Genomic DNA, 53,831 nt, shown 5'->3' with positions numbered 1-53,831 from the left:
ACACGGATGAGTCTCAAGAGCGCGTCACTCAAAACGCAGGAGCGGCGGATGTACACCGTGTGTCGCTCACTCGCGGAGCTCCGCGAACTTGGCCTGATGATCGAGAGCCCTTACTCGCTACGGCACAAGCACATTCAGGCATTGGTCGAGTACTGGGTGCGGGAAGGACAGACAGGGGGGACGATTGAGAACAAGCTCAGTCACCTCAAGGCCTTCTGCCAATGGCTTGGCAAGCACGACCTCGTTCGTCCGCTAAGTGCTTACACAGATCGCGAGGAGAATGGACTCGTTCGGTCATATGTGACGACGAGAGACAAGTCGTGGGAAGGATGCGGTGTGGACGCTCTGGCAGTGATCGCCGACATTGCGAAGGATGATCCGCGTGTAGCCATCCAATTGGAGCTACAAGCCGCATTCGGGTTACGAATTGAGGAGAGTTGGTCGCTCAAGATCGCTACCGCATTGAAAAACTTGGACACACTGCGGGTCGTCGACGGTACCAAGGGTGGCCGGAAGCGGGAGGTTCCCATTCGACTTCAGCTAATGGTTCTGGAAAAGGCGGCACGCGTCATCGATCCCGTGAGTGGGTCTACGACTCCGGCTTCATATTCCATGAAGCGCTGGCGAAACTACTACAACGCGGTTCTGCGGAAGCACGGTGTGTACAAAAAGGGCCTGGGCGTAACGAGTCACGGTTTGCGGCATGGGTGGGCACACCAGGTGTACGAAGAGGAGGCGGGGGCACCGGCGCCAGTCAAGGGTGGCGCGGCGCCGGACCTGGAGGCTCATCGTCAGGCAATTCAAGCGGTCGTTCTTGCTGCTGGCCACAGTAAGCCGTCGAAGAGTGGCGCCTATTTGTCGACCTTTGCTGCGATGGCTGCCGCCGGCAAGCCCGAGGTATCTCGTGAAGATGCCGAGGCGGCATTGCGCAGACACAGCGGTAATAAGAGCAGAGCCGCTTCGGAGCTAGGGATAACGCGCCAGAGTCTATACCGGCGCATCGCAAGCTAGATGTTTATACGCGCTGCTGCCGACAGCGTCGGCGCGAAGGTAGGCGCGGTTAGGCATCGGCGATATGGGCCCCCTTCGCCTGAGCGTGCTCATGCTAAAAAACCGGAAAGCTCGGACTTTTCTGCTGTCTTTTCGGGGAATTTGGGTGACCGCGGCATGCTTGAATCGGATTCCCTCTTAAAATTGGAGATTGAAAATGACGAAGGCAGAACTGATCGATGCGATCGCCGCACGTGTCGATGGCTTGTCCAAGACGAAAGCTGAGCAGGTGCTCAATGCCACGCTGACCGCCATCGTCCAGGCGGTAGCTAAAGGCGAATCGTTGAGCCTGGTGGGGTTCGGAACCTTCAGCAAAGGGACAAGGGCCGAACGGCTTGCCCGAAATCCCCGCACCGGCGAAGAGATCACGGTCGAGGCGGCGAACACTGTGAAGTTCAAGGCTGGGCAGCGTTTTAAGGACGCGGTCAACGCGGTGCCGCATGGCTAAGGAGTGCGCCGCAGGCGAGCTGCCCAAGTACATGTCCGTTGCCGAGTTGCTTAATGACTCAGGAGAGGTTCCACAGCGCATCGATGTGACGAGGTTTGAGTACAACGGCGTGCGTTGTCATGTATATGGCGTCTTGCATGGTTTGACCGGCGGCACGAACCTCCAGTACAAGGCCCTCGTGGAACGTACCATCGCGGCAGCTTCTGGTGAGCTCGTATTCGGTGAAACGAAGTTTGCGAAGCTCTACCGTGGCATCCAAGTCGAGATGGACGACTGGACCCAGATCCCGCTCCGGGACGCTTTCGTCATGCAGCTTAAGGCGGCAGCGACACCGGCACGATTGTTGCAACTGAGTCGCTGCATATGGCGGGAAAAGCGGACGGCGGCAGACCGGTTTGGGCGCAACGGCCATCGACGACTGCAGGACATCGGTGGCTCGGCGGCATATCACGCGATATCGCCTGCGGAGCGGCGCAGGATCGCCGGCTTTCCTGCGCCAGCCGAGTATCTAGAGCTCAATTGTCAGAGGCGTGTGGGGAAGGGCGACAGGGCAGGTCCGGTTTTCCCCGACCAAGACTACAGCTGGCTCGCGATGATCGAGCCGGAACTCAACATTCCATTGCGAAGCGTTTTCATGCTGGAATTCGCCGTGGAGCGTGCACGGCGTTTGGGCGCGGCCGATATCTCGCTTTTCGTCGGTGATGTACATAACTCGGACATGGAATGGCTCGCTGCCTGGGACGGGGCCGCCGCTGACGGTCTCGTTAGCGCTACGGTAGCGCAGGTTCGGAGCCGTGCTCGCGAACTCGCCCATGCCGCACGCCCATCGCGATTCCGGTTTGTGGCTGCTTCGCTTTGCGGTGCAGCCGTTCCGTTGTCGCTCTACTACGGTGCGCTAGCCTATTGGCTACTACGCTGAAATCTGTCGGCGCTTTGAAGGCAAAAGAGGGGTCCGCAGGCCCCTCTTTTGTCGCTTTTGAAAGGAACATGTTCCTTTCGGCGCTGGGGCCATCAGCGTCTAACGCGCGTAGGCAAGAATGATGGTGGCGAGCGCACTGGCATCGCCGACAAGGCGGTTGAGCGACGGCGCAGCAGATTTATCCCCAAGCGATTCACCCGAGACTAGCCATGCGAATGCTACGCGGCGGGAGATCTTTTCGCCAGGATGCGGCGTAGGCGCTGGCAGATCGAGTGCCGAAGCTCGCTGCGCGCGAGTCAGCGCTGGGAATGGGTCGACGCCCGTGAAGTGCGCCAGCTCTTCGATGCTGATGGCGCTGTATGCCGGCGTTGCGTCGTTGCGGACAACATAGGCGCCGGCACCGACGCCGGGCACATAGATAGCCTTCCATAGGTAATCGGGGATCCGAACCCTACCGTTGAGGGTCGCACTGTCGCGCGAGAACATAGGGCCGGTGACCACCTGGATGGCGCCATATTGTCGCGCCAGCCGACGCGTCGAAGTCTCGATGTGGCTCCACGTGCGACGGTTGGATACGCTATTCTGCGGCACGATGTTCGCCAAGCTGAAGCTCTCGGCTTGCGATGCCTTGTCTGCGAAATCACCGCTTGGCGATAGGTGGCCTCGGTCCCAGCCAGATCGTGCGAAATCCGCCAGGCGTGCTCGATCAGGAGCCGGCAGACGATCCTCTTCGTAGAAATCGCTGTCTCGCGGCAACGTGCGGGCTGCGTCCACGGCTGCGGCTGTGAGGCGCTCCGCCGACCACAAGGCAGTGCGGGTCTGGCTCGAGTAAAGAACGGCGTAGGCCCGGTAGCAGAGCAGGCGGTTATTGCTCGCCGCCTGTGCGACCGTGGGCGTGCCTGCGGTGAGAACGTGCGGGCACTGCGCTGTGTCTTTGGCGGACGCCGCTGCCGTGCCGAGCGCCAGGGTGAGTGCTACTGCGAGATGGCGGATCATGCTGGAAGTACCCTGAGTAGTGAAGACACTTCTAGCTTGCCTGCACCTCGGAAAAGTCAAGGTTGCCAATGATCCGGCAGGCCATCGATGGCCTTGCCGATGAACTCCTGAAGGTCTAGCAGCGGCCAAACCTTGTCGACCAGGGACTCTTCCGCAATCTCCGCGCACATTGCGGGCACATGGTCGAAGCGGACCATCGGGGCGCCATCGATGTAGATAATCTTGGCGCGTTTCAGAAGCTTCTGGTAGCGGGCCGCCTGCGAGACGACGGTTTCCGGCGGGTCGACGTGCTTGAACTCATAGCCGGGTTCAGCGAGCGCCGCGGCCATAGCGGCGAACTTGGGGCCGTTCTCTTCCCAGTCGGTGCTTGTAGAAGCGACCAGGTTCAGGAAGTAGGGGATATCGGATGCAGTGAGCGCGCGCCGGGCCGTCATCGCAATGGCTTGCTGATCCGCAGGCCGGTGTTCGACGCGGTTGTTCCAAATGGCGCTCAGCTGGGCAAAGACCGTATCCGTATCTCCCGAATCCATTCGGATTGGCGGGGTAGATATGCCGCATTCCTTACACACAATGACTGCCTGCACCCGGCCGGCGATGTAGAGGGGAGCGCCGTCGCAGTGGGCGCATTGGAGGAGGCCGCTGGGCATGGCAGGGTCCGGTGCTGAAAATCCCGGGATTATGCCTGCCCGCGACATGCGCCAGTCAGAATTGGCCGACGGGCTGTTCGGTGATCGGCTCCCGGAAGGCCAGGTACTCGCTTGTCGTACTGAGAACCTCGCGCCGGGCGGTGCATTGAAAGCCTTGCAGCATCTCGGCGTGATCGCGCAGCGCGGCGCCGATCTGCCAGAACTCATTCAACCAATGGCCAGGCGGACCCATTGGGCCCCCCAGTTGGCCGGTGACGATGGCGCCGCGGATGGCCAGGACGGTTTCGGGCTCGGGATATTCCCGATCTTCTTGTTCGTTGTGTTGCATGCTGAGTCGGTTGTGTTGCCTATGCGCGGGCGGGGTCGAGGTGACCGCCGTCGGTGTTGGAGGGGGAAAGTTGGGGGGGCGGAAAAGCGTCGTGGAGGACGCCATCGAGGAGGCGTCCGGCCGCTTTCTTGCCGACACGATGCATGATGGTCACGGGGAAAGCCCCGTGGTCACGCGTCCGCATGAAATCCTCCCCTTTCGTGAGCTGCTGCCCATGCCTGTCGATACAAATGCCACCGGCGATCCAGGTCTGTGCTTTGTTCACCCACTGCTCGAACGTGTCGAAGCTCCGGAAGACGGCCTCACCGGTCGTCGTCAACACGGCGTTTGTGTGCCATTCCCCCCATTGCTTCAGGAGGAAAGGCACGCCGGCGGCTGCGCACTGGTCGCGCAGGCTGCGGGGCCATGCGGGCAGCATGTATCGAGAACCTGTACCGGATTCGCCGCCAGCGATGATCCAATCGATGGCGCCTGGATCGTACTCGTTGCCCGAGGTATGCAGTAGCTCTCCCGTGGCGGCGGAGAAGACGTCAACGTGGCCAAGCAGCGGCTCCATCGACAGGAAACGAATCTTCGCCGGCGTGCGGAGCAGCTTCGGGATGTCACGGTCCGCCTCGGCCTGGTTCACAATCGTTGCACCGAGCCAGATATCGGCGGGCGCATTGCCAGCGAGCCAGGTGGCCAGCCACGGCACGAGTGGGTTTTCGGCGAAGTCTTCGCGCGACATCAGAACGTTGAATGCCTCGCTCAGCCGCTTCATAGCGTTGCCGATGCGTTTGGTCAGCACCAGCTTGTCGAGGTTCGGCGTCTGGCGCCAGACATCGAGCAGGTCGATGAACCATTCGATGGGCACCTCGTTGTCGAAGACATCGGCCAGGCTCGCGCAGAAAACGCGCTGGCGGCGCCCGTGAACCGCGGCGAAGGCCGCATGCGCGGCGTTCCACCGGAACATCTTGCGCCAGTTGCCGGCGCTTGTGCGGCGCCGTAGCGCACCTGGGCCCCAGTTATGGGCAACACCCCCGCCAAACCGGGCATTGCGCGTCTCAGCGTAGCAATGGTCGCAGCCGGGGCCGACCTTCTGGCAGCCTTCCCAAGCGTTAAAAGTGTGGTCGGTCCATTCAATGTTCGTGTTTTCGCTCATGAAATGTGGTCCTCGAAGAGATCCCGGGTGCGGGTATCTCGTTCTGATTCTTTGGTAACAGCCGACCGACCGGAGTCGGCCTGATGGGCTGCAACTGATTGACCGGCACCGGCAACGATTCGTGCACAGTGCGGGCAGCGCTTGAACCCACGCGGGACACGATCGAGTGGGATCCAACGGGCGCGCGGTCGCATTTGGCGAGCTGTGTCCTTCGGCTTGTGTCCGCACAACGACGTGCCGGTTACCGGGTCAACGGTGTGCACGAAGAAGCCGCCATTTGCACGGGCGAGAAACGGGGTCGAGTCACTATGGGTCAGTCTTGCGTACTGCGTCGTGAGAGCCTTGCTGCATTCCCAATGAGCACCAGTGGCCCCGTGGTAGCCTTGAGCGCGCTCCACACGGCCACCACAAAGCCAGCAGGTGCCGATATCCCGGTGCTCAGCAATGGTCTTGCCGAAGTAGCGATCGTCCTTGGACATCATGGGCGCCTGGGTGCGGCGAAGTAAATGCCTGTACCACAGTGCGCGCAGCCAAAATGGTGGCGCTCCTGTGCTTCGGTCCTATCTGCAGGGGGCGGGCAGCATGGGTGGGCATTCGCGCGCACGAGGAGTTCGACAAGACGCAGGGCAACCAGTTGGCGATCTTCTTCCTTGGACTGGCCGAGCAGATCCGCCGCGATTAGCGATGCAATGTGGCTGACCAGATGCAACGGAGGGTGAAAGGGGGCAGCTTTGGCAGCCGGCACGCAGGGAACACCGGCGTCGGCCGAAGCGTCATGGCCAGCCACAACGCCTGGCCGTTGGGCGGAATTGAGCGTGTCGCACACCCATTGCACGATCACGGCTTTAATGTCGCTCGCGGGATTGGTGTCGAAGTTCTCACTGAAAATGCGCAGCGTGCCGCAAGAGATCACCCCATTGCCGCCACGCCAATGCCCGGTGAACGGTGGCGGTCCACCGGCCGGCGCTGTAAGTTCGGCTGCCAGATCCTCGATCAGGGTCGCGGCCGCTTCGAATGCGTGCGCATCCTGGGTGATACCACCAGCGACTTCCTCCGGGGAACCGATTTGGACCGAGGGATCTGCAGTGATGGCGGAGGCCACCGCACGACAGGTGCGCGCTTTGCCGCGGAGTTCATGAATCCAATACTCGATGCGGTCCTGTGTGGGCAGAGGTTCTGCGGTGAGACCGTATGCTGGTCGCTCATGCTGCTGGGTCTGCGTCGACCACGCCGTGCACTTCGTGTCGTGCTCGTCTTCTTCGTCGCAGACTTCATGCTCGCAGCGGTCGTTTGTCCACGCCGACGGTGGCGTGACGGTAAGGGCGGCACGTCGGACCAAGTTCATCACGGTTTCGACGATCCTGTCCCCACCCATTTCCATGACGTACCCGCCGTCCAGCGTGTGCAGGACGTGCTCAATCTGAAGCCGGGCATCGGCCTCAGACACTCCTTCGTCTAGTGGGACGAGGGCGGCGCGGATCATGGCCATGTCGCGGACACTGGCTTGTGCAGTTGCAGATTCAGCTGGCACGCTCAACAAGCCGCAGGCGGGGTCGAGCAGCGCGTCCATCCGATCCAAAGCCTCGCGGAGTTTACCGCACGTTATGTCTTGCCGGGAGAGGAGGGGGGCGAGATTGGTATCGATCCAGTTCTGAACTTCGGCGCCGCTCCACATCTTGCGGAGTGCGGCGGGGAAACGGGGAAGCGAAATCATGGTGTGAGGGAGAGGACGAAATTATGGTGTCATCAGCCTAGCCGCTGGCGTGCAAAGTCAAGTCGGGGCGACCTACGCGCGCGTCAGCCGATGTGGAAACGGGACTGGATCGCATCCAAGGTGCGGCCGTCGTTGGGTTGGTCGAGCCGCTCCAGTGAATCCAAATCAGCTTTCCAATCGGAGCCGCAGATCAAGGATCTGCTTCGCCATCTCACCCCTCCACGGTCCGCTGATCGCGCATGGCGGCGTGCTGAATGCGCTGGAACTCACGCTTTGCGCTCGACTTCCTTCCGTCGTTGTTGCTAGGCAACTCGGTCGCATGAACCACCATGCATGTCTCGCAGCGCGCCTCATAGGCAGTCGCCTCCCCCGTTCCGCGACCCCCTGAAATTGGGAGTATCCAGACGGTTTTCTCTCCGCCGCATTTGTGGCAATCGAAATCCATCACGTACCTCCCTTCGCATCCGCCCCCGCCTCGCCGCTCTGGGTGCGTGCCTTCGCGTTGGCGCGGAGAATCAGTGCGGCCAAGTCGTCAATGGCTTGGTGCCGCGAGCCGAAAGCCTGCGTCAGCATGTCAATCAAGCGCTGGTCGCCCGGCTGCGTGACGTTGATCGTTGTGAGATCCGCCTGCGCAGCGGGTGCCGGCGCCGCGATCATGGCACAGACTGCCTCGGCAAATGCCACGATGGTTTCCGGCTCCAAGCCAGTGCCGTATGGCGCTATGGATGACCATGCCGCGTAAGCCTGCTCAGGCGTCAGCTTCGGCGCTGGTGCGGCGGGCGCAGCGATGGCTTCGAGAGTTGCTGGCACTGTCATTTCTGCATCGTTGTAGATCGAAGCGCCAGGAATGCGCGTCATCGTGTTATGGGCGTCCCATGCAATTTGCTTGCGTTGCTCCGCCGTCAGCCCTCGCCCCGTCGCTGCGTTGCTGGCATCCTTGGCAGGATCGGTATTGGGCGCGGGAGGAACCGCTGCGAGCATTACAGCCCAGTCCTTGCGACGGCGGTCCCAGCGCTTCACAGTCTCGCCAACGCTGGCAGGCACGATTCGCCCGATGTCAACCGCATGAAGCATTTCCTCGGTCGGGTTCACGGGAACTAGCATCCAGCCTTGCGGGATCGCAGCGTTGCTGACATCCCCAGATTGGGCGGCGAGGATGGCGCGGAGCTCGGTGGCGTGCAGGTCAAGGCCGCGATTGCGCGCGACTTGCGCCGCAATCGTCAGCCCCGCCTGGCGTGCGTTGCCGTTGGTCGTGCCACCGGCATCAAGCGTGCCGTTTTCCGTGACTGTCATGCTTGCTCCTTGTATATGGTGAGGATGACAATTGAAACCTTAATCGCGAGCCGTGCGTTCGCGCTTTGCTCGCACTTTTTGGTGAAGACGCAAAACATGTGCGTTTCGTCACCCTAGCGGGCAACGTTAGAAGTCAAGGTGGAAAGCGTCCTTGGAGCGTCAAAGGGAGGGCCTCGCCTTTAGCCAACCCAAAACGGACTGCAGCCGCTCGCAGCAGCTCGGTATCGACGTTGTCCTCCGCCAGCGCGGTGAGCACGGCGCGTGCGAACCCGTGGAGCGCCGCCAGTTCCTCGCCGATAGGTCCCTGCGTGTAGAGGAACAACCCGTTCTGCATGCGCCGCACCGCAGTCGTCTCCGTAGCCATGCGCAGCAGTAACGTTTCTGCCGTGTCGTGGCTGACGCCAAGATGACGCTGCAGGAGCACAACAGACGCTGCGCGATGCTCGTGGACAAGCGCAATTGTCCTTGCGAACAGGGCTTCGCGATCAGCGTGCATCGTGCGACGGTGACTTGGCTTGGGGCAGCGGCACTTGGGTGAGGGACGTCGACACCGCATCCCATTCGACAAACGGGACACCCTGTGCACGATAGTGCTGGCGCTTGGCCGCCATACGCGCGTCGTACTCCGGGTTTCCGGTCATGCCCAGCACCTCGATGACGACCTCCGGTTCGACATCAGTCAATACGAAGTCGGGATGGACGACGGCGCGGCCAATGTGGCGCAGGGGCTTGCGGAACGCACGGCGCTGGGCGACCAGGTGATCGGCCATAGCGACTTCGTACGACGAATCGCACGGCAGGAACTGGCGGTTCGCGAGCATTGCGGCCACGTTGACCACGGTCAGGTAGCCGGCTTTCGATCGCTCAACCAGCAAGACGGCGACGCAGCGTTGGTCGTCCTTGCCAAGTGCCGCCAGGGCCCCGCCGAAAGAAGATTGCAGGCGGGCGTAGATCTCGGCCGCCATGAAGAAGCGCTGCGTGCTCTGGCGCAACACCAGCTTGCCGCCATACCGGGTGGCTCCGTGCGACTCGACCTCCCCGATTACGATGCCGCGCGGGTTGCCTGTCGAATTGGGGGCGAGGCGGGCCTGCCACGCGTCGAATTCGGCCAGGATTTCTGTCTTGCGCGCCGGGTCCCATCGTTGCATGACGTGCAGCAATTCAGCGGCGGGCTTGCCGTTGATGTGGCAGTCGGCTAGCTCCGTGGTCAGCTGGGACCAGCACGCGTTCCAGCCGCGCGAGCCGTTGCCGGACCAGACGTTCAGTCCCGCTTGCTCCCACGCGTACTCGAGAAAGGCGAGCAGGCCTGCGGAGCGCCGCTGGGGCTTGGTGCTCTGCGCTTGCGGGGTCCGTTGCACGGTCTTCGCCGGCGTTCGCGTGCTTGCAGACAGCGTGGCATCCAGGCGGATGTCATGGCGGCCGTCGCGCACGCGGAAAGCGTCGAGGCTGTCGACGACATTGGTCTTGGATTGCGCCTGCCGATGGAAGGGGCATGCGCCGCCGTGGTGATGGGCCTGGTCCGGCCAGCGCGCCAGCAGGAAGATATCGCGGTGGCGTCGGATCACCAGCTTGGGCCGTGGACGGCTGGAGGTGCAGCCGCATTCTGCGAACCCTTGTACGGTCTTCGCGCGTTCCAGTTGCCGGGCATAGCGGCCCGGGTCTTCCAACACATCGCCCAACGGGAACTCGGTCCCGCCAATCCGCACCGTGATCATGATTGATTCTCCTCAGACGCCTGCATCGCGGAACATGGTGTAGAGATCGCGCCGGATCTCGCTCACGTCCAGGACGTGCTTGGCGCGGGTCATGGCGACATAGAGCAGTCGCATTTCCTCTGGGGCCATCGTGAGCTGGCCTTCGTCATTCTTGAATTTGAAGTCGCCGGCGAGCTGGACGCGGTTCCATTCGAGGCCTTTGGCGCGGTGGATGGTGGAAACGATGTAGTCCGCCTCGTCCTCCGGGGCAACGCGCGTGAGGATGAGCCTGAGGTAGTCGACCCCCTCGCTGTCGATCAGCGTGACGAGTGGCTTGAGGTCCCGGCCTGCGAACGACTCGGCGTACTCCTGCACCTCATCCCACGTCTCGAAGAGGGCGAGGGTCGCTGGAAAACCGACGCGCTGGCCGCGCATGAGCTGCTCTGCGCCGTCCGCGAAGGCGCGCAGCTCATCGACGTTGGCTCGGACCGCCACACGGTCACCGCGGCCGATGCCTTGCGCGAGGTGGGTCAGCACCGTGGCGTTCTTCCGACACAGGATGGCGTCGAATCGGTCTTGGCCGGGGGAGGACTCGTGCAGGACGCGTGAAGCGACATGGTCCTGGCCACGTACGGGCGTTTGCTCGTCCATCAATTGCAGCACGCGGCTGGCGAGCTGGGCGATAGCGGGGCCGAAGCGGAACGATTCAGTCAGTGCGCACTCGGGCGCGCGGATATGCTCCATGGCGTTCACGGCGCCACGCCATTCGTAGATTTGCTGGTAAGGGTCGCCAACGTAGATGACCTGGCACTGCTGGGCGCGCAGCACGGAGAGCATGAGGCCATCCGCATCCTGCGCCTCGTCGAACAGGATGAAATCTGCGCCGATGCGGGGCCGGCTGAGTTGCCAGAGTTTTACGTAGCAGTCGTGTGAAATGGCTGATGGCGCCGCCGGATCGAGGTATTCCGACCAGAGGCGTTTGACGGACGGCAACAGCGATTCGCGCAGATGCTCGGCTTCCTCGTCCTTTACGATCGCCTCGACCGGGATGTGCCATGCGAGCGGTTCGGACTGGGCGGAGCGGCAGAAGCGGGCGGCACCGTCCATCACCATCCGGGCGACCTTGCTCGGACTGAGTTCCAGATCCTTGCCAATCGTGGTAGGCAGGCGCAGTTTGCCAAAGCCATAGCGCAACGCCAACTGGTGGGGCGGCTCCACCGGATTTCTCAGCTTGCGGGTGATCTCGGGCCGCGTGCCGCTGTAGGCCAGCGAGTGCACCGTGCGGCAGCGGGTGTTTTGCGGGAATTTGCGGGCCGCTTCGTTGGCGATCTCTTTGTTGAAGGCGAGGTACAGACCCCGGGCACGGCCGCGAGCCTCGGCAGCCATGCGCAGCGTTGAGGTCTTGCCAGCGCCGGCATACGCTTTGACCTTGACGGCGCCGCCGGCGCCGACTGCTTCGACGACCTGATCCTGTTCAGCGGTTGGCTTCATGCAATCTCCAGTGCAGCCTGTTCCGGCATCATGGCCAGGACGCGCCGACGGACCGCGAGCATGTTTGCGCGGGAGGCCTCTGCGCGTCGTGCAGCTTCGCCGCTGACCATGTCAACGATGTAGGCGAAGTAGAAGGGGGTTGTAGGACCCGTCCACGCCAACCATTTCGTACGGATTTCGGCGCGAAGTTCGGCTGCCAGGGAAAAGTAGACGGCGCGTTTCTCACGCCAGATCCGGGCGTGCAGGCTGCGCGTCGTGCGCTCCAGGTTGTCTGAGCGACGCTGACGGCGCGCGAACTCCTCGTCCGGCGAGTGCTGCTCGGCCGCGACGTGTTCCGCAAAGAGCGGGTACCTGTCGCGCTCGCGTTGCTGCTTGCGGGCGAAGGCAGCCTGGCGGCGTGCATTGAAATTGATGGGATCGTGGCGTCCGTGTCGGGTAAATCGCATGGCGGCTAGGTATTTGGTGGTCTGAGACCAAGATACCGGCCCCACGCCGAAGTCAAGGCGGCCGGCGGGCGTAGTTCGCCGCCAACCATTCTCCGGGTGATTTCCGTCGGGGTTAGGCCCGAAAGCTATAGAATTTGGGGCGCCTTTTACCGGAAAACCATGTCGCACACACCCATCAGCCGAGAGGTATCCCTCGGGAACCGCCCCCAAAGCGAGCCGCAGTTCATCGCGCCCGGAGAGCCGGAGTACGGCGAGATCGCCAGGCTCGACGCCTTCATCTTCAAACGCTATCTCGACCGTGTGTTCTGGCACCCTCGCCCTGAGGTGCTGCGCTTCGAGGTGCGCGCTGTGCCGTCGCCTGTCGGTAGCGTGTACGACGTGGTCGCACTCGTGGGCCAGGGAGAGGGGGAGGTCTGGTTTTCTGAGGCGGCCGTGCCAGCGCGCTGGGACTACGTGGCCATCACCGAGGCGACGGATGGGCTAGGGCGACTGCAGCGCGACAAGCTGAAGGCGCAAGGCAAGCTTCCTGAGGACTACAGGGCGTTCATTGGCGATGGACCCATGCAGGACTATTCCAATCTGGAGAACCCGGAAGAGGTTGAGCAGCGGCGCTGGGCCGTAGTGAACCGTCTCCGGGAGGCTAACCGCCTGGCCCGACATGCAACAAAGGGGGAATAGCCGATGGCCGTCGATATCCTGAGCCGCTCGGCGGAACTCCACAACGCCGCAGTGACTGGCATGGCCCGCGCCACGCCCGTGGATCATCCGCGGACGATCTGTGCTTACCAATGCGCGTTAATGTCCGTGGAACATGCAGCAGGCGCCGTTGCATTGCTCACGATGGGCATGCCTAATGCCGCGATGGCACTTTTCCGACCGCAGTTCGAAACCCTGATCCGTGGCGTTTGGCTGCTGGAAGCGGCAGGCGAGAAGTGGGTGCGGCAGTATCACGAGCCACTTAGCGAAGAGTCGGCGCGGGCAGCGGACAAGGCGCCGGGCCTCAAGGTCATGTTCGACGAGCTGCTCAAGCTCGATGACCCGCGAGTGAAAGGAATCGTGGGGCATCTGGACGAGTATCGCCAGCAATCCCTGCGCGCCATGAACAGTTTCACGCACGGCGGTATGAATCCCATGTCCAGATCCGGTTCCGGTTACCCGATGGGACTGATTGACAATGTGGTCAGGTGCGCAAATGGCCTGGTCACCTATGCGGCGCAGATGGCTGCGCTGGTCTCGACAGACGCTCAGCCCAACATGGTTCCCGTGCGCGCACTCCACGCCGACTTTGCGGATTGCATGCCGGCGAAGAAGCCCGATGCATGACTAGCGTCTTGCCCTAGGCGCTGGTGCGCTGTACTATCCACTCGATTCTCCGCGCTACCGCGCATCGACCTCGCCGGCGTACCGGCCATCTTCTTCTTTCACCCATTGGGGCTATGTCCCCACATGGGTCATGGCTCCCATTACTTTGGAGCCATCATGTCTCACATCGACGCCCCTGAAACTGCCGGTGCCATCGTTGCACTGGTCGTGATTCTTTTCACAGCGCTTTTCTTCATCGTTACGACGGTGAGCATACCGCTGCTGTACCTGCAACTTTCCACGCTGACAGTCGCCGTTCTGGTGGTTGCTGTGTTGTGGGTCCTTGCCAGGTTCTCTCATCTGTCGGGCCAGCTGGTCTGACCATCGCCGCGCGCTGCCCATCCGGCACGCGCGGCCCTCCACACCCATCCGGGAAGCGTCCCGATGGGGCGTTTCCCGTCTCCCATTTAGGAAACGCAATGCTCCGCCCCAAGACAATTGACATCGAAGTCGGGCCCGTCCCGGCCGAAGAATCGTGTGCGCAGGTTGGCCGCGACGACTACAACGAGCGCTCGCGACGTGAATGCGCTGTGTACATCCGGCAATTGCAGCGCGTCTTCAATTTCCCGGACGCGACCATCCTGAAGTTTGTTCGTCGCGGCTTCCCGCATGAACTCGGGCGGTACCACGAGGTGGTGGCAGTCATGACGGCAGAAGGTGCAGAAGTATTTGACGAAGACCGCTTGCCGCACGCTTGGGATCATGTCGCTCGCGCCGAACTGACGTGGTTGCGCCTTCAGCAGCAGTGGCGCGAGACAGTGCTTGCGCGGCCGTCGGCCATTGCCCTTGTCCCGGAGATATTCCGGGCGCAAGAGATTCCGGAATTCCCGAATCACCCTGTTGCGCAGTGGTGGGCTATGGGCTTTTCCCCCGCCGTGCCATCGCTCGGCTTGCACTGAGCATCGCAATTTCCCCGCATGGGACCGAGTCCCTGCGGGTCGGTCCCGATATTCCTTCGAGACCATATGTACAACCAGTTGATCGGCCAGTTTCTGGCCGCGGAACACTTCAGCACGACCGATATGGATCGGGTTGCCAAGCTGGAGGCCACTCTGTTCCCCAATGCGGCGCGCCTCGCCTGCCGGCGTTCGAGTGAATCTCGGCTGCGGTACCGTCGTGCCTTCCTGAAGCGCCTTGCAGCAAACCTTGTCGACAAGGCGAGTACGCAGATCGGGGAGCGCGTCGACGAAACACGGGTCCAGTTGGATGGTCCCCGTAATGTCTGGCAGGTGATTGACGCCGGCCAGATTCCCGATCTCGACAAGCTCTGGCATGTCTTGGTTGCCTCAAAAGCTCAGCCGTTGCCTATCGAGCAGGCCGTAAGCGTGCTGCGAAGCGCCTTCGCGGATAACACGAACCTGAGCATGAGGCTGACGCGGCAACTCGGAATCCTGCGCCTTGCGGCTCCGTCCGAGCCGGCGGCCGGCCATACGCCCGGTATGCGGTGGCTTTGTGCCGGCGCTGTCGACCGGGTTAACCTGGTTCTAACTGGGTTGGCCGTCTTCGCCAAACGCTCTGGCGAGCTGGCAATGGCCGCCTGCCTCAGTGAGTTTCGCGTCGACGCGCCGTTTGTATCTCCCCAGCGGCGCGCCTTCCCTGGTGTCGAGATCCGCCAGTTCAACGAGCAATGGGAGATCAGATTGCACCGAGAGCTTGCCGAGCGCCTGGCGCAGTTCGTCGGCACCTGAACCCTTTTCTTCCACCCCGTCCGGGAACGTTCCCGGCAAGGGGGCGTTTCCGGATCCATTGATCCCAACGAAATGCCCCCAAATTCCATTCAATTCCGTTGCTGCAGTACTGCCGCGTACCCGTTTCTGCGTAGGCCGGGTCAATGAGCAAGGCCGCCAAACGCAAGTTCGAAGGCACGGCCAGCGACCCGCACAAGCAGCTGCTGTCGTTCTTCAAGGCCTTCGGCCACCGGCACTCGATGCACGAGGTCTTCTCCGACTTCGTCGAGTTGTCGGCGCTGACCATCAGCAATGCCGTCGATCGCCATCAGTTCGATGCGCGGGAGAAGCGTTACCTGGAAATCGTGAAGCGGTACGAGCGCGAGGATCTGGAGCGCTTCTCGCACATGCTGGGGGCCCTGACGCTGACATTCGAAGACCGGGTGCAGCAACTGGTGCCCCACGGCGACGGCCTGGCCGATGTGCTTGGCCAGACATACATGATGCTCGAACTCGGGAACGATCGGGCAGGGCAGTTCTTTACCCCGTACAGCGTCTCTCGCCTGATGGCCAGCATCAATATCGGCGACGGCAATCCGTACGTTGACCGGGACGGGTTCGTCACGATCAGCGAGCCGGCATGCGGTGCCGGTGGGATGGTGATCGCTTGCGCGGATGCACTTCATGACGCAGGCCGCAACTACCAGCAGACGATGCATGCGACCTGCATCGACATCGATCCAAGGTGCGTCCACATGGCGTACGTTCAATTGTCGCTCCTGAATATCCCCGCCATCGTCGTACACGGCAACGCGCTCTCCGTCGAGGCTTGGGGCACCTGGTTCACGCCGGCTCACATCCTCGGTGGTTGGGGCGCGAAGCTGCGGGTAAAGCGGTTCCGTGAGGCTATGGAATCGCTGACTCCGGAGTCCGTTGACACCGACGAATCCGCTGCCCCGTCGTTGCCGACTGGATCGACTGACCTTGAGGTTGAATCCATTCTCCACGTGAGTGCAGATCCCGAGCAGGCGCGCTTAACCACACCGGCGATGCGGGTCTTCGTGCCAGATGACCAGCTTGCGCTGTTCTGACGGCGAAAAGACGCCGAAATTGCCAACCTTTCGGGGTCATCGACCGGCCCACTAAGCCATAAGATGGTTTCCGTAGCGCCCCGCTACGGAACTCTCTCAAGATGGACCCGTTCTCCCCGCCCTCCTCGTGAGGGCTTTTTTTTTGAAGCCGTGGGCGATTGCCGCAGATGCACCGGCAAGTCCAGAGGGTTAGGGTAATCCCCCATAAGCGGGGTGCAGGGCACGGCGAATCCGCCGATATTCAGATGCCGCGAATTGAAGGGTAGCGGCCAACGAAACATGGAGAAATTGTCATGCGCAATCAGCGCACTTTGTCGTTCCCAGGGTCTCTTGCTTTGGCATTGCTGACGTCGGCCGTGCTAGCGGCATGCGGAGGTGGCGGCGATGGCGGAGAGCCCGCCACGCAATCCACTACAACGGCCGCGACCGCGCCGAGCGGTCCGGCTACCCAGACGCCCGCCGATCCGGCTGCCAAGCCAACCAGTGTCGTTGCACCGGCCTGCTCGAATTGCGCTGCGGTCGATGCGAATACCTACGCCGGCTCTGGCGTCGGTGTCTGGCAGAGCATGAATGCCACGACGGCAGCCGTCGACATGCCGATCAGCATCGCCGGCCTGACCGGCCAAGACGTGACCCTGGTGTTCACGAACCAATCCGGCACCGCCCAGACGATGCCGACTGTCGCGCTGACCGCGTCGCAGTTGCCGACGGTGGCCGCGAGCGCCATCCAGTGGGATGACGGCGTCAGCGCCGCCAAGGGCCGGATCGCCGATTACAACCGCGATGGCTGGGCCGCCAAGGCAGGCGCCCGGGGCACCGGCGCCAGCCTGTCGACGTTCGGCGCCACGCCGCCGCTGCGTGCCGCCTACACCGTGGGCGACACGCGCAACTGGTATCACGAGGACAACAGCTCGCGGGCAACCACGCTGGTCCGTACGGATACGACCGCCGACGGCACGGTCGTCAACTTCTGGGTCGAGGATACGGAGAACAACCCGCTCAAGGTCAGCACGGCCATCGTCGCCGCGCTGGAAGCGGGCTTCGTGCCGGCCGGCAAGATCTACGACCTGCTCAAGCAGACCGGCGGCCCGGTGTGGGGTCCGCACGTGTACACGGACCTGATCTCTGGCGCCGTGGCGCAGCCGATCGACATCGTGATCCTGAACTTCGACAACAACGCCACGCCGTTCGGCATGGTCGGCTACTTCTACGGTCGCAATGCGCTCACGGCTGCCGCCGAGCCGCTCAGCAACCAGTCGGTGTCGCTGTACCTCGATGCCGAGACCCTATACCTGGGTGGCGCGTCGGGCATGAAGTCGATGCTGCTGACGATGGCGCACGAAGGCATGCACATGCAAAACTTCTACCGGCGCGGCGTGGTGAAGGGTCCGGCCTACGCCTTTGCCACGTGGCTGGAAGAGGGCACGGCGATGATGATGGAGGACTTCGCGAGCCAGTCGATCGACCCGACCTACAACGCGATCCGCGATGTGCGCTTCCCGAACTACATCGGCTACAAGGCAGGCTCGTATAACTGCAGCCTGCTGACGTGGGACCCATTCGGCGCGGCCTGCGACAGCTATTCGGTGTCCGGCTCGCTGGGCGGCTTCCTGGATCGGCAACTCGGCCTGGGCTTCTACAAGCACCTGCTGACCAATGTCGGCAGCACGGACTCCGTTGCCGTGCTTGACGCGTCGATCAAGGCGATCGCGCCGACGTCCAGCCTTGGCGAGCAGCTGCGCCGCTTCGCCGCCACGTCTGGCGCGCTGATGAAGGCGCCGAGCCCGACCGGCTTCGGCTTCCCGGCCCGCGCGGAAGGTGGCTTCACGCTGCCGGTGATCGATCCGCAGGCGCAGCTGGCCAGCCGCACGCTGACGCAGACGGTGCCGTCGACGCTCCAGCCCTACGCGAGCCTGCCGGTGGTGCGCAAGGCCGTGAACGGTACGTATAGCGAGACGGTCAAGGTTCCGCCTAACTCGACGTTGTCGGTCGTGATTCAATAAGACCCCCGGGGCGGCAACAGCCGCCCCTTCGTTTTTTGGGATTGTCATGCAGAAGATCGTACTGACCGCACTAACGGCACTCGGCCTTGCGGCCTGCGCGGGCGCGGCAACGGAGCCTCAGACGCAAACGCTGGTGGGGGAGATTCACATCAAGGGTAACGAGCCATTCCCGACCGTGGTGTTGGAGACGGCTGCCCATGAGACCTGGGAGCTGGTGGGAATGCCTTTGGACGAGGCTCGCTCGCTCGTTGGCCGCGAAGCGACTGTAGAGGGCACCGTAGTCAAAGCGCCGGGGCCTGGCGTGTGGCTGCCATCCCTGCGAGTGCGAGGCACTCCGCGGAAATCCGGACGGTGACTCGACTGGGAGAGCAATGAAATTCGAGGCGAAGCATTCCAATGCCTGTCCATCGCCTTTTCCGAGGACGCCAAGCAGGGAGCGCTCCGCGTTTTTCTCTCGTAACAAGTTCGAAATCGAGCATATTCCGAGATGGACAAGGATGAATATCAAGGGCGCCAAGACCCTCAAACCTTCCCAAATCCGCCACCTACTCCGCGTCACCGAGGCTCATCCTGACGCACAAGGGCGGGCCCTATGAACTAAGCGTCAAGCGCAGAATCAACGAGGCCGGCGAACGGGTCGATTACCTTGCAGCCGACAGCCTGCAAAGCTATGTGACGGGGCTCTATCGAGCGGCCGGGCTTGGGAGGGACTACAGCAGCCACTCAAGGCGACGGACGTTCGCCAGTTGGCTTCTGGCGCAGGGGCATTCGCTCGAAACCGCGCAACTGCTGTTGGGACATGCCGAGCTGGATCATGTTGCTCCCTATTTGGAAGTGCCGAAGAAAGAATATCGAGAGGCGATAGCCGAGTTGGACGCTGGCTGAATGTAAAGATCTAAGCACAAATGCCGATACCTCAACGAGGTGTTGGTGCGCCACTCCCTGACGCTATCAATGATTGCACTTCATTGTGTGCGTGCTATCATTGATAGCGCGACGACAAGGAGTGGCAATGGCAAATCTTTTGGTTCGAAATGTCGATGAGGGACTCGTGCAACGACTGCGTGAAGTGGCCGCAGCTCACGGGCGTAGCGCTGAAGCCGAACATCGTGAAATCTTGGCCAAAGCGTTGGGCGGGACGAAGCGCAAGAGTTTTGCGGAAGTCCTTATGAGCATGCCCAACGTTGGCGAGGATGCCGACTTTGCACGCGTTGATGACGTGGGAGAGGTCGCGCGTGTATTTGGTTGATACCAATGTCATCAGCGAGGTGCGAAAGCGCCTGCGTGCTAACAAAGGTGTGCTGGCATTCTTTCGTCAGGCAGTCAAAAAGGATAACGGTCTCTATCTGTCCGTGGTGACTGTGGGCGAGTTGCGGCGAGGTGTCGAGGTGGTTCGTCACCGTGGCGATGAGCAGCAGGCGGCAATGCTTGACGCATGGCTGGAGACTGTTCTGAGTGATTTCGCGCAGAACATCCTTTCGGTGGACGAGGAAGTTGGCCAAGTGTGGGGACGCCTTCGGGTTCCGCATCCCGAGCACGCGCTAGACAAGCTGATCGCTGCAACTGCCCTGATACATGACCTGACCGTTGTAACGCGCAACGTAGAAGACTTCGGGGGGCTGGGTGTCCGAGTGCTGAACCCATTCGACTAAGGAAAAGGAGCGTTTCAAGTATGAGGATAGCAACGAACTTTGTCTTGCTCGTAATCGCGCTGGCGATGTTCGCCTACGCCTGGAACATCCTGACGCAAAAGCGCCCGGCCGTTCAAGGTGCGCCTTGTATCGCGCAGCAAGGGGTAAAAGCAACTGCCGACGGCACGCCGGTAGTGTGCCACCAAGATATGGGTTGGAAGCCCGCCCAGTAAGACAAGGGAAAAGTGGAAAGACGATGTTCGAGCGAATTGACGCACTAATCACCACGCATGATTTCGCCTTTCAGGCCTGGCAAGACCGCTACGGCAAAGGCGTGTGGGCGGCGCTCGGGGTGTGGGAGAACATGATCGATACCGTCCGCGACCTATCAAGCGCGGGCGATCTCGACATGATCCCGGCAATGGAGTACGTATTCAGCGTCGATTGGCTGCCGATGGAAACCGGTCGCACCCTCAATGAGGCAATGGCCGCACTGGAAGCGAAGCTGGCCGCGCTACCGCAAGAGCAACTGACCCGCGGTTCCGAATGGACGTCTGCGGTCTCGCGCGCGATCGAGGATCTGCGTGACACATGGAATGCTGTGCGCGGCTATGGTGATCTTGATGGCAAGCTTCCGAAGCTTCCTGCTGACTTCGCCGAGCTCGGCGCTGCAGGGTAAAAGACAACGGAAAAGACTGACTGAACCATGAAAATTTTGCCCGTTGTGACATTGACGATGGCGGCACTGGGGGTGTCGGGCTGCTCGGACGCCGGCTGGGAGCTGGCGATGGCCAGCGTCGCGTTCGCGCAGTGCCGGCTGGAGGAAGGCGCAGCTTGCCAGAAGCAGCCACCGGCAGGGACGACCTTCCAAGCGGCGACGCTCACCCGCAGCGGTGACGCAGTGCGCGTACGCGGGGTCCTAAAGGACCCCGCGGCCTGCGAGAGCTTCGTGCGCAACGCCCGGCCATTGCGGCCCGATGTCGTGGTGCAGGCCGTGGTGAACAACACCGTTGTCAAGCCGTACGGTGACGCGCCCTTGGAGCGGTCGATCACGTCCGCGTGTGCCACGGGGCCCTACGACGTATCCGTAACGGTGGGCAAGCCGTCCTAACGCAGTCGCAATAGACAGGAAAAGCAGAAATGGTGGAAAGTACTGCAATAAAATGCGGCGAGCGCGACGCCGAAGAGGCGAGGTTCTCCTTCTCCGGCCCCTCCCTGGCACTACTGATTCTCAACTGTGTTGTGTTCGGCAGCTGCGTAGCTGGGATCTTTTTCAATGCTGCTTCGCGCAACCCGGCGGCCATCCTTGCTAGCTTGATCGGCATGGCCGGCAGCGCATTCGTGGTTATATTGACTGTTTGGCGAACGCGCGTTCGATAACCGCGATATAGGACGACAGAAGCCGGTATGAAGGGAAAGAGTATTTTCTTTCAGGCCGAAGCAGAGCGAGTCCGCGAACTCCAACGGAAGGTTCGCAGGGCGGATCGTGATGAACAGAAGAAGCTCCGCGACCGCCTGCGAAATGATATCGGCTTCTATATCTCGGGATCACCCTCGCGGTGTTTTGCGCGACGCTCTGCGTGGCGTAGTGGCGGCTGGCCTCGCAGCATCTGGCAGAGTACGAGCGATTCGATGACCCTTCTCGGCTGCCGATTGTCCTGGACGCCATGACGAAGCGAGCGCGGAGGGAAGGCGATTGGCAAACACTGGAGGAAATGCGCGACGAAGTGCGTCTTGCTCTCGCGGCCTTGGACCGTCTGAGGCACGACACGGCTGAGCGGAAGCTGCGCGAATCGAAAGCAATCGGGCAGCGACAACACTGACAACGGAAAAGGACATGGATCTGCCTGACTGCGGGATCCCGCACCCTACTATCGCAGGTGCTTGATTCCGAAACTGGCCTAGGATATCCTCACGGCACCTACCGCGTCCTAGACGCATCGACCCCGCACCTCCTGGTGCCAGCTTCTGCAGTACGGTGGCCGGCCAGCATAGCCTGGTAGTCCAACCTTCTATCCCCTCGGGAACCATGTTCCCGGTGCGGCAACGGGTTCCCCTATTCTCGCGAGAACCCACAATGCAAAATCCTACCGTTGTTATTGGCAGCATCCGTCCTGGCCGCAACCCGCGCAAGTACTTCGATCCTGCCCAGATGGCCGAGCTGACCGAATCCGTCCGCGTAGACGGGGTCATCCAGCCCATCTTGATCCGTCCCATCGAGGATGATGAGCACGGCCACGAGTATGAGGTGGTAGCCGGCGAACGCCGGTATCGTGCTGCAATGGCGGCCCACGGCGACAGGTACGAGATGCCTGTCAACATCCAGGTGATGACCGATGCCGAAGCCGATCGTAAGGCGCTGATCGAGAACATCCAGCGTGCCGACATGGCTCCATCCGAGGAGGCCGTGCAAGCGTCGAAGATTGTCGGTCAACTGAACGGCGACCGCGACGAAGCGGCCCGCCAGCTTGGCTGGTCGCGCTCAACGCTCGACAAGCGCCTGGCGCTGATGAACTGCAGCGAATCCGTTCTGGAAGCGCTCAACACCCGTACGATCCAGCTCGGCCATGCCGAACTGCTGGCCACGCTCGCCAAGGACAAGCAGGACAAGCTCCTGCCGGTCATCGTGAGCGAGAAAAAGCCCGTTGCGGAACTGAAGAAGACGATCGAGGCCGCCGCGTGCAGTCTCGAAGCCGCCATCTTTGACAAGACTGAGTGCGCGGCGTGCCCGCACAACTCGTCGTTGCAAACGGAGATGTTCAGCGAAGCCATTGCCACCGGCAACTGCACAAACCGCGCATGCTACGACGGCAAGCTCACCAGCAAGCTCGAAGGCATCGCCTATGGGCTCAAGGACGAGTATCCCATCGTGCGCATCATCCGGGTGGGTGACAACCACACCCGGATCCAGTTGAAGGTTGAAGGCCCGACTGGCGTGGGCGATGAACAGGCGAAAGCCTGCCACGCGTGCCAGAACTTCGGCGCCGCCGTCAGTGGCCTGCCCGACTCGATGGGCAAGGTCTACAGTGGCCAGTGCTTCGATACCGTTTGCAACCAGAGCAAGGTTGCCGCGCGTATCAAGGCCGAGAAGGATGCCACCAAGGCGCCTGCAGCCAAACCGGCAGCAGGTGGCAAGGCGGCGCCTGCGAAGAAGGGCGACCAGTCCTCTGCTGCGGCCGAAAAGCCGGTGACGTCGATCAGCGAGAGTGAAAAGGTGAAGGGGTACCGCACCGCGCTCTGGCGCAAGGCACTGCGCAAGGAAGTTGCGCAGAACGCCGAACAGGCGAACTCGTACCTCCTGGCGGTTGCACTGAACGGGCTGGCGCGCAATATCGCCGGCGACGTGATGGGCAAGTTTTTCGAGAAGCTGACCGAGCAGAAGTCGTCATCGTCGCTGCAGGGCTGCCTGACGGCCATCCACGCGCTGGATGACCAGAAGCGCCAGCAGCTGACGATCGGACTGACCGTTGCCGCTATCGATGGCGTGGAGGTAGGCAATCTCCGCGAACTGTGCCGGTATCACAAGCTGGATCTGCGCAACCACTGGAATCTCCAGCAAGCACAGGATTTCCTCGAAATGCTCACCAAGTCGGAGATGAAGGTTCTCGCCGACGAACTGGGTATCCGCAAGGCGCTCGGCGATGGTTTCGCCAAGCTATTCAACAAGTCGAAGCCCGAAGTCATCGCCGGCCTGCTGGCGGTGGAAGGTTTCGACTACACCGGAAAGCTGCCCAAGGTTCTGGGCTACTGATCCACTCAACTCTCCATCTGCAGAGGGCGCCCAGGCGCCCTCTGTCATTTCATTTCCCCAAAGGATTCAACATGTTCACTGAATTGATGCCGCTCGTTCGCGCGAGCGACAAGGTCGTTCTCACCCTCACAATGCAAGGCGACACGATGTCCGTCGTCGTGATGCCCGTCATCAAGGACGCTGCGGACCCCGCACTGACAAGGCCCCTGATGCTGTCGGCTACGCCGGCGGAAATGGATGCCGAATTCGCGGCGGCCGTCACCAGCGTGACCGAAGCCCATCGCTCGCTTGCCGAGCAGGCCGAGGCCACGAGGTCGATTCTCGATGCCGCCAAATCCACGCAATCGTCCAAGGCGACGAAAGCGCTGGCCAAGGCCGCATCGCCGTCGGCGCCCGACACCACCAGTGATGGCGGTGATGCTGACGAGTCGGAAACCGGTGACGGCGCGCAAGTCGAGGCGAAAGCTGATACGAGCGCACCGGCGTCCACCGGTACCGACCTCGCTTCCCTGTTGTAAAGGAGAACCGACATGGCACTCGAAGTAACGCAACTCACCCGTGAGTTTTCCTACAACGGCATGACGCTTCCTGACGTGGGCCCGCAGTTCTCGCCCGACCAGGTGCGCGATGTCTATTCCGCTCAATACCCCGAGCTGACCACCGCCGCGGTGGACGGCCCGGAAGTGACGGGTGGTGTCGCTCGCTACACGTTCGTCCGCGCCGCCGGCGCAAAGGGCGCGCATGCGCAAATCTGACTTGATGAGAGCGCTGGCATCTGCCCAGTTCTCTTCCACTACGAAGCCGCCCGAGAGGGCGGTTTTTTTACATTCTGAGGAGACTCAACAATGTTGTTCGACCCTCGGTCGTTTGTTCCAGCGGTCGATGCTGGACAACCCGCATGGACGCCTGCGCGACAGCATCCCGTTGCCAAACGTCGACCTGCCCATGATTTTCTGACGCTCCCTGCCATCCCGGAGGGAATCCCCAGCCGTGCGCTTCTGACCTTCGGAGACGAGGTCGAAGCGGTGGATTTGGCACGCGCCCAGTTCGCAACGGGCGTGCTACGTGCCAGTGACGTCGTCAATCCCACTGGAGCGGGTGATGCGTTCGCGCAGGCCATGTTCGCATGGCTCGCGGCGCGGATGCCAAGCTGCCGGCGGCTGAACTTCAGTTTCTCGCTCCTTGATATCGGCGCAGCGAGGGATCAACTGATGCAGTTCGGCTGGGATGATGAGGTGGATGCGCCGCTGTATCTGGCCATCGACATGCCTGGCGACGAGGCGTACTTCATCGGTGAGGCTCGCGCGAACGCGCTGCGGTCCGTGCATCCCCATCTGCTGTACACCGCCATGTCGCTGATCAACCTGGCGGGTGCGAAATCGTTGTTTCTCCGTACGCCAGAGGTACTGCTCGACCTGTTCGCGCGGTGGCACTGGGAGTACGACTGCACCCTTGCCAACGACGACGACGCGCGCGAGTTCCTCAAGGAACAGTGCGGCCTGGATGAGGACGACATCGCGCGGTACCTGCCGTCCGCGGTTCGGCCGGAACTGGCGCCGGATGAGGTGCTCCCATCCTTCTGTCACGCATACCCGGAGTCGCGCAGACTCAGGGCCTTTGGTAGCCGGAAGCTCTACGAGCTGGCTCGCAGCCATCAAGGCTGGATCAAGGATCTGTGCGTGGCGTTGGCGGAGTTGAACCTGGCGGTAAAGCGCCAGGGTGACCGATCGGCTGTTTCGGGTTCCCAATGGGCCGAACCGGCCTATGCGGCGGCCACCCTTGCCTATATGCAGTCGGACTATGTCACGCAGGTGCTGGATGACCTCTATGACGGACTCAACTGCAACGGCGATGCAACGATGTTCCAGTGTTTTATTCCCATCGCGGACGAGCCAAAGGCGATTCGGCAACAGTTCAAGGATCTGAGCGGCATGCTCAAGATCATTGCGGCGCTGGATCGCGTACTCACACTTATTTCTGACTAGGGGGGCCACATGGCCGAAATCCTGACCGCCTCGCGGTCGCATGAAGTGGCCCTCCAGGGGGCCATTTTGCTTTATGGGGAAGGGCCGGGGCAGTTTTCCTATGCCACCGCCCATCGCATCGAATCGGAAGCATCCGGGCGCCCGGTGATTGGCGCCGGTGTGCCACTGAATCGCATGGCATTGATCCACGCAGTCCGCGAGGTAGCAGAGCACGCCCTTCCCAAGGGCGAGTTCCTGACACCCAACGTGCTTTCGATCAGCACGAGTGCGGTGACGTGGTGGTGTCCAGCCAAACGCCGTCGGGTGTTCTTCAAGTGCAAGGAGCTGGGTGAGCGTAGCGCCATCGTTGCGCACCCCGCGCTGGTCTTCCAGGCATCGCAATCCGGTTTCAAGGTCTTCGCCCTGAAAGGGGAAGAGCGCCCGGTACCGGAGAGCGTGTTGTTCGAACCGCCGTACTTCAACACGTGGGACCACGGCAAGATCTGCATCGGCTCAGCACACGTGCCAAAGCAGATCGACGTTGCCTCGATTAAGGGCTGGGAAGACGGGTTCTTCAACTCGGCATTCACCCATCCCAATCACGGCGGCAAGCGCGTCAAGTACGAGCGCGGCGCCTATGCCTTCTGGAAGGACATGCTGGACGGTCAGTTTCCTGACTTTCCCAAGCACGTCCTCGTTTCCATGAAATCCACGCTGGCCGATCTGATCGCCGGCAAACTGGAGAAGTAACATGCATCCTGCTGACGCTGCCCTGCAGCAGTCTTTTCCGTCCGTGATGGTCCCGCGCTTCGGTGCGCTGGCCACTATGGAGCGGCCCGGCGAGCGCTTGCTCATCGCGGCCAACGGTGTTTTTCTGGAAATCGTGCGGCCCTGGCTGCGCGTCGTTCGTCGTCTCGGTGCCTTCCAGTACCGCACGGCGATCCCCTATGGCGAGGTGGCTGAAGCCACCGAACTGCGCTGTAGTCGAGTTCCCGCCGACCTGATCGGCGAGTTCGCTGCGATGGCGCGTGCTACGCACCCCAAGGAAACGGGCGCGTGGATTGTCTGGAATGCCGCAACGGCGGCATTCCGACTGGTCCCCGTGCAAATCCTGGAGCATAGTGGCGGGCACCTCAAGTATGACCGTCCGTCGCTCCGAACTGGCGAGGTCCTGGTAGTCGACTGCCATTCGCATGGTTGCCATCCGGCGGGGTTTTCCCGAACGGACAACGCCGATGACCAGCACGACGTGAAGTTCGCGTTCGTGATGGGAAATTGCCAGGCCGCGGTGCCATCGCTGGCACTGCGTCTCTGCGCCAAAGGGATCTTTGAGAACGTGGAGAAGGTACCGGCTGAATGGTACGAGGCCGCGCGCGAGGAGGTCTTGGCATGACCTTCGCACATCGCATTCCGCAGGAGATGACCACTCGCGCATGGGAAGTAGCGGTTGTGGGCGCTGGCGGTACCGGAAGCGCTTTGCTGCCAAACCTTGCGCGGCTGCATCACGCCATGCTGGAGCTTGGCCATCCTGGGGGTATTGACTGTACGGTCTACGATGACGATACCGTCAGCGAGACCAACGTCGGCCGCCAGGGGTTCTACCCGGTTGATGTGGGACAGCCCAAAGCGACGCTGATCGTGAACCGCCTGAACAACCTGATGGGTACGCGCTGGCAAGCGCAGACCCGCCGGATTGGAAGCGGCGACCGCTTCGCGTGCGACATGGTGATTGGTTGCGTCGACACACGGGGCGCTCGCAAGGCGATCCTCGGCGCGATGCAACGGGGTACCGGTGGCTACTATATCGACTGCGGCAACGAGTCTGATCGCGGCCAGGTGATTCTTGGGCAGGTGCGTGGCAAGGCAAAGGAACGGCTGCCCCACGTGGGCGACCTGTTTCCGGAGCTGCTGGACCCGAAAGGGGACAAGGCCGACACCGCGCCATCGTGCTCGATGGCGGAGGCGCTGCAGAAGCAGTCGCTGGTGATCAACTCGGTGATTGCAGTACAGGCGTACAACCTGTTGTGGACGTTGTTCCGCACGGGGACGCTCCAGTACTGCGGTGCGTTTGTAAATCTGGCGACGGGGCGTACAAGCCCGCTGCCGCTGGATCCGGGTGCATGGGAACGCTTCGGCTATAAGCTGGGTGAGACTAAGGCTCGTGCCAAACGCAAGACGCGCCAATCCGTTTGAACAGCCACTCCCATTGCGGGAGTGGCTTTTTTCTTTTGTGCGCTCGTTGCAGGACGGCAGGCCTGGCTGCTACTATTGCGCCACACCTCGCGCTTCCGGCGCATCGACCCGTGGCACTAGGCCACACATTTCATTATCCCGTTGGGGCACTTGCCCTGGCGGAGTGCTCCATCCTCTTCGGAGCACTACATGAGCATTTCCACCCCTCAAGTCCCGGCCCAGTCGGCCTTTCGTCGCATTTTCGTGACGGGCCCCTGGCTGTCTGCTGGCGTTATCGCTACTGGTTATTGGAACGGCAAGCCGTGGCACACGCTGACATATCCCATGTTTAGTCGTGCGGATGTGCAGCGGCTTTGCGAGCTGTTGCCGGATCTAACCTTCAGTGAGTCGCGCAATGCGGTGCGGCACGTCGAAGGAAGCCGTACCGAATGGTTTGACGCCGAACCCCACATCGTCGACGGAAAGCTGATGGATCTCTACGCCGTCGGTTTCGGTTGGGGATGGCAGTTGGCGCGTCACGATACCGTCCCTGCCATTCACGGGCAGTCGTTGCACGTGATGGTCCGAACGGCGGCACTCGAATGGATGCAAGCTCTGGCAGACGAGGATCACGTTGCGCTGTGTGCGTATGCGTCCTTCCGGTTGTCCGGCTATATCGAACAGCGCCTGGACTGCCGTCGTCGGCTGGACCTGTCTCGGTTCGATGCCGTGCTGGCCATTGCAAGCCAGCGGCTTCCGTTGCCGGGAGCGGTTCGGATTGCTGTGCAGTCCAGCGAATGGATTGCCGTTGTCGACGCGCTCACGTATCTCGCCGATGGCGAGGGATTCAATGCGTTGCCGCAGCAAGCGCGGCGCGAGCGAATCATCGAAGCGATGCTGGACCAACTGGCCCGCGAAGTCGGCGGCGTCTGAGTTTCTAACCTTCTCTTTCACCCATCGCGGGCACATCCCGCTGGGGGAGTGCTCCGCCCATCTCTAGGAGCACTTTCATGCCTCAGATCACTCTTTCCCGCACGCAGGTCGCATCGCTCGTCGCCTTCTGCGATGCGGCTGGTTCGGACCAGTTTTTCATCGCGAAGGACCACGGTGCGTATGTCGGCTACAGCACGGGTGCCACGCCCGATAAGCAGTGCCTGTTCTATTTCAAGGGCTGCAATCCTGCGAAGGACGCCGATTTCTATGAAAACGCGCGCCGCAGTTTCGGTGGCGATGACTTTGGTGAGCACTTGCCGCTGGTCGACTTGCGCAAGGCGCTGGAAATCCCTGCGACTCAGAAGGTCCGCATCACCGTGAACGCAACGTCAATCCGCCTGGACTCGTTCGCCTGACCCGCAATGCGAAACGTGCCGCCTGGCCTTGTGAGGCGGCGCGTCTCCTTCCTCTTCTCTCCAACGATGAACGCTAGAAAGTTTCTTCTCACAAATATTCGTCTCGCCGTTGGATTCTGCGGCGTTGCTTTGGCGTCGCGCGCCTTCCGATACTTCGAATACAAGGGCTACTACGCGGCGGATTGGCTAGCCATTCCACGGGAGCTCATGGCCTGCGGCGAGCATTTCCTTGCCGCCATCGGGTTTCCGGCCATGCTGGTAGCAATCAGCTGGTTTTTCTGGGGTGTTGTCCGCTCGCGCACAGTCGCTGTTGATTCTCAGGCGATGAGGCGTGTCGACGACTATGCGGCCGCCGCCTTGATTTTTGTGCAAGTCTTCGTGTACATGGGCTACGCGGCGTATTGGGAATTTGCCTCGCATGGGGCGGTCGGCGCGGTAACGGGCAAGCTGGCCAACCAGTTCGTCTTCGACGTCTACGGGTTGGCACAATACCTTGCCATCATGACTGCCAAGCGCGCATTTGCATTGACGCGGCAGCTCGGTCGCGAGGTTTCCGTTCCGGGCTTCCGGTTCTTCGGCGCTGATGCTGGAAGCTTGCGCGGTGCGACGGTCGCTGACCTCGCACGGTACCACGGTCGCTATCCGCGGCTCGGGCTGTACATCACCATGCATGACGATGAAAGTGGAGAACCGCTTCCGCGACTGGTATTCGTCTCGGGGGGCGAAGAGATTTTCAACCCCCTATGCGGTTCCCCGCTCTGGCTCCATGCAGACCCCGCTGCGGAGTACGGCATCTCACTCGTGGATGCCCTGGCAATCGCGCGCATCAATCGTTGCTGATTCCTGTAACGGCTGCTAAGATTCGTGCACCTACCGCGTCTCAGACGCATCGACACTTCCGGTTGTATAGCCGGACAGCTTTTTTCTTCTCCCACCTACGGGCCTTCCTGCCCGTGGGCATGTTGGCCCTTTTTTCATTTGAGGCCATCATGTTCAAGCGCATCGTTTCGCTTTTCCTTTGCTCGGTCATCTTCACCGGCTGCGCTGTCCAGCAGACGTCTCCGAATGCCTATCGCAGTTCGGAAGCTCTGCGCACTGGCGCCGTTGAAGTTGTCACTGTCGTCCGTGTCCGCCAGGTCACGATCGTCGACAGCGATGGCTACACGTCGGCCAATAGCGGCGTCCCCGGTATCGTTGGGGCGGTCGTGGGTGGCCTGCTCGGTGCCCGTGTCATTGGCGGCGGCAATGGACGTTACATTGCCGGCGCGATGTCCGGCACGGTGTCGGCTGTTGCAGCGCAAGCTGTGGCTAGCCGCATGAACCGCCGCGAAGGCCTGGAAGTCATTGTCCGCAAGGAGAATGGCAGCCAGATCGCCGTCACGCAGGATGCCGACCAACAGTTCGTCACGGGGCAGCAGCTCTACCTCGTGGCGTCCGGTGGCGGTTACCGTCTGACGCGCTAATTCAATCGGGTTCCAGTCGGATCCCCAAATTCTTTCACCTTCCCCGCACGGAGTCCCCGTGCGGGGCTCCGTGCGTCCATCGGAGCTATTTATGCCACCCGTGGCAGACGCACCCCCGAAATTCTCGCCCGTCCTCACCGATGGCAAATCGATTGCAGAGGTCTTGGACCAGATCACAGCGGCCCTCCGGGGTACCGAGCTGGAGCCGGAATGGCTGGATTCCGCCAACTTTCCGGGCGATGGCAACGAAGCCCTGTATGGTCCTAAGCCGGATCGGCCGTGGCCGAAACTCGGCGCACGCGATCGTCTCGCCGTTTCTCTTTACAGAGGGACGTCGGAAGGCTGGATTGTCTATGTTGACCACATCGGCTATGCCGGTGAGGCTCCAAAGCGCACGACAGCCCTGCAAAAGCTCCTGATCGGCAAGACGTTGTCCCAACAGCATGGCTGGGATCTCGTTCGTGCGATCAGTAAATTGCTCGACGTCACCTGACATCGCAGCGTGCATGCCCGAGAGGGCTTGCCCAAGCCCTGAGGCTTCGGCAAGTCGTTTTCACCCGCGTCACTGACGCATCGACCCATGTCCGGCATCGTCCGGACCACCAACCCAGCTGGGACACTCGTCCCATGGGGAAGGGATGTCCCGTCTATATCGAGGCTCCCATGAAAGTCCCCAAGTCCTTTACCCGTCGGCACCAACCGACCAATTCCACAGCCTGCCAGGCAATTCGTCGGGATGCTTGCCGTGTTCTCCGTCGTTTCGCCGGCGACATGGCGCTCAGCCCGCGCGAATACACCATCCGCGAGCATCGCCAGCGTCGTCGCGATGTCAACGTGTTCGCGTTGCATACCGACTCGCTGCTCATCGAGATCCAGCATCCCGCTGGTGCCGAAGGTGGCGTGCTTATGTCCTACCGGACATGCCGCGGTCGCCATGACCTCACCGGCGGCCGAGATAACGCGGTCAGCGTTGATTCGCTGGCCAGCGAGCAAGGCTACGCCAATCTGGTCGCTACGCTGCGCGTGGTGGCCGGCCGGCGCGGCTGAGGAGCTGCTCATGTCGCGCATTGCAAAGGTGGTTTTTCGCGCCACGAACGGGGTCGAAGTCTCCTGTTCGGTCCGGTATGAAGGTTCACAGAATCTCGTCGCCGTGCCGGCGCGTATCACATCGTTGGTCGAGCAGATCGGCGCCAGCGGTGACGAGCATGTGCTTCTGCTTGTCGAGCGCGGCTTCGAATACCCGCTCGTTCGTGACGAAACGGGGGCGTACCGCGTCGACCGCTCGCATGCCACGCGTCCCGGGTTCCTGGACGAGCTCAAATCCTCGGTCATTGCACCGACGAAGGACCAGCGCCTGCAGCATGGCCGCTATTGCCACACGCTGTCGATATCGGCGGTAGTTGGTGCTGTTGGCTACGGAGCAGGCTTGCCTGGTTGGACCGCAACATCCGTCGTGAACTGCGCAAGCCTTCTGGCGTTCGGTGTTGTACTATTCGCCGTAGGCGCTGTCCTCTCTAAAGGAGAAAAGTGATGTTTGGACCATTTGTTCTGTTGCTGGGCCTGCTGATCGCGGCATACATGCTGTGGGCTGACCGCAACGGCCGCCGCATCCACAAGGACTAGCCAATCCCTTCTCAGGAGCCGATTCGTCGGCTCACCGCTTGAACGCACCCCTCGGGGTGCGTTTTTTGTTTTCTACACCCACACGGGCGCCGTCCCGTCGGGACGTCTCCCATCCAAGGATGCATCCCGATGAACAGTACCGTCTATGGCGCAGGCCTGGCCAGCTACCCGGCTGGCGTCCTGCTGCGCGCCAGCGTCTATTCGACCAACCTTCGCGCAGCCATTTCGTTTGTCTGCGCTGATGACGACATGCCCTACGGCGTGCTGTCGGTGAATCTGCCTGATGCCACGCTTGCCGACGACGAGATCCTCGTCACGGACGATTGGATCCTGCCCCTCGACCTCAAGGCTGCCTTGCTTGAAACCGGCAAGTTCGTGCAAACCGGCCGTTGGAACCAGGTCGGCTTTGACCGGGGCGAAGTCTGGCGCATTGTCGATGCCGAAATCCTTACGGAAGTCGCGGCGGCACGTGTTGTGGCCAGTCGTGGCAAAGCCGCGCGGCGCTCGGCCGTCGTCGCCTGACCGATCCCTTCAACCCTTGCGGGCCCATCCCGCAAGGCGGTGGGCCTATGGGAGATTCCCATGCCCATCACCATCGACGGAACCGGTCTGGCCGGATCGCCCGGTCCATTGCACATCGCAGCGGAGGTCTATGCAGTCAACGACCGCCCTGCGTTGTCGCTGGTCGAAATGACGACCGGCGATATCTACGAGACCTTCACCGCTAACGTCCCCAGCGAAACGCTTGCGGACGATGAGGTGATCGTCGGCATCTGGCGCCTGCCTATGTCGACCGTGGTTGCGCTGCTCGACTCAGACTGCCTCCAGCCGACTCGCACGATTGCCGTCGGCAACCTCCGGGGTGCCATCTGGCGCATCACTTCCCCCGAACTGCTACAGGCGATCCACGTCGCGAGAGCGGCAGAGCCTGCATAAGCCATCCCTTCCAACCCTATCGGGGCATGTCCCCGAAGGGGCATGCTCCGTCCTGGAGCCACTATGTACGTCATTCACATCGGCCAGCGCGCCGAACATCGCACGACGCTCGCTGGCGTGCTGCAGTATCTGAACGATGACCGCGACGGCAAGGCTGCGCCGCGTGTCGAAGATATCGCAGTGCGCCACGTTGAACGCGGTGCGATCCCTGTCGAACGACTCGCCAGCGGCAATTTTGCCGTTCGGCCGGCCGGTACCCGCCGTGCCATCCTTTCCCTGATCCTCGACGAGGTTGATCGCTTCATTGTTCGTGTCGGCGGCAAGATCTTGCGCCCCCACGAGATGAGCCGCGCCGCCTGGGGCGCCGTGGTGGCCGCCGGCCGCCTGGCGTACTTTCCGGCAGAAGCCATCGATATGTCCCAAGCCGACGCCGGGCCGCTGTTCCAGACAGTGGACCTCTTCGAAGACCAGGGGGATTTCGACATTACCGACTTCATTTGCGGCGAGTTTTTCCGCCGCTTTGGCTATGGCACGAACGGGCCGTTGTATCACCCGACCGCGCCTCCCAACTGCCGTCACGAAGTCCATGTTGCTTATGCGCTGATGCGTGGCGAAAAGGTGCGCGAATGCATCATCAACACCTATCGCGACAACCCGCATCACGCCCGCTCCGAGTTGTGGATGCGTCCGTTGATCGAGGTGCCGGCGCTGCGCGGGGCATTGTCGCCCAGCGTTCTGCAAGCGCTCTGCCAAACCATGCGCAGCGAGAAGCTGGAAATCACGACACACAACGTCGGCAAGCTGATCGCTGCGCTGCGAGACGTGCCGCGCGACGGGAACTATGTGCACGTCGACGACGCGCTGTACGCGGCCGGCATCCTGCCACCGCGGACCATGCCCACACCCAAGCCTCTGGAGGGAGCGAACGCTCAGCCGGCAACGAAGCTGGCGGCGCGAATTCGCACCCTGATTTGCCAGCGGCGATATCAGGAAGCTGTGGACAGGGCCGGTGCAGAGCGCGAAGCGTTCAACATCAGCCAGCGCGAACTGGATCGACGATTGCGGGCGGCAGTGATCGAGCGTGACGGGTATGGCTACGAGTGGCCCAATCGGGTCGCGCTGGCCGTCATGGAGCGCAATATCGCGGTGGTGCTGGACATCTTCGACGGGCCCAAAGACTGGAACACCGAGTCGAAGCGCGCACTGCGCGATGAGTATGGTGTCGATGTCCTGCAATGCACTTCTGCCGAGCGGCGACGGCGCCTGTTCGACCTGTGCGGATTCTCGCTCGCCGAGCAAGCGGAGTGGGAAGCCCAGGCTGCCATATCAAAAGCGCGCAAGCGGGCTGATAGGGTGGTCGCAGACGCGAAGTCGCGCGCCGAGGGCACGACCTACCGACTCGAAACCGGTCAGGCCATGAACGGGCGCGAGTATGTTGACTTCTGCATCGCTGCGGGCTTCTCGCGGCTCCTCGACGAGCGGCGGGGAAGCGTCACACGCTACTGGATTCACGATCCGGTGAAGCGGATCTCGCGGCCGTTGCGCGCCAAGGACGGTACGCTGGACTACGCGCGCGCGCGCCTCGAGCAAAACGCATCTGAGGCGATTGCATGATTATTACCCCCCCGGCCGTCTTGGCTGGGGGTTTTTTCTCAAATCAGCTACCCAAATGCCGAGCTTTCGACGGGTGCGCGACACCGCTTTCGCGATAGCCTTAGCGATACCGACAGAGCTCTGTTTGCACTGAAAACCGTTCAGTCCAAACCGAGTTTTACCCGCGTCTCCGACGCATCGACCCAAACGCCGGCACGCCGGTTATCTCTTGAAACCGCCCACAGGGACCGCTCCCTGATGGGACGGCTCCGTGGGCATCTCCACGATTCCGATGTACCTCACCTTGCTGTAGCCACGCGGCGCGTTGTCACTCATCGCTGCCGGCGGTGATGGCGAGCGTCTCCCAGGCGACCGCGCTTCCGGCCCGGCCGTCTTTCTCTTCTTTTTTCATTCCCTTTATTTCATTTGCGATCGAAAGCACTGGCTCTCGCTCGCGCTATTCCATTTCTAGGAGCAATCCCATGTCCCATCTCGTTCAAACGATGGCTTACGCTGGCGCAACCCCCTGGCACGGCCTGGGTAACCGGTTGGCCGAGCATCAGCCGCTCGAAGTCTGGGCCGAAGCCGCAGGCATGAACTGGCGCATCGAGGAGACCGACGTGATGTTCCGCGTTGGCACGCATGACCTCGATCCGATCAAGTCGTTCCCTGAGCAGAAGGTGCTGTACCGATCCGACAACGGCAAGCCGCTGTCGACGGTATCGCAGCGGTACCAGGTTGTCCAACCCGCCGAGATCCTAGAATTTTATAGGGACCTTGTTCAGGTAGGCGGATACCAGTTGGAAACGGCTGGTGTGCTGAAGGAGGGCCGCAAGCTCTGGGCGCTCGCGCGCACAGGACAATCGGCCACGCTCAAGGGCGGTGACGAGGTGCGCGGCTACCTGCTGCTGGCCACGGCCTGCGACGGTACGCTGGCCACCACTGCTCAGTTCACCTCGGTTCGCGTGGTGTGCAACAACACGCTGCAGATCGCGTTGGGCCGCAACCGTGGCGCCGTGAAGGTGCCGCACCGTAGCCAGTTCGATCCGCGCGCCGTGAAGGAAGAGCTTGGCATTGCCATTTCGTCGTGGGATGGCTTCATGGCCAACATGCACGAACTGGCCGACCGCAAGGTCAGCCAGGCCGAGACGGAGCGGTTCTTCCAGCGACTCTTCACCTACTCGACTGCCAAGCCCTCGGACAATCCCAAGATGAATGAGCGCGGCCTGAAGGCAGTGCTCAGTCTCTTCGAAGGTAATGGCCGCGGTGCAACGCTGCAATCGGCTGCAGGCACCGCCTGGGGTCTCGTGAACAGCGTGACCGAGTATGTCGATCACCAGCAGCGTGCACGCAACCCTGGCAACCGTCTGGATTCGGCGTGGTTCGGCCCCGGCGCAATTCTCAAGCAGCGCGCTTGGGACGCAGCCCTCGAACTCGCAGCTGACGCGGCCTAAGACCTTCGGGTCTGGAGCCCTTCTACTAAACCCGACCTCAAGCGATCTGCTCCGATGCCGTAGTCTGGTATTGGAGTGGTCGTTTCAGGTATGAAGCCCCGGCTGACCCCGGGGCTTTTTTCTTTTTGGGAACTCCATCGTCTATTACTTACGCCGCATTGAAGCTCATGAGCCGGATTGTTCCATTTGCCAAGATAATCGCGTTGCGCGACGACCTTGCATATGGCAATAGGATTCGACGTGGCTGCGTACGACGGGGAGGGACCAGGGAGCATGCCTTGGAATCCCATCCACTACATATCAAAGTCGACAGGCTGCCGCGACACGGACTTGCCGTTCGCGTTGAAGAGTGGCTATCAAATGTACGACTTCAAGAACAATTCGATTCATTCGATGCTTGGCTCAGAGTTGCTGCGACGCCCGCAAACGGCGCTATCGCAGGGATCTGCATCGAGCAGGACTTGTTGGAGTTTGAACTGCGCCACGGAAAGCGTTACCTCATAGAGGACTACGTGAGGGGTGCACGAAAATTTGATTGCATCATCGACAGCCGCGTACCGCTTGTCGCCTTTCTTGATGCAGCAGACCATCCAGGACCCTGGATCACAGTCAAAAGGCTCTTCACAGTCGAAGAGATCGTCAGCATGAAGCAACTGTAGCGGGAATAAAAAGGGGCCGACACACTCGTGTGTTGGCCCCCTATTTTTGCTTGCTACCTTAGAAAGACGTTGCTTTTGTGCTGCCTTTTCGGGATTTTACGATGAGCACGCTCAGACTTTGGCCTCGATGGTCTCGCTTTCCATCGCTGTCGACGAAGCGATCGTCGCTTCGGTCGCATCCGTGCAAAGCGTCGATGAGACGCGGCTAATTGTGCCATCGAGAGACGCGGAGACGCCTAGGCGTATCGTGCCAGCGTACATGATGCGGCCTTTTACCTTGCCGTTGATATGAAGCGATGTTCTTGCTGCGACGTCGCCCTCAACAGTGCCGTCAATAACGACGTGCTCGCCTTGCACCATACCTCGGACCAGTCCCTCCGCTCCGATGTGTACCAACCCCCGCGATGCGCGTAGGTCTCCATCAATGAGCCCGAAACAACTGATGCCGTGATCTGCAACGATATCTCCGTGGATGCTGAGACCTGGTCGGATGAGGCTGAAATTTGCTGGTTGTGTCATTGGCCAATGCTCTCAGAAAAGGGTGATCTCATTGCCTTGCTGCTTGGTCGGCAATACCGCTTTCACAGGCTGATGAGACGGCGCAGTTTGCTGGACGGGGTGGGGCGCATTCGTGACCTGCGGCTTCTTCGGCGGTAGCTTTACCTCAGGCCGCTGCTCGGCGGGCTGCTCCTGAGTTGTTGTTGCTCGGACGTTCGTGGCTTGGCTCTGCGGCTCGATGACGACCGGTGCGGAGGCTGGATCCGCTGGCTTGCCAGGCACAGCTGCGGAAGCTGCCGGCCACTCGTGGTCCGATGCTGTTACGCCAGTACGGTTTTGTAGCGCAGCTGCCTGCTCGCGCTCTTCCACCGGTTTGCGCTTCTGTGAAGATCCCATCCAGCTCCCAATGCCATAAGCAGCGGCCGCCATAACGAGGACAAGCCCGACCAACAGGGCTTTACGTTGCAACGCGCCGAGGTTCCCCTGACTTTCGCTGGATGTGTTCGGTTGATCCGGGCCGGGGAGAGCGTGAACCCCAGGGGCCATGGAGATGGCGTCGGAAGACTGAACGTCGATGGTAAGGGGCGGCTGAGCGTATTGACTATGAAGCTTCTGCAGTTCTTGAATGTCCATTATTCATGCCTATTCGTTGATCGCCTTATGCTCCGTCAGACAGCTTGCCATCCGGGGAGAATCTGTCGTTATCGGGGATGCAGAGCCGATGAATGGCTCGAATGTGCCGAGCCGCGCCAAGAATGGCGTCGTCTTTTTCTTTGTCGTTGATGGTTTGGGCGACGTAGGCGCCGAGGGCTCGATGTACTAAGCGATCATGCTGGTTCAGCAATCGGATTAGCCGGCCGGCAAGCGGGTGGGTCACAACGATTTGCCGATCACTGAACTTCATGCTGATGTACCGGCGAGGCTTGTCCTCGATCCAGCTTAGCTTTTTGTCCATCCATTGCTGAGCTTCACGGAATGCCTCGTCCAGTGCGAGCGTTTTTGACTTACTAGCAACAGAAAACTTGGCTGCACAAAAGTTGTAGTCGCTGCGAAGGAAGTTCCGTACGAAGTCTGTGCAATAGGCGATTTCTGTGCCGCTATCCGTTTGAGGAACGATCTTCGAGACGCGCGTCTCGCTAAGCATTCGCCGGATCGGCTTCGGGCCCGAGCTGGAGGCAGGGGAAGGTGGCACGTCACCGGATGAAACGACGGGTACCGGGCGCGGTTCACCATCTGGCAGGTGGTGGGAGGGTTCGGCCATGTTCCATGTGTTATAGGATCTCTCTCAGTAACAAATTGTGAGCGAGAATTGGCCGAGACCGCCCCGAGAAAGCTATACGAAATTCGCGAGCTTTTTGACTTTTTTTAGGAGGCCTCTGTGTCAGAATTCAATCACACCTCGCGTCTCTGACGCATCGACCCCGACTCCTCGTGAGTCCATCTGTTGAATCAAGTCGTGCTTCTGTGCACGCGCCGACTGGTTGGCTACCAGTGTGGATACTTCTTGTGCTAAGTGTTTTCGCCGAACACTTCCCCCTCATCAGCTCGTAATACGCGTTCCTTGCTGTGCCTCTTCATGAGCGCACGCAGGACACCGTTCGAGCCTGGGACCATGTGGAGCTCTCTCAAAGGCCCCTCCTAGGCAGAACGGCAGACGTCGAGCCGATCCGTGAACCTGCGGCCGAACCTGTGGGTTCGCGAAAAGGGTTGTTGTGCAGCGTGACCATGCTGCACGAGGGCGACTTTACGTCCTCAACATAGAGCAGCGCGCATTCGTGCGCCGCTCCCTCGATGCCACGCCCCCGGAAGGGGCGTGGCGTTGCAGGTTCCTGTCTAACAAAGCTCGCTGCCGGCGCAAACCGGGGCGGGCTTTTTTTGTTTCTGGATGAGAGACCTCGATTCCAGGAGCACCCGATGCACCACCAGAACGCCGAGATTTCCGCCGCCATCGCGGCAACGCTGAACCTGCGCCGTCCCGAATATAAGGACATGCCGCAGGCGTGGCGGGCACTTTGTGAGGCGGCTCACGTCGCCGGTCTACCGGAAGCCGCGAGAGCGAACTTCCTCAATCTAGTAACGACCCAGCGCGGGGCAGACACAGCCTTGCGCCTTCGGGAGCATGCTGCGTCCATCCGGGCGAATGTCGTTCGTTTCCTTGATAGGAGAAAGAGCGAATGCATGCACCCATCACCTACAGCGAGCCCGGCGGACGCCGAAGCCTGCTAGAAGAGCGGCCCATGCGGCCGCCTGTCATTGGCAAGATCCGGCCCGGCATCAAGGTCCTGACCAGAGCTGCGCGCGACAAGCCCGAAGCCGTGAGGATTCACGATGCCGGACTGGCCAGAGGCGAGAGCTTCGAGCGCATTTCGGCCGACATCACCAGGGCGACTGGCATCAAGACGCCGATGGTTCCAAAAAACGTCCCGTGGTTCACCTGCCGGGGTTCTGACTTCGCCAACCCGGCGCTGGCGCAAGACATCGTGCAGCGCTACGGCGAGGACCGAAATGATGGTCACGGACGGCGACTCTGGCGCTTTCCGTTGGTCTTTGCGTTCGACGATTGGCTGAGCAACATGCCCAACCAACTCGTTGCATGGACGAAGAGCGGCAGGCAGTACTTCTCGGAGTACGGCCCTGACGGCAGGCGCTACTGCAAGATGTACGCTGCGCCCGTCCGCGATGCGCGGGCCGACCGTGCAAAGCGCACGTGGAACGGCCGCACCGTCATCCTGCGTCAGGACGAACACATCCAGGATGGCATTTGCGATCCGCAGGAGTGCCCACAGTACCAAGCCGGTAACTGTAACCTCTCGGCCAGTTTCTTTTTTGCCGTGCCCTCCGCTATTGGCCTCGGTCTGATCGAAATGCCCACGACCTCGATTTACGTTCTGCAAAAGGCTCACGCCGCCATGCAGACCGTTTTCATGGCTCGCGGCAAGCTGGTCGGCATCAAGTTCTGGATGTCGAAACAGGAGATCGAGATCAGCCGCATCGATGACTCCGGTCAGCCAGTGCGCCAGATGCAATGGCTCATCACGCTCGACGCGGAGATCGACATCGCTGCGTTGCTTGATGGTTCGGACAGGCGCCCGCCGGCATTGGAGATGGCAGAACAGGCCGCCTCGATGCTCGAAGGCGACCGGGAAGATCCTCTGCCAGATGACGGCCAGGCCGATGACGCCACCATTACGCCGCAGGCCGGCGCAACGGAGATTGGCGTAGATCAGGCCGCTAGCTCGGCACCCGCGTCCGATACGGCGGGTACCGAGAACCTGGAGAGCGAATACCTCGATCTCGTGAAGCGCCTTGGGCTCAACAGCGAGGATGGCACCCGCCAGCTGAAAGCCTTTGCAGCGGCGACCTTCGGACGTGGCTGGTCCAAGCGGGATCAGGATGTGCGGCGGTTCTTGGCTGAACTTCGCACTGCGCTGGCCAATCCGATGGCATTCCGTGAGCAGGTGGCGGCCATCGCCGCCGACGTCGCTACGTAACTATCGCCAGCCTTGTGCCGGCAGTTGAGGGAAGCCCACGGGCTTCCCTTTCTTCTTTCTTGCCGCATGCCGGCACATTCCCTTGGAGGTTCCACAATGCTCAACGATGGCGAAAGCCTGTTGGCTGCGCATTTCTCTGATTTGCACTACTCCCCTGGTCATCTGGCCGAGGCGGATCGTTGTTTTGGCTTCGCTGTAGAGGACGCGATCGCAAGTCGCTGCCAGGTGGCTGTGGTGTCGGGCGATTCGACCGACCACCGGCTCGATGCCCACACGCCGGCACTCTCGGCGCTGGCGCGGCGCATCCATCAGTTGTCGGCCCACTTGCCGGTCATCATGCTGCAAGGGACCTTTAGCCACGAACCGCCCGGCACGCTGGATCTGTTTCGACTGATCGGCGCAAGTTATCCCGTGTACGTTGCGGATCGGATTCACCAGGTCGCGCTCGTTGGCGGGGCTTTCTTTCCAAGCGATGGAGCGATTTTCAGCCAGGTTGAAATGGACCGGCTGCTGACACAGCACGGTCTGCCGGACGTTGTGTTCACCTGCGTGCCAACGGTCAACAAGGCTGTGTTGGCGGCCGCGGCTGGCGTGGCAAACGCTGCGACGGCGGTGGGTAATCACCTGGCTGACTATCTGGCGGCTGCGGGTGCTGTGAATCGTCAATGGCGGTCGCAGGGCGTTCGCACGATTGGTGTTTCACACGGTACCGTCAACGGTTGCCAGACGGAGCACGGCGTGCCGATGGCCGGACTCGACCACGAGTTCACTATCGGGGCACTGTTCGAGGCCAGCTGCGACGCGTTCATGCTTGGCCACATTCACCGGGCCCAGCAGTGGGAACGTGAGGGCAGGGTGGTTGCCTACCCGGGCTCAATCGGACGGTTCCACTACGGCGAGATCGGAGCGAAGGGGTATCTGCAGTGGCAGGTTTCACCGGGAGAGGCGGTAGCCACCCAGGTGAAGACGCCGGCGAGCGAGGCCGTCTGCATCGACTTCGACGGGCCGCCTGACATGGCAAAGCTTGCCGAGATTGCTGCCGATGCTGCCCACAAGTACGTGCGCGTGCGGTGGACAGTCAACGAGGAGCATCGTCAACTGGTGGATCGTGAGGCCATCGAAGCGGTCTTCGCTGCCAGTGCGGAAGTCAAGCTGGAAGCACGTGTGCTGCCGGCTGTCCGCAGTCGCGCCGAAGGTATCAGTCGGGCCGCAACATTGTCCGAGAAGGTTGGACGATGGTGCGAACTGACGGGCGTCGACGCGAATCCGTTGCTGGACAATCTTTCGATGCTGGAAAACCTCGACGCACAGGCGATTGCCGATCAAGTGCTTGCTGGTCTTGCGGAGACGTCCATCCCTGTAACGCAGGAGGTCCGCGTTGTGGAAGCTGCCGCGCTGCCCTTCATTGCGAAACTGAGCGAGTTGGACCTGGATGAAACCGCCGTCGCACCCGAGGCGACGTCTGCCTTGTTGGAATCGCTAGCGGAGCCGGTAGCACCCATTGCCACCGCGGCGGCGCCAATGAACTGGTTGACCGACGATCTTTTTGCGTAGCGATACGCCAATCCCTAGAACATTGCGAAAGCCATGTTCCGACAGCCTTTGAGGTTGTCGAAAACTGGTTTTACCCGCGTCCCTGACGCATCGACCCCGCAGTATCCATTTCTTTTCTATCTACCCAGACGGGTGCTTCCCGTCCGGGCGCACTCCGTCCGACTCTGGAGTGCTCAACATGATTCTCTACCCGGCTGGTCCCCAATGGCTCTTCATTGAAGAGACCTTTATCAACCGCTCGGACATGGCCAAGCGCCTTTGCGAGCAGCACGGCTTTACGCAGTGCATGATGTATGAGCCGTTCGGCCCAGGCCGCGGCGCTGTGATCGCCAAGCGCGACCACATGCTGGTGATGGCCTTGGGTGAGGCGGGTGGCAACACCTTCTTTGCCGTGGCGCCGTCCAAGGAACTGCAGGAATTGATCTGGTCGTTCTCCAACGGCCTGGCATCACAGTGGAGCGAGCTGGAACTGCGAGCCCTCACCGGCCATCAGGACTGGGACGCCGTGATGAAGCTCGCAGGCAAGCAATTTTCAACAGCGCGTCGCTCCGTCGAACGTGCGGTCGCCGGTAAGCCTGAGCAAGATGCACCTTCGCTGCCCGATGTGCCGCAATGGGACGAGAGCGCGATGGAAGTACCGTCCGACTATCTCCATTCTTTCAACGGCTCGGAGGTGTCCGAATGCGCCCACTGAAGCTGACGCTTGCCGGATTCCACGGGATCCGCGATGGTATGCATCGTGATAGCGTCACCGTCGACCTGTCGACGCTGCCCGGCGGCCTGATCGCCCTTGTCGGCCCCAACGGGGCAGGGAAGACGACGATCATGGATAACCTGCATCCGTTTCCTATCATGCCGAGCCACGCGAGCAAGATGTCGGCCGACGCGTTCTCGTACTGGGACCATCTCTGCGCCCCGCGCGCAGAGAAGGACCTGGAATGGGAGCATGGCGGCAAGACGTACCGCTCCGCGTTCGCTTTTCGTAACCCTGGCAAGAGCCGGAAGGCCGAGTATTACCTGTTTGAGAAGCACGCCGATGGCGATTGGAAGCCGGTGCAACTGGCCGACGGCACGCTGTCGGACGGCAAGGCGGACACCTACAACCGGTGTCTCGAAACCGTCTTGGGGTCTCTCGAGGCGTTCTTCACCAGCGTTTTTTCTGCTCAAAACAGGCGGCCGCTCGCCAGCTATCAACCTAGCGAGATCAAGAAGCTGCTCGCCGAGCTGCTCGGGATCGATCACTTGCGCGACTTGTCGGCGAAGGCAGGCGAGGTCGCCAAGCTGCTTACCCGCTCGCTCGACACCCTGCAGCGCGACGTGCTGACCCTCACGGGCAAGCGCGATCGGGCAGTGGTCGTGGCGCGCGAGATCCGGCAGATGGGTGAAGGCCTGGACGCCGAGCGAAATGCACGTGACAGCGAAACAGCGAAGGGTGCGAAGCTGCTGCAGGAGCGCGCGACGCTGGCGGCGAAGCAGGCCGCCAATGCCGGTACCGAAGCGCGGTTGCGGGAACTGAACCAGCGCAAGGGCGAGTTGGACCAGCGTGCAACATCGCTGACCAACGATGAACAGGTCGCCGCCGGACGTGTTACGACACGCCGGCGCGATTTGGATCGGCAAGTGGCAGGCCATCGTGCGGTATTGGCGGAGGCCGCAGACATTGAGGCGGCATCCGGCGAACGAGACGTTCTGCAACTGGCTATTGGCCGGAGGCAGGACGAAATTGCCAGCCAGCGCGCGATCGTGGAGAAGCTCGACGCCGTTCAGGTCGAGCACGCGGCGCTGAGTACAGAGCTCAAGGGCCTGGAGCAGCAAGGCGTTGCAGGTGCGAAGTTGGCCGATTCGTTGAAGCTGCAAGCCGAGGTCATCGAAGCGGTCCCATGCCGTGATGATCCCATGCACGCCACGTGTCCGTTACTGGCACACGCTCGTAATGCCAAGGTGAAGCTCGGAGAGCAGGTGGTGTCGGTGAAAGCACTGCGCGAAAGCTATCGAAAGAAGCTGGAGCAGGTGCAATCGATGCAAGGTTCGCTATCTGAGCGTGCCACGGCACGCGCTGCACTGTCGGCATTGGAGGCTCACCTGGTTCGTGATCAGCAACTGCTGCAGCGACTCACGGCAATGGCTGCCAAGAAGCCGTTGCTGGACGCCGCGCGTGAAGGACTGGCGCAGGCCGAACGCGATCTGACGGCATTGAGCGAGGAGGATGCGTCACGCATTGAGCGCCACAAGCGCGATATCGCGGACGTGCAATCCCAAGTCGAAGCGGTGCGTCGGGAACTGGCGACGCTGGCCACGGAGGACGTGACCGGCATACTGGCCCACATGGACCGCCAGATTGCCGCCAGCCGGGAGGCTGTCGCTGCGATTGCCGGCCGGATTGAAGCGTTGATTCGGCAGGAGAGCATGCTCGTGTCCGAGCGCGAGCGTCTGGATGTTGAGCTTGTCGGCATGCCGAACCTCGAAGCCAAGGCGCAGGCGCTGTCCGACCAGATTGCGCAGTGGAAGCTGCTCGCGAAGGGCCTGGGCAACGATGGCGTGATCGCGCTGTCTATCGATGACGCGGGCCCGGCGATCACTCAGATCGTCAATGACTTGCTCCTGGCCTGCTACGGACCGCGATTCACCATCGCGATCCAGACACAGACAGCGCTGGCCAGCGGCGAACTGCGCGAGGGCTTCTCTATCAACGTGATCGACGCTGACAACGACACCACGAAGGAGTTTGGCGTGATGTCGGGTGGGCAAAAGGTCTGGATCAACGAGTGCCTGACGCGCGGAATCGCCCTGTATCGGGCGCAGGATGCGCAGCAGCCTTTCCAGACGTTGTTCACCGATGAAGCGGATGGCCCATTGGATCCGGAGCGCAAGCGCGCCTTCATGAAGATGAAGCGCGAGGTGCTGCGGGTCGGCGGTTATGAGCGGGAGTACTTTATCTCGCAGACGCCAGACCTGGTGGACGACGCCGATGGCGTCATCGATGTCGTTGCGCTGGCGCTGCAGTAGGTCCGGCGCCATTCGTTAACCACATGCCCGCTTCCCGAAAGGGAGCGGGCATTTCTTTTGTCTCCAATGTCTAAGGAATGTCTTGAAGATGTCTTCGCCCAACTCCGGGCCGAGGGCATCGAGAGCTACTGCCAACAGATCTGCGGCGGCGGCTACTGCGGCACTGGACCAGTTTGCCAGTACGGCATCGATGCCAAGACTGAAATGCCGGTTGGCTTTTATCCCCCTTCCGAAGGGCTGCTCTTGAGCGCCCTCGATCCGTTAATCATTCAGGCATAGCCCAGTTACACCGAAAACATGTCTAAGGTATTCGTCACGGCCGAAGAGGCTGAAAAGTTGCTGCCGCGGCGCCGGAAGATCCACACGTTTATCCGCATCTTTGGATGGCAGGGTGACAACATGGATCGCGAGGCGCTGCTAAAAGTGTTCCAGTCTGCCAAGAACGTTGAGGTCTCCCAAGACGCCGCCTGCTTCGATCACTACCTTGCGGTAAAGATCGACGGCATGGTGACGTACATCGAGACCAACCTGAAGGCGCTGGCCAAGTTCGGTCTGCTGCCTCCCGGCCGCAAAGCCGCCTGACGGACTTGGCGGAATCCAAGTTCGTTGCAATACCTACATGCCTATGCATCCCATCCGGGGCGCATAGGCATTTTCCTTTTCGCTTCCGCGATGTTCTGTGACGACGAGACGCCGTCGGTCGACACGCTATTTCAACCCAACGGGACCAGTGCCCGTTGGGTGCTGGTCCTTATCGAGGACCATATGGAAACCATTTCTCTATTTCCGCAGGGCGCATGCGACCCGGTGGACCGTAAGGCCGACAAGGCGATCGCAGCCATCGTCGCCTTGTTCGCCGCCCGTCATCCTGTCGTCGTTGCGTACAGCGGTGGCAAGGACAGTAGCGTCGTCGCAGCCCTTGTATTGCATGCTGCGCTATTGCATCACAGCGCCGGCGGCAAGCCGATGGTTGTCGTGACCACGGGAGACACCCTCGTGGAGTCCCCGGAAGTCGCGCAACACTATCGCGCGGAGCTGCGCCGTATGCGCGCATTCGGGAAGGCGCATGGCATCACTGTATCGGCGCATATCGTCACGCCGTCGCTGGCGTCGACATTTCAGGTGAAGGTGCTCTCTGGTCGTGCGTTGCCAAGCTTTCCTGGCGCGCAGGGCGACTGTTCGACCGACCTCAAAATCGGGCCGCAGCGGAGCTTTCGGCGGAGGCTATTTCGTGAGCTTGAACAGCAGGGGCTCGCGGAACCGGTGACCTGCCTCGGCAGCCGATACGATGAAAGCACGCGACGTGCGGCCGGAATGCGGTTGCGGGGAGACACTGACATCACGGCTTCACGCAACAAGGATGGTGACCTGGTCATCAGTCCGGTGGCCCATTGGAGTGATGACGACATTTGGGAAGCCGTGGGGCTGTATGCAGGCGATGCGCGACCTGGGTACTCGGATTTCGAAGAAATGCGGCGGATCTATGCCCATTCCGTCGGGACTTCGTGTGCTGTCGTGGCTGATGCGATACTGGACGGTAGCGGTACCCGGCGGCAAGGCAAATGTGGTGCGCGCCTGGGCTGTCACGTCTGCCAGATGGCCGAGGACAAGAGCCTCGCAAACATGGTGGCGTACGACGACCGGTACGCGTATGCCGCAGGCCTGCAAAAGCTGAATCGCTTCATCCGGGCGACTCGGTACGATTGGTCGCGGCGCCACTGGATCGGTCGCACCATTCGAGGTGGCTACATCCGGGTGATGCCCGATACGTACCATCCCTCGATGTTGCGGGCGCTGACTCGCTACATGCTGCAGTTGGATTTCGACGAGCAGCGACGGGCTGCAGGCGTTGGCGAGCGACCAAAGTTTCAGTTGCTGCCCCTCGACATGATGATCGCAGTCGACGCAATGCAGTCGCTGAACGGAGTTGCGAGGCCTTTCGCAGCCTGGGCCGACCTTCGGGACATTCAGGTTCGCGGAGTCCGGTACGACGTGCCGGAAGTGCCCGACGCTCCGCAGTCTGCGATGCCGATCGCACGATACTTGCACGTCGGCAGCGAATGGGACGACACGGCTCCCGATGCCGATTGGACCGGATTGCGCGATCCTATGCGTGAGGCCTTGACGGAGGGGAGTGCTTGCCAGTCGAATCTGACAATTGCGGCGGACGGGCGGGCAGTGCTGGACTTTCAGACGGCCCAGCAGTTTGACGTCGACGCCGAAGCTGCGCACCTCATTGCGGAGTTCGAGACTGATCGGCTGCTTGATATGCACGACGCAGACGGCGGGCCAGGCTCAGTGACGGCGGGGTATCGCTGGTACGCGAACTACGGCTGTTTGACGCTTTCTCACGCGCAGAAGGTCGAGCACGACGATATCGCTCGACGAACTGCGTTTAAGGACCGCCTGGGTCTGACACTGAGCTACGACGTCAAGAACGTCGTGGCCAGGTCTGTCTCGCTTGAGGAGCTCCCACCTACGGCGAGTGCCCATTGGGGACGCTATGGTAGTGAACAGGCGCAACTTGCCCTTTGCTAAGTCCCTTCAAAAAGCCCCGGCGTCCTTGCGACGTTCGGGGCTTTTTCCTTGTGAGGCTAGGCCGGATATCGCCCCCGCCCATGTATCTGTTACGGGGAGGCAGCTAACAGCCGACAAGTGTCCGACATCCGTGAGCTCCGGTTCCGGCCCCTGGTGGCTGGACGTCCCTTTTCAGTCGGGCAATTGGCCCGCCGCCGATCGCGCAATTCCGACCCAATGCGGTTTCGAACCTGTTTCATGGCTGTGCTCAGCGGAGGCTGGCATACAGTCCGGGTAAATCAGCGGTAGACTTCTGCGTCATGCACAAAGGACGAGCGATTAACAATGATTACAAAAGCTAAGAATCTTAGTTTCCAGTTACTGTCCGGGCTGGTGGTTGTCTTAGCCGTTGCCGGCTGCGCCTCGACGAACGTCATAACCGACACTGCAGCACCTGTTCCAGCCGACCGTATCTACGCTACAGCTCTGAGCGAAGCCACGCCGGGAACCGTCCCAGTTGTTTTCAAGCGGGACACGTTTCCCGGTCACTATTATCTGATGAGTGTCTTTGTGGACGGAAAGCAAGTCGCACGAATTGGCAGCGGAGAGAAGCTGGTCGTCAATCTTGCGCCTGGTCGATACGTATTTGGCGTGGCGGCAACCTCTGTAGACAAGGCGCCAGATCGCGAGATTGCTGTGACAGTGACTGAACAGTACCACCCGATTTTGCGACTGTCGCTCGTAGCAGTGGGTTGGGGCGGCTGGAAAATAACGGAGGCGAGTCAATAGGGCAACCTTGCGGATCGCCAACCCATGCCGGCATTTGGCCGGACCGAAATAGCTTAGCGAGAAGCCCGCGCTTCGTGCAATAGGAATTGCTAGTCTGCGGCCTTTGCTGCGACCTCGTAGCGCTGGCGTTTGTGATAATTCTTTGGCGCGATGGTGTTGAGAATCGCGCAGGACGGGCACCAGTGGCCGGCCTTTACCCCTGACGGCGTCGCGTCCCATACGTGGCCGCGATGGCATTCCCACTTGAGCTTCGCTTTGCCGGTGTGGTAGGTGCTGGAGAGACAATTCCCGCCGCGCTCCCGCGCCAAGGCACGCATCGCTTCGATGCCCAGCCTCTGTCCCTCGTTGCGGCAAAGGCGGCACCCACCTCCCTGGAGGACGTTATTGCCGAGTGCCTTCCATTCGTGGCCGGCCTTGCATCGGAAGCGGTAGGTTGCGGCCGTTCCATGATAAGTGGCGCTCAAACATTGGCCGCCGTGGTCGCGCGCGGCGCCTCGTATACGTGTCAGGCCGTCAGTATCAGTACGCTGCGCGCCAAGTCTGGTATCGGTACAGGCTCGGCACCAGTTCCCCTGCTTGAGAACCTTATAGCCCATCCCCTCCCACCTGTGGCCAGCCGCGCATTCGAACGGGTAATGATCGCGCCCGGTCTTCCACTCGGCCGCGAGGCACTTGCCACCGTGCTCGGCGGCCTTTGCGTGCAGGTCTGCCAACCCGTACTTTGACGGCTTCCTTTGGGGGATTGAGACCGCGGGCTTGCCAGCGCAACGGGGGCACCAATAGCCCGCCAATATGCTTCGGCCCTCCGGCGACCATTCATGTCCGTTCTCACAGCGTATCCGGTGGATCGCTGCGCCACCAAGAAATCCGCCTTCGTTCAGGCACTGGCCGCCGTAAGCTGCCACGAGCCCGTCGAACTTTTCTGCGACGCTGGCGCGGCTGCATTCTGGGCAACCTGATTCCTTGTATAGGACACCGTAGGCAGCTCGCTCAAAACGATGCCCATTGGCACATTCCAGAGGAATCTTGGCGCTGACGCCAGGCCAATCCGTCGCGTGACAGGTGAAGCCCTGTTGAATGGCGGTGGCGTGGAGCCGGGCGAGTGCCGCCGCCGCGCGTTGCGACGTTTTGGGACTGGCTTGTTTCACTGTGCGACGGACTATCGATTCTCAGACTGAGAGAATCCTAGCATCCCATCCGGTACTGTTGGTCGCGGATTCCGCGGTGCTGCTGACGCAAGTTGTCTAGCCAGGACACGGAGTTGGGGCGCCGCATCGCAGCCTCAACGGCCCTGGCCTGATCGGCTAGCGCATCGCATGCTGCTGCCTGGGGCTGGTTCTGCACCGACGTGGTCATTGCGATGGCGTTCGGTGGCGCTGATCGAGCCGTGCTGGCGCGGGCATCGAGAAACTCCTGCTCCTGCCGGCGGACGCCTTCACTTTTGCCGATAGTCGAGACCGTGCCAACGGCGGGACTTGCGACCGGTGTAAAACCGGTCGGACAGTACAGGTCCTGCGTGTACAACACTCGGCTGGCGCGCTGGCATTTCGTAAATGCATGGGCTGTGCCCACCGAGGCGCCGATCAAGGCAAGGGCAGCCAAGCGGCTAATTACTCGGCCCATGCGTAGCTCGGGTCGTTGGTGATAATCCAGCGCAGGCCCGCAAAAAGCGCGGCCAAGAGGGTGAGGGCGTAGAGAGCCCATGCGAGGGTTGTGACCATGCTGCGTCTCCCGGTGTTGTTCAATTCGTTTGATCCGGAAATTCGAGCTGCGAGTATGGCGTAGCAAGCCTGAGACGGCCTCCCGGCTAAAGAGGGGGGCAATCCTGGCTAACGGGTACGTCGATTGTTGCGGCGATTCGTTCAACCGTTCGGTTGCTGGCCAGACCAAGCCGCTCCGTGACTGTGTCGGGCGCAACGCCACGAATCAACAACCGCCGGCAGTAGGTGTTTCGCAGAATGCGCGGGCCCATGTCGTCAGCCTCGTGGCCAATGGTGGCGAACGCCTCACGCACGATCTTGCCAAGGCTCATGTCGGTGATCGGTGTGCCCGTGCGTTTGAGGGAGAAGAGGAGGTCGCCATCGGCTGGCCAGCTTCGGCGAGCATAGAGCCAGGCGCTCAGAGCTGCCACCGCAAATGGATCCAGATGGATGGTGCGGGATACTTTCGGCGGCCGCGCCGGCACGTGGAGATACGGAGGTGATGCGTGCGGATTCAGATCCTGAATACAGGCAGCACGGCCCTCGCTGGCCGTCACGCCGGTGCCGAGATACAGCGCGACGATCGCCCGCTTCTGCAGCGTGGCCGGATCGTCGTGCGGCTGTGGCCGTACGAAGTCCTGCATATCCCGGTCGACGTGTTGGGGAAGGAACAGAACATCGGGGTCTTCGCCGGGCCAGTACTGACCGAGGACGAGGTCACTGGCAGGGTTGGCATCTCGAACACCGATGGCCACCAAATGCCTGCAAAGGCGATCGATGAGCTTGAGATAGCGCATGCGCGTCGCCGGCGAGTAGTTTGCGGCATCGCCATCGAGCCAGAATCCGTCGAGAACATCGGCGCCGAAGCCGGCCAGCGTGGCACCGCGGCCGACCAGGTATCGGTGGAACCTGTCGAACATCGCCCGGTGCTGAACGATGGATTGCTGGGAGAACGGTCGCCGGTCAGCGCCAGCGGCTTCGCGCGTCTGCCAGTCGGCGTAAGCGCGCGCAGGGTCAAGGTGCCAAAGGGTATCCATAGGCCGAATTTATATACTGAAAGTTGCGTTTCCCGACAATCTTCACCGCATCTTTGATGCGGCCATCGCTTCCAAAAGTGGGGGGCGGTCTGCCAGGGCCTCGGCGCGGCATCGAATTCCGGCGAGCGAGATCCACCTGGAAACGACGCGCGGACGGCCGGCAACCGTGTCGTCGACGTCGGCACATGCAGTGGGGCCCGCCGGGCCATCGAACAACTCACGCAGTACTGCGCGTTTCAGCGCCAGCCGCCCCGGGCCAGGGTCGTTGAAAAGCACGCTGTCTCCGACCGCATAGACCCCGTATCTCCTGTACAGCGGCTGGCCATTCGGATGGGAACCGATCTGGTCGGCAAGGGCAGGGCGGCCTTGCTCGGCGAGAAAGTTCGCAAGCTGGGAGCGCTGGTAGCCGATGCCTCCGCAGACCTCCTCGATCGGCAGGTGCGGCGCACCGACCAGCCCGATCGCAGCGCGCATCACGCGCCGGTAGGTTTGACCCCCAGCGAGGAGGACTCTGCTGGCCCGACGTGGCCAGGCCACCTGCGTGATGGACTGGTCCAACCTTGCCAAGAGCTCGTCTGCGCGGGCAGTTGTCATTCGCAAGTCGTACGGGTCAAGCGTGTCGTCGGGCGCCACGAAACCGTGCTTGGCAGAGAGGATCACCATCGCCAGGGCGGCGCCGCGTCGAGTATGCGCACGGTAGGTCTGGTACATCACGCCCCGGTAGAGCTGCAAAGCAGGCGCGCGAACAGTCGCCTTTTTCCCAGAGCAGGCCAGGAGGAGGAGGGCAGGCGCCGATGGATCAAACTGGATCTCGGTATTTCGCTGGAATAGGGCGAGTTGCATTGCGGGCACTGGGGCGATGTGGCGAAATTGCCCTTTTAGCGTACGCACCAAATGGCCATGTCAAGGTTCACGCCTTGCGCCAATTCGTGCCATAACATAACATTCGTAACATAACATAACGAAATAGATGGAGTTGTTATGGTACGCGAAGCGTCGATTACCCAAGAACAGGTAAATGCTGCGGCGAACGCGCTGCGTGCCGCCGGCAGCAAGAAGCCATCGGTTCGCGCAGTGCGAAAAGAACTGGGGGACGTTGGCTCTCACGCCACCGTGGGACGCATGCTGGATGTGTGGAGAGCAGGCCAGGTACAAATTCCTGAAGCTCCCATAACGTTGCCCGCGCCGCTCCAACGCGTCCTCGCCGACTATCTCGCCCAGCTCGTTGCTGAAGGCAAGGTGGAGCTCTCCGCTGACTTGGCGGAGCAGCAACAGGTCAATACGGACCTCAGCATGGAGAACGAACGGCTCATCAGCCAAATCGACGCTTTGCAGGCCGAACTTACTGCCTGCCAGTCCGAGCGTGACTCGTTGGCGGGCCGTGCACAGCAGCAGAATTCTGATTTGCAGCTTGCCCGTAGTGACGCCGAGCAGGAGCGCATGGCCGCCGCCGGCGTTCGAACGGATCTGGCCAAGGCACTGTTGCGGCTGGAAGCACTGCCGCGCCTGGAGGAAGAATTGACAACCGCTCGCGCCGAGGCTGCGAAAGAACGCGCCGATCGCGTTGCTGCCGAGCAGGCTGCTGCAGTTGCGACCGCCCGGCTTGAGGGCGAGGAGAAGGCACGCCAGCACATCGAGACGGAGCTCCGCACCGTGTCCACGCGCGAAGAACAAGCGAACGGTCAGATAAAGGAGCTCACGGCGCAGCTGGTCGACGGTCGCCTTGTGCGAGCGCGTAGTGAACGCGAACTGCGCAGGCCGGTGGATTTGCGGCGCGGGGCAGGGCCAGTGTCGGCGGAGCGAAAAATGCCCGCTGGCCAGCAAAAGGGGGCGCGCGACAAGCAGCCTCCTCCTGACAAAGGCTGAGATATTGGGTGCGCTGACAAGCGGCCTATAGCGGTAACATAGCGACGCGTCCTGATGGAGGCCCATTGTGCAACGATCGAATGAAGCCGCGCCGTGCGCGGTATGCCATATGCCGGCCTGGCGCCAGCCGGAGCGTCAGAGTACCGACGGCTATCTTTATGACTGCCCCGCTTGTGGAGGTCGCTACAGCATCGGTAAGACGGCCGCGACACGTGCCTCCAATGGCGAGGCGCCAAGCAGTTTGCTCGCAGAGCTTCGCCGCCTGATTGCCAATGGCGATTTTCCCCGCGTTGAGTACACGGCAGGTGAATGGCAACCCTTAGCCGTAGTAGGGCGTCAGCCTGAAGAATAGGAAACTACTTTTCTGGAGGGTCAGACGATGGGCCGCAACTACATCCTCGAACGAACCATCGCCGACCCTCGGACACGTGCCGTCCATAAGACTGCACGCAAGCGTGCCAAGGTTAAACGCCTCCAGTCCGAGCGGG

Annotated in this window: 62 protein-coding genes (1 of these 62 only partly in view); 45 read left to right on the top strand and 17 right to left on the bottom strand. The window is 61.4% G+C overall.

All coding sequences use genetic code 11. The features are described from left to right. The 3 genes from ABDB81_RS08600 to ABDB81_RS08590 form a co-directional block, all read left to right on the top strand. Positions 1-1,011, top strand: partial view of an integrase domain-containing protein gene (locus ABDB81_RS08600; protein WP_137927681.1) — the 3' portion only. It extends 120 nt beyond the left edge of the window; 1,011 of the gene's 1,131 nt are visible here — the last part of the coding sequence; the start codon falls outside the window, past its left edge; it ends in the stop codon at positions 1,009-1,011. A 196-nt stretch (positions 1,012-1,207) separates the two neighbouring features. Then, positions 1,208-1,498 carry an HU family DNA-binding protein gene (locus ABDB81_RS08595; protein WP_137927682.1) on the top strand — a complete coding sequence of 97 codons (291 nt, stop codon included), beginning with the start codon at positions 1,208-1,210 and terminating at the stop codon, positions 1,496-1,498. Further along, a complete protein-coding gene (locus ABDB81_RS08590; protein ID WP_137927683.1) occupies positions 1,491-2,417 on the top strand; it encodes a hypothetical protein in 927 nt (308 codons plus the stop codon). Before ABDB81_RS08595 ends, ABDB81_RS08590 begins: the two co-directional genes overlap by 8 nt. Positions 2,418-2,516: 99 nt before the next feature. On the opposite strand, the gene ABDB81_RS08585 is transcribed toward ABDB81_RS08590, so the two are convergent. From ABDB81_RS08585 to ABDB81_RS08535, 11 genes are all read right to left on the bottom strand, one after another. Beyond that, entirely contained in the window at positions 2,517-3,413 is an 897-nt protein-coding gene (locus ABDB81_RS08585) for a DNA/RNA non-specific endonuclease (protein WP_137927684.1), read from the bottom strand. A gap of 56 nt (positions 3,414-3,469) precedes the next feature. Next, positions 3,470-4,060: a hypothetical protein gene (locus ABDB81_RS08580; protein ID WP_137927685.1), complete on the bottom strand. Its 591-nt coding sequence runs from the start codon at positions 4,058-4,060 to the stop codon at positions 3,470-3,472. Between the two features lie 55 nt (positions 4,061-4,115). After that, a complete protein-coding gene (locus tag ABDB81_RS08575; protein WP_137927686.1) occupies positions 4,116-4,388 on the bottom strand; it encodes a hypothetical protein in 273 nt (90 codons plus the stop codon). Positions 4,389-4,407: 19 nt separating this feature from the next. Then, positions 4,408-5,529: a phage Gp37/Gp68 family protein gene (locus ABDB81_RS08570; protein WP_160475175.1), complete on the bottom strand. Its 1,122-nt coding sequence runs from the start codon at positions 5,527-5,529 to the stop codon at positions 4,408-4,410. Next, positions 5,526-6,011 (bottom strand): hypothetical protein, encoded by a 486-nt coding sequence (locus tag ABDB81_RS08565; protein WP_137924260.1) that lies wholly within the window; start codon positions 6,009-6,011, stop codon positions 5,526-5,528. The genes ABDB81_RS08570 and ABDB81_RS08565 overlap by 4 nt, the downstream gene beginning before the upstream one ends. Next, positions 6,008-7,243, bottom strand: coding sequence for a hypothetical protein (locus ABDB81_RS08560; RefSeq protein ID WP_137924261.1), 1,236 nt, complete (start codon positions 7,241-7,243; stop codon positions 6,008-6,010). The genes ABDB81_RS08565 and ABDB81_RS08560 overlap by 4 nt, the downstream gene beginning before the upstream one ends. A gap of 444 nt (positions 7,244-7,687) precedes the next feature. Next, positions 7,688-8,536 (bottom strand): hypothetical protein, encoded by an 849-nt coding sequence (locus ABDB81_RS08555; protein WP_137924262.1) that lies wholly within the window; start codon positions 8,534-8,536, stop codon positions 7,688-7,690. Between the two features lie 133 nt (positions 8,537-8,669). Beyond that, complete coding sequence (locus tag ABDB81_RS08550) at positions 8,670-9,032, bottom strand: hypothetical protein (RefSeq protein ID WP_137924263.1); 363 nt, start codon at positions 9,030-9,032, stop codon at positions 8,670-8,672. Then, complete coding sequence (locus tag ABDB81_RS08545) at positions 9,022-10,251, bottom strand: DUF1173 family protein (RefSeq protein ID WP_137924264.1); 1,230 nt, start codon at positions 10,249-10,251, stop codon at positions 9,022-9,024. The genes ABDB81_RS08550 and ABDB81_RS08545 overlap by 11 nt, the downstream gene beginning before the upstream one ends. A gap of 12 nt (positions 10,252-10,263) precedes the next feature. Continuing rightward, positions 10,264-11,721 carry a 3'-5' exonuclease gene (locus ABDB81_RS08540; protein ID WP_137924265.1) on the bottom strand — a complete coding sequence of 486 codons (1,458 nt, stop codon included), beginning with the start codon at positions 11,719-11,721 and terminating at the stop codon, positions 10,264-10,266. Further along, entirely contained in the window at positions 11,718-12,167 is a 450-nt protein-coding gene (locus ABDB81_RS08535; protein ID WP_137924266.1) for a hypothetical protein, read from the bottom strand. The genes ABDB81_RS08540 and ABDB81_RS08535 overlap by 4 nt, the downstream gene beginning before the upstream one ends. Positions 12,168-12,326: 159 nt before the next feature. Between ABDB81_RS08535 and ABDB81_RS08530 the strand changes: the two genes are divergently transcribed. From ABDB81_RS08530 to ABDB81_RS08370, 33 genes are all read left to right on the top strand, one after another. Beyond that, entirely contained in the window at positions 12,327-12,845 is a 519-nt protein-coding gene (locus ABDB81_RS08530) for a hypothetical protein (protein ID WP_137924267.1), read from the top strand. 60 nt (positions 12,846-12,905) lie between these two features. Then, positions 12,906-13,490 (top strand): hypothetical protein, encoded by a 585-nt coding sequence (locus tag ABDB81_RS08525; RefSeq protein ID WP_346810597.1) that lies wholly within the window; start codon positions 12,906-12,908, stop codon positions 13,488-13,490. Between the two features lie 156 nt (positions 13,491-13,646). After that, the gene (locus ABDB81_RS08520; RefSeq protein WP_237380988.1) at positions 13,647-13,850 is read left to right on the top strand and encodes a hypothetical protein; all 204 of its coding nucleotides are present in this window, start codon (positions 13,647-13,649) and stop codon (positions 13,848-13,850) included. A 98-nt stretch (positions 13,851-13,948) separates the two neighbouring features. Continuing rightward, positions 13,949-14,428, top strand: coding sequence for a hypothetical protein (locus tag ABDB81_RS08515; protein ID WP_137924269.1), 480 nt, complete (start codon positions 13,949-13,951; stop codon positions 14,426-14,428). 66 nt (positions 14,429-14,494) lie between these two features. Then, positions 14,495-15,217, top strand: a complete 723-nt coding sequence (locus tag ABDB81_RS08510) for a hypothetical protein (RefSeq protein WP_137924270.1) — start codon at positions 14,495-14,497, stop codon at positions 15,215-15,217. 143 nt (positions 15,218-15,360) lie between these two features. After that, the gene (locus ABDB81_RS08505) at positions 15,361-16,287 is read left to right on the top strand and encodes an N-6 DNA methylase (RefSeq protein WP_137924271.1); all 927 of its coding nucleotides are present in this window, start codon (positions 15,361-15,363) and stop codon (positions 16,285-16,287) included. Positions 16,288-16,580: 293 nt separating this feature from the next. After that, the gene (locus ABDB81_RS08500) at positions 16,581-18,290 is read left to right on the top strand and encodes a hemagglutinin (RefSeq protein WP_137924272.1); all 1,710 of its coding nucleotides are present in this window, start codon (positions 16,581-16,583) and stop codon (positions 18,288-18,290) included. Positions 18,291-18,791: 501 nt separating this feature from the next. Then, complete coding sequence (locus tag ABDB81_RS08495; protein WP_137924347.1) at positions 18,792-19,175, top strand: tyrosine-type recombinase/integrase; 384 nt, start codon at positions 18,792-18,794, stop codon at positions 19,173-19,175. A gap of 127 nt (positions 19,176-19,302) precedes the next feature. Continuing rightward, complete coding sequence (locus ABDB81_RS08490; RefSeq protein WP_137924273.1) at positions 19,303-19,539, top strand: DNA-binding protein; 237 nt, start codon at positions 19,303-19,305, stop codon at positions 19,537-19,539. Continuing rightward, the gene (locus ABDB81_RS08485; RefSeq protein WP_137924274.1) at positions 19,526-19,942 is read left to right on the top strand and encodes a type II toxin-antitoxin system VapC family toxin; all 417 of its coding nucleotides are present in this window, start codon (positions 19,526-19,528) and stop codon (positions 19,940-19,942) included. The genes ABDB81_RS08490 and ABDB81_RS08485 overlap by 14 nt, the downstream gene beginning before the upstream one ends. Positions 19,943-19,962: 20 nt before the next feature. Then, positions 19,963-20,154, top strand: coding sequence for a hypothetical protein (locus tag ABDB81_RS08480; protein WP_160475174.1), 192 nt, complete (start codon positions 19,963-19,965; stop codon positions 20,152-20,154). A 23-nt stretch (positions 20,155-20,177) separates the two neighbouring features. Then, positions 20,178-20,600, top strand: a complete 423-nt coding sequence (locus tag ABDB81_RS08475) for a hypothetical protein (RefSeq protein ID WP_137924275.1) — start codon at positions 20,178-20,180, stop codon at positions 20,598-20,600. Between the two features lie 27 nt (positions 20,601-20,627). Then, a complete protein-coding gene (locus tag ABDB81_RS08470) occupies positions 20,628-21,032 on the top strand; it encodes a hypothetical protein (protein WP_137924276.1) in 405 nt (134 codons plus the stop codon). 29 nt (positions 21,033-21,061) lie between these two features. Continuing rightward, positions 21,062-21,301, top strand: a complete 240-nt coding sequence (locus ABDB81_RS08465; RefSeq protein ID WP_137924277.1) for a hypothetical protein — start codon at positions 21,062-21,064, stop codon at positions 21,299-21,301. 697 nt (positions 21,302-21,998) lie between these two features. Then, the gene (locus ABDB81_RS08460; protein WP_137924278.1) at positions 21,999-23,672 is read left to right on the top strand and encodes a PRTRC system ParB family protein; all 1,674 of its coding nucleotides are present in this window, start codon (positions 21,999-22,001) and stop codon (positions 23,670-23,672) included. Positions 23,673-23,743: 71 nt separating this feature from the next. Further along, positions 23,744-24,190 carry a PRTRC system protein E gene (locus ABDB81_RS08455; RefSeq protein WP_137924279.1) on the top strand — a complete coding sequence of 149 codons (447 nt, stop codon included), beginning with the start codon at positions 23,744-23,746 and terminating at the stop codon, positions 24,188-24,190. A 12-nt stretch (positions 24,191-24,202) separates the two neighbouring features. Next, the gene (locus ABDB81_RS08450; protein ID WP_137924280.1) at positions 24,203-24,427 is read left to right on the top strand and encodes a PRTRC system protein C; all 225 of its coding nucleotides are present in this window, start codon (positions 24,203-24,205) and stop codon (positions 24,425-24,427) included. A gap of 90 nt (positions 24,428-24,517) precedes the next feature. Next, complete coding sequence (locus ABDB81_RS08445; RefSeq protein WP_137924281.1) at positions 24,518-25,657, top strand: PRTRC system protein F; 1,140 nt, start codon at positions 24,518-24,520, stop codon at positions 25,655-25,657. A 9-nt stretch (positions 25,658-25,666) separates the two neighbouring features. Continuing rightward, on the top strand, positions 25,667-26,386 hold the full coding sequence (locus ABDB81_RS08440) for a PRTRC system protein B (protein ID WP_137924282.1): 720 nt from the start codon (positions 25,667-25,669) through the stop codon (positions 26,384-26,386). A 1-nt stretch (position 26,387) separates the two neighbouring features. Then, positions 26,388-27,029, top strand: coding sequence for a PRTRC system protein A (locus tag ABDB81_RS08435; RefSeq protein ID WP_137924283.1), 642 nt, complete (start codon positions 26,388-26,390; stop codon positions 27,027-27,029). Continuing rightward, a complete protein-coding gene (locus ABDB81_RS08430; protein ID WP_137924284.1) occupies positions 27,026-27,829 on the top strand; it encodes a PRTRC system ThiF family protein in 804 nt (267 codons plus the stop codon). The genes ABDB81_RS08435 and ABDB81_RS08430 overlap by 4 nt, the downstream gene beginning before the upstream one ends. A 189-nt stretch (positions 27,830-28,018) precedes the next feature. Beyond that, the gene (locus ABDB81_RS08425; RefSeq protein WP_137924285.1) at positions 28,019-28,741 is read left to right on the top strand and encodes a hypothetical protein; all 723 of its coding nucleotides are present in this window, start codon (positions 28,019-28,021) and stop codon (positions 28,739-28,741) included. A 77-nt stretch (positions 28,742-28,818) separates the two neighbouring features. After that, the gene (locus ABDB81_RS08420; protein ID WP_137924286.1) at positions 28,819-29,157 is read left to right on the top strand and encodes a DUF3085 domain-containing protein; all 339 of its coding nucleotides are present in this window, start codon (positions 28,819-28,821) and stop codon (positions 29,155-29,157) included. A 66-nt stretch (positions 29,158-29,223) separates the two neighbouring features. Continuing rightward, complete coding sequence (locus ABDB81_RS08415; protein ID WP_137924287.1) at positions 29,224-29,997, top strand: hypothetical protein; 774 nt, start codon at positions 29,224-29,226, stop codon at positions 29,995-29,997. Positions 29,998-30,146: 149 nt separating this feature from the next. After that, a complete protein-coding gene (locus tag ABDB81_RS08410; protein WP_237380987.1) occupies positions 30,147-30,620 on the top strand; it encodes a glycine zipper 2TM domain-containing protein in 474 nt (157 codons plus the stop codon). A gap of 163 nt (positions 30,621-30,783) precedes the next feature. Further along, positions 30,784-31,113, top strand: a complete 330-nt coding sequence (locus ABDB81_RS08405; protein ID WP_237380986.1) for a hypothetical protein — start codon at positions 30,784-30,786, stop codon at positions 31,111-31,113. A 278-nt stretch (positions 31,114-31,391) separates the two neighbouring features. Continuing rightward, positions 31,392-31,667: a hypothetical protein gene (locus ABDB81_RS08400; RefSeq protein WP_237380985.1), complete on the top strand. Its 276-nt coding sequence runs from the start codon at positions 31,392-31,394 to the stop codon at positions 31,665-31,667. Between the two features lie 10 nt (positions 31,668-31,677). Beyond that, positions 31,678-32,151, top strand: a complete 474-nt coding sequence (locus ABDB81_RS08395) for a hypothetical protein (protein WP_137924291.1) — start codon at positions 31,678-31,680, stop codon at positions 32,149-32,151. Positions 32,152-32,372: 221 nt separating this feature from the next. Continuing rightward, positions 32,373-32,765, top strand: coding sequence for a hypothetical protein (locus ABDB81_RS08390; protein WP_137924292.1), 393 nt, complete (start codon positions 32,373-32,375; stop codon positions 32,763-32,765). 60 nt (positions 32,766-32,825) lie between these two features. Next, complete coding sequence (locus ABDB81_RS08385; protein WP_137924293.1) at positions 32,826-33,179, top strand: hypothetical protein; 354 nt, start codon at positions 32,826-32,828, stop codon at positions 33,177-33,179. A 63-nt stretch (positions 33,180-33,242) separates the two neighbouring features. Continuing rightward, entirely contained in the window at positions 33,243-34,793 is a 1,551-nt protein-coding gene (locus ABDB81_RS08380) for a hypothetical protein (RefSeq protein WP_137924294.1), read from the top strand. A 461-nt stretch (positions 34,794-35,254) separates the two neighbouring features. Further along, positions 35,255-36,226: a DUF932 domain-containing protein gene (locus ABDB81_RS08375; RefSeq protein WP_160475173.1), complete on the top strand. Its 972-nt coding sequence runs from the start codon at positions 35,255-35,257 to the stop codon at positions 36,224-36,226. A 278-nt stretch (positions 36,227-36,504) separates the two neighbouring features. Next, complete coding sequence (locus tag ABDB81_RS08370) at positions 36,505-36,885, top strand: hypothetical protein (protein ID WP_137924296.1); 381 nt, start codon at positions 36,505-36,507, stop codon at positions 36,883-36,885. A 111-nt stretch (positions 36,886-36,996) separates the two neighbouring features. Here ABDB81_RS08370 and ABDB81_RS08365 read toward each other — a convergent pair whose 3' ends face one another. From ABDB81_RS08365 to ABDB81_RS08355, 3 genes are read right to left on the bottom strand one after another with little or no spacing between them, the layout of a single operon-like run. Beyond that, a complete protein-coding gene (locus ABDB81_RS08365; RefSeq protein ID WP_137924297.1) occupies positions 36,997-37,404 on the bottom strand; it encodes a polymer-forming cytoskeletal protein in 408 nt (135 codons plus the stop codon). 12 nt (positions 37,405-37,416) lie between these two features. Continuing rightward, the gene (locus ABDB81_RS08360; protein ID WP_137924298.1) at positions 37,417-38,016 is read right to left on the bottom strand and encodes a hypothetical protein; all 600 of its coding nucleotides are present in this window, start codon (positions 38,014-38,016) and stop codon (positions 37,417-37,419) included. A 25-nt stretch (positions 38,017-38,041) separates the two neighbouring features. After that, positions 38,042-38,644 carry a hypothetical protein gene (locus tag ABDB81_RS08355; protein ID WP_137924299.1) on the bottom strand — a complete coding sequence of 201 codons (603 nt, stop codon included), beginning with the start codon at positions 38,642-38,644 and terminating at the stop codon, positions 38,042-38,044. Between the two features lie 976 nt (positions 38,645-39,620). Between ABDB81_RS08355 and ABDB81_RS08350 the strand changes: the two genes are divergently transcribed. From ABDB81_RS08350 to ABDB81_RS08320, 7 genes are all read left to right on the top strand, one after another. Then, the gene (locus ABDB81_RS08350; protein ID WP_137924348.1) at positions 39,621-40,874 is read left to right on the top strand and encodes a hypothetical protein; all 1,254 of its coding nucleotides are present in this window, start codon (positions 39,621-39,623) and stop codon (positions 40,872-40,874) included. A gap of 96 nt (positions 40,875-40,970) precedes the next feature. Next, positions 40,971-42,428, top strand: coding sequence for a metallophosphatase family protein (locus ABDB81_RS08345; protein WP_137924301.1), 1,458 nt, complete (start codon positions 40,971-40,973; stop codon positions 42,426-42,428). 178 nt (positions 42,429-42,606) lie between these two features. Continuing rightward, positions 42,607-43,122: a hypothetical protein gene (locus ABDB81_RS08340; protein WP_137924302.1), complete on the top strand. Its 516-nt coding sequence runs from the start codon at positions 42,607-42,609 to the stop codon at positions 43,120-43,122. After that, the gene (locus ABDB81_RS08335) at positions 43,110-45,434 is read left to right on the top strand and encodes an AAA family ATPase (RefSeq protein ID WP_137924303.1); all 2,325 of its coding nucleotides are present in this window, start codon (positions 43,110-43,112) and stop codon (positions 45,432-45,434) included. Before ABDB81_RS08340 ends, ABDB81_RS08335 begins: the two co-directional genes overlap by 13 nt. A 297-nt stretch (positions 45,435-45,731) precedes the next feature. Continuing rightward, entirely contained in the window at positions 45,732-46,016 is a 285-nt protein-coding gene (locus tag ABDB81_RS08330; protein ID WP_137924304.1) for a hypothetical protein, read from the top strand. A gap of 24 nt (positions 46,017-46,040) precedes the next feature. Further along, positions 46,041-47,972, top strand: coding sequence for a phosphoadenosine phosphosulfate reductase family protein (locus tag ABDB81_RS08325; protein WP_237380984.1), 1,932 nt, complete (start codon positions 46,041-46,043; stop codon positions 47,970-47,972). A gap of 324 nt (positions 47,973-48,296) precedes the next feature. Then, positions 48,297-48,740 (top strand): hypothetical protein, encoded by a 444-nt coding sequence (locus ABDB81_RS08320; protein WP_137924305.1) that lies wholly within the window; start codon positions 48,297-48,299, stop codon positions 48,738-48,740. A gap of 89 nt (positions 48,741-48,829) precedes the next feature. Here the strand turns inward: ABDB81_RS08320 and ABDB81_RS08315 are convergent, their stop codons facing one another. Beyond that, on the bottom strand, positions 48,830-49,453 hold the full coding sequence (locus tag ABDB81_RS08315; protein WP_237380983.1) for a hypothetical protein: 624 nt from the start codon (positions 49,451-49,453) through the stop codon (positions 48,830-48,832). Between the two features lie 105 nt (positions 49,454-49,558). Between ABDB81_RS08315 and ABDB81_RS08310 the strand changes: the two genes are divergently transcribed. Then, the gene (locus ABDB81_RS08310; protein WP_202127026.1) at positions 49,559-49,699 is read left to right on the top strand and encodes a hypothetical protein; all 141 of its coding nucleotides are present in this window, start codon (positions 49,559-49,561) and stop codon (positions 49,697-49,699) included. An 848-nt stretch (positions 49,700-50,547) separates the two neighbouring features. On the opposite strand, the gene ABDB81_RS08305 is transcribed toward ABDB81_RS08310, so the two are convergent. Both ABDB81_RS08305 and ABDB81_RS08300 read right to left on the bottom strand, forming a co-directional pair. Next, positions 50,548-51,477, bottom strand: a complete 930-nt coding sequence (locus ABDB81_RS08305; protein ID WP_171020346.1) for a site-specific integrase — start codon at positions 51,475-51,477, stop codon at positions 50,548-50,550. Positions 51,478-51,519: 42 nt separating this feature from the next. Next, positions 51,520-52,320, bottom strand: a complete 801-nt coding sequence (locus ABDB81_RS08300) for a DUF6884 domain-containing protein (RefSeq protein WP_202127015.1) — start codon at positions 52,318-52,320, stop codon at positions 51,520-51,522. Between the two features lie 138 nt (positions 52,321-52,458). Between ABDB81_RS08300 and ABDB81_RS08295 the strand changes: the two genes are divergently transcribed. Further along, positions 52,459-53,343 (top strand): DNA-binding protein, encoded by an 885-nt coding sequence (locus ABDB81_RS08295; RefSeq protein ID WP_137924308.1) that lies wholly within the window; start codon positions 52,459-52,461, stop codon positions 53,341-53,343. Positions 53,344-53,831: the final 488 nt, after the last annotated feature.

The organism is Cupriavidus sp. DL-D2 (genome assembly GCF_039710735.1).
In the GTDB taxonomy this organism is placed as follows: Bacteria; Pseudomonadota; Gammaproteobacteria; order Burkholderiales; family Burkholderiaceae; genus Cupriavidus.
This window is presented reverse-complemented; position numbering and strand designations above follow the sequence as displayed.

What these genes read in the sequence shown, in the direction of transcription:
- ABDB81_RS08595 (WP_137927682.1), top strand. Translation starts at nt 1,208, where the DNA reads ATGACGAAGGCAGAACTGATCGATGCGATCGCCGCACGTGTCGATGGC.
- ABDB81_RS08590 (WP_137927683.1), top strand. Translation starts at nt 1,491, where the DNA reads ATGGCTAAGGAGTGCGCCGCAGGCGAGCTGCCCAAGTACATGTCCGTT.
- ABDB81_RS08585 (WP_137927684.1), bottom strand. Translation starts at nt 3,413, where the DNA reads ATGATCCGCCATCTCGCAGTAGCACTCACCCTGGCGCTCGGCACGGCA.
- ABDB81_RS08580 (WP_137927685.1), bottom strand. Translation starts at nt 4,060, where the DNA reads ATGCCCAGCGGCCTCCTCCAATGCGCCCACTGCGACGGCGCTCCCCTC.
- ABDB81_RS08575 (WP_137927686.1), bottom strand. Translation starts at nt 4,388, where the DNA reads ATGCAACACAACGAACAAGAAGATCGGGAATATCCCGAGCCCGAAACC.
- ABDB81_RS08570 (WP_160475175.1), bottom strand. Translation starts at nt 5,529, where the DNA reads ATGAGCGAAAACACGAACATTGAATGGACCGACCACACTTTTAACGCT.
- ABDB81_RS08565 (WP_137924260.1), bottom strand. Translation starts at nt 6,011, where the DNA reads ATGATGTCCAAGGACGATCGCTACTTCGGCAAGACCATTGCTGAGCAC.
- ABDB81_RS08560 (WP_137924261.1), bottom strand. Translation starts at nt 7,243, where the DNA reads ATGATTTCGCTTCCCCGTTTCCCCGCCGCACTCCGCAAGATGTGGAGC.
- ABDB81_RS08555 (WP_137924262.1), bottom strand. Translation starts at nt 8,536, where the DNA reads ATGACAGTCACGGAAAACGGCACGCTTGATGCCGGTGGCACGACCAAC.
- ABDB81_RS08550 (WP_137924263.1), bottom strand. Translation starts at nt 9,032, where the DNA reads ATGCACGCTGATCGCGAAGCCCTGTTCGCAAGGACAATTGCGCTTGTC.
- ABDB81_RS08545 (WP_137924264.1), bottom strand. Translation starts at nt 10,251, where the DNA reads ATGATCACGGTGCGGATTGGCGGGACCGAGTTCCCGTTGGGCGATGTG.
- ABDB81_RS08540 (WP_137924265.1), bottom strand. Translation starts at nt 11,721, where the DNA reads ATGAAGCCAACCGCTGAACAGGATCAGGTCGTCGAAGCAGTCGGCGCC.
- ABDB81_RS08535 (WP_137924266.1), bottom strand. Translation starts at nt 12,167, where the DNA reads ATGCGATTTACCCGACACGGACGCCACGATCCCATCAATTTCAATGCA.
- ABDB81_RS08530 (WP_137924267.1), top strand. Translation starts at nt 12,327, where the DNA reads ATGTCGCACACACCCATCAGCCGAGAGGTATCCCTCGGGAACCGCCCC.
- ABDB81_RS08525 (WP_346810597.1), top strand. Translation starts at nt 12,906, where the DNA reads ATGGCCCGCGCCACGCCCGTGGATCATCCGCGGACGATCTGTGCTTAC.
- ABDB81_RS08520 (WP_237380988.1), top strand. Translation starts at nt 13,647, where the DNA reads ATGTCTCACATCGACGCCCCTGAAACTGCCGGTGCCATCGTTGCACTG.
- ABDB81_RS08515 (WP_137924269.1), top strand. Translation starts at nt 13,949, where the DNA reads ATGCTCCGCCCCAAGACAATTGACATCGAAGTCGGGCCCGTCCCGGCC.
- ABDB81_RS08510 (WP_137924270.1), top strand. Translation starts at nt 14,495, where the DNA reads ATGTACAACCAGTTGATCGGCCAGTTTCTGGCCGCGGAACACTTCAGC.
- ABDB81_RS08505 (WP_137924271.1), top strand. Translation starts at nt 15,361, where the DNA reads ATGAGCAAGGCCGCCAAACGCAAGTTCGAAGGCACGGCCAGCGACCCG.
- ABDB81_RS08500 (WP_137924272.1), top strand. Translation starts at nt 16,581, where the DNA reads ATGCGCAATCAGCGCACTTTGTCGTTCCCAGGGTCTCTTGCTTTGGCA.
- ABDB81_RS08490 (WP_137924273.1), top strand. Translation starts at nt 19,303, where the DNA reads ATGGCAAATCTTTTGGTTCGAAATGTCGATGAGGGACTCGTGCAACGA.
- ABDB81_RS08480 (WP_160475174.1), top strand. Translation starts at nt 19,963, where the DNA reads ATGAGGATAGCAACGAACTTTGTCTTGCTCGTAATCGCGCTGGCGATG.
- ABDB81_RS08475 (WP_137924275.1), top strand. Translation starts at nt 20,178, where the DNA reads ATGTTCGAGCGAATTGACGCACTAATCACCACGCATGATTTCGCCTTT.
- ABDB81_RS08470 (WP_137924276.1), top strand. Translation starts at nt 20,628, where the DNA reads ATGAAAATTTTGCCCGTTGTGACATTGACGATGGCGGCACTGGGGGTG.
- ABDB81_RS08465 (WP_137924277.1), top strand. Translation starts at nt 21,062, where the DNA reads ATGGTGGAAAGTACTGCAATAAAATGCGGCGAGCGCGACGCCGAAGAG.
- ABDB81_RS08460 (WP_137924278.1), top strand. Translation starts at nt 21,999, where the DNA reads ATGCAAAATCCTACCGTTGTTATTGGCAGCATCCGTCCTGGCCGCAAC.
- ABDB81_RS08455 (WP_137924279.1), top strand. Translation starts at nt 23,744, where the DNA reads ATGTTCACTGAATTGATGCCGCTCGTTCGCGCGAGCGACAAGGTCGTT.
- ABDB81_RS08450 (WP_137924280.1), top strand. Translation starts at nt 24,203, where the DNA reads ATGGCACTCGAAGTAACGCAACTCACCCGTGAGTTTTCCTACAACGGC.
- ABDB81_RS08445 (WP_137924281.1), top strand. Translation starts at nt 24,518, where the DNA reads ATGTTGTTCGACCCTCGGTCGTTTGTTCCAGCGGTCGATGCTGGACAA.
- ABDB81_RS08440 (WP_137924282.1), top strand. Translation starts at nt 25,667, where the DNA reads ATGGCCGAAATCCTGACCGCCTCGCGGTCGCATGAAGTGGCCCTCCAG.
- ABDB81_RS08435 (WP_137924283.1), top strand. Translation starts at nt 26,388, where the DNA reads ATGCATCCTGCTGACGCTGCCCTGCAGCAGTCTTTTCCGTCCGTGATG.
- ABDB81_RS08430 (WP_137924284.1), top strand. Translation starts at nt 27,026, where the DNA reads ATGACCTTCGCACATCGCATTCCGCAGGAGATGACCACTCGCGCATGG.
- ABDB81_RS08425 (WP_137924285.1), top strand. Translation starts at nt 28,019, where the DNA reads ATGAGCATTTCCACCCCTCAAGTCCCGGCCCAGTCGGCCTTTCGTCGC.
- ABDB81_RS08420 (WP_137924286.1), top strand. Translation starts at nt 28,819, where the DNA reads ATGCCTCAGATCACTCTTTCCCGCACGCAGGTCGCATCGCTCGTCGCC.
- ABDB81_RS08415 (WP_137924287.1), top strand. Translation starts at nt 29,224, where the DNA reads ATGAACGCTAGAAAGTTTCTTCTCACAAATATTCGTCTCGCCGTTGGA.
- ABDB81_RS08410 (WP_237380987.1), top strand. Translation starts at nt 30,147, where the DNA reads ATGTTCAAGCGCATCGTTTCGCTTTTCCTTTGCTCGGTCATCTTCACC.
- ABDB81_RS08400 (WP_237380985.1), top strand. Translation starts at nt 31,392, where the DNA reads ATGGCGCTCAGCCCGCGCGAATACACCATCCGCGAGCATCGCCAGCGT.
- ABDB81_RS08395 (WP_137924291.1), top strand. Translation starts at nt 31,678, where the DNA reads ATGTCGCGCATTGCAAAGGTGGTTTTTCGCGCCACGAACGGGGTCGAA.
- ABDB81_RS08390 (WP_137924292.1), top strand. Translation starts at nt 32,373, where the DNA reads ATGAACAGTACCGTCTATGGCGCAGGCCTGGCCAGCTACCCGGCTGGC.
- ABDB81_RS08385 (WP_137924293.1), top strand. Translation starts at nt 32,826, where the DNA reads ATGCCCATCACCATCGACGGAACCGGTCTGGCCGGATCGCCCGGTCCA.
- ABDB81_RS08380 (WP_137924294.1), top strand. Translation starts at nt 33,243, where the DNA reads ATGTACGTCATTCACATCGGCCAGCGCGCCGAACATCGCACGACGCTC.
- ABDB81_RS08375 (WP_160475173.1), top strand. Translation starts at nt 35,255, where the DNA reads ATGTCCCATCTCGTTCAAACGATGGCTTACGCTGGCGCAACCCCCTGG.
- ABDB81_RS08365 (WP_137924297.1), bottom strand. Translation starts at nt 37,404, where the DNA reads ATGACACAACCAGCAAATTTCAGCCTCATCCGACCAGGTCTCAGCATC.
- ABDB81_RS08360 (WP_137924298.1), bottom strand. Translation starts at nt 38,016, where the DNA reads ATGGACATTCAAGAACTGCAGAAGCTTCATAGTCAATACGCTCAGCCG.
- ABDB81_RS08355 (WP_137924299.1), bottom strand. Translation starts at nt 38,644, where the DNA reads ATGGCCGAACCCTCCCACCACCTGCCAGATGGTGAACCGCGCCCGGTA.
- ABDB81_RS08350 (WP_137924348.1), top strand. Translation starts at nt 39,621, where the DNA reads ATGCGGCCGCCTGTCATTGGCAAGATCCGGCCCGGCATCAAGGTCCTG.
- ABDB81_RS08345 (WP_137924301.1), top strand. Translation starts at nt 40,971, where the DNA reads ATGCTCAACGATGGCGAAAGCCTGTTGGCTGCGCATTTCTCTGATTTG.
- ABDB81_RS08340 (WP_137924302.1), top strand. Translation starts at nt 42,607, where the DNA reads ATGATTCTCTACCCGGCTGGTCCCCAATGGCTCTTCATTGAAGAGACC.
- ABDB81_RS08335 (WP_137924303.1), top strand. Translation starts at nt 43,110, where the DNA reads ATGCGCCCACTGAAGCTGACGCTTGCCGGATTCCACGGGATCCGCGAT.
- ABDB81_RS08330 (WP_137924304.1), top strand. Translation starts at nt 45,732, where the DNA reads ATGTCTAAGGTATTCGTCACGGCCGAAGAGGCTGAAAAGTTGCTGCCG.
- ABDB81_RS08320 (WP_137924305.1), top strand. Translation starts at nt 48,297, where the DNA reads ATGATTACAAAAGCTAAGAATCTTAGTTTCCAGTTACTGTCCGGGCTG.
- ABDB81_RS08310 (WP_202127026.1), top strand. Translation starts at nt 49,559, where the DNA reads ATGTCCGTTCTCACAGCGTATCCGGTGGATCGCTGCGCCACCAAGAAA.
- ABDB81_RS08305 (WP_171020346.1), bottom strand. Translation starts at nt 51,477, where the DNA reads ATGGATACCCTTTGGCACCTTGACCCTGCGCGCGCTTACGCCGACTGG.
- ABDB81_RS08300 (WP_202127015.1), bottom strand. Translation starts at nt 52,320, where the DNA reads ATGCAACTCGCCCTATTCCAGCGAAATACCGAGATCCAGTTTGATCCA.
- ABDB81_RS08295 (WP_137924308.1), top strand. Translation starts at nt 52,459, where the DNA reads ATGGTACGCGAAGCGTCGATTACCCAAGAACAGGTAAATGCTGCGGCG.